Origin of the sequence: Allokutzneria sp. A3M-2-11 16, from assembly GCF_024213555.1 — a bacterium.
Lineage (GTDB): Bacteria > Actinomycetota > Actinomycetes > Mycobacteriales > Pseudonocardiaceae > Allokutzneria.
In genome coordinates, this window is the sequence record NZ_JANAVO010000002.1 from 229149 (window position 1) to 286122 (window position 56974).

Annotated in this window: 53 protein-coding genes (2 of these 53 only partly in view); 25 read left to right on the top strand and 28 right to left on the bottom strand. The window is 69.7% G+C overall.

Annotation, left to right across the window (positions count from 1 at the left end):
- Nucleotides 1-1090: the 3' portion of a cytochrome P450 gene (locus NLX83_RS19150; protein WP_254236443.1), read on the top strand. 110 nt of this gene lie to the left of the window's left edge; the window shows 1090 of its 1200 coding nt (coding positions 111-1200); its start codon lies off the left edge, out of view; it ends in the stop codon at nt 1088-1090.
- A 444-nt stretch (nt 1091-1534) separates the two neighbouring features.
- Here the strand turns inward: NLX83_RS19150 and NLX83_RS19155 are convergent, their stop codons facing one another.
- Nucleotides 1535-2077: a hypothetical protein gene (locus tag NLX83_RS19155; protein WP_254236444.1), complete on the bottom strand. Its 543-nt coding sequence runs from the start codon at nt 2075-2077 to the stop codon at nt 1535-1537.
- A 186-nt stretch (nt 2078-2263) separates the two neighbouring features.
- On the opposite strand from NLX83_RS19155, the gene NLX83_RS19160 reads away from it, so the two are divergent.
- Nucleotides 2264-2920, top strand: a complete 657-nt coding sequence (locus tag NLX83_RS19160; protein WP_254236445.1) for a class I SAM-dependent DNA methyltransferase — start codon at nt 2264-2266, stop codon at nt 2918-2920.
- Complete coding sequence (locus NLX83_RS19165; RefSeq protein WP_254236446.1) at nt 2920-3276, top strand: YciI family protein; 357 nt, start codon at nt 2920-2922, stop codon at nt 3274-3276. Before NLX83_RS19160 ends, NLX83_RS19165 begins: the two co-directional genes overlap by 1 nt.
- A 4-nt stretch (nt 3277-3280) precedes the next feature.
- Here NLX83_RS19165 and lexA read toward each other — a convergent pair whose 3' ends face one another.
- The 3 genes from lexA to NLX83_RS19180 form a co-directional block, all read right to left on the bottom strand.
- Nucleotides 3281-3934: a transcriptional repressor LexA gene (gene lexA, locus NLX83_RS19170; protein ID WP_254236447.1), complete on the bottom strand. Its 654-nt coding sequence runs from the start codon at nt 3932-3934 to the stop codon at nt 3281-3283.
- Between the two features lie 25 nt (nt 3935-3959).
- Nucleotides 3960-5561 (bottom strand): outer membrane protein assembly factor BamB family protein, encoded by a 1602-nt coding sequence (locus NLX83_RS19175; RefSeq protein ID WP_254236448.1) that lies wholly within the window; start codon nt 5559-5561, stop codon nt 3960-3962.
- A 165-nt stretch (nt 5562-5726) separates the two neighbouring features.
- Nucleotides 5727-6032: a hypothetical protein gene (locus NLX83_RS19180; protein WP_254236449.1), complete on the bottom strand. Its 306-nt coding sequence runs from the start codon at nt 6030-6032 to the stop codon at nt 5727-5729.
- 289 nt (nt 6033-6321) lie between these two features.
- On the opposite strand from NLX83_RS19180, the gene NLX83_RS19185 reads away from it, so the two are divergent.
- Nucleotides 6322-7971, top strand: a complete 1650-nt coding sequence (locus tag NLX83_RS19185) for a hypothetical protein (protein ID WP_254236450.1) — start codon at nt 6322-6324, stop codon at nt 7969-7971.
- Here NLX83_RS19185 and NLX83_RS19190 read toward each other — a convergent pair.
- From NLX83_RS19190 to NLX83_RS19205, 4 genes are all read right to left on the bottom strand, one after another.
- Nucleotides 7965-10052 (bottom strand): NB-ARC domain-containing protein, encoded by a 2088-nt coding sequence (locus tag NLX83_RS19190; protein ID WP_254236451.1) that lies wholly within the window; start codon nt 10050-10052, stop codon nt 7965-7967. The genes NLX83_RS19185 and NLX83_RS19190 overlap by 7 nt on opposite strands.
- Before the next feature lie 88 nt (nt 10053-10140).
- Entirely contained in the window at nt 10141-10341 is a 201-nt protein-coding gene (locus NLX83_RS19195; RefSeq protein ID WP_254236452.1) for a helix-turn-helix transcriptional regulator, read from the bottom strand.
- Nucleotides 10342-10402: 61 nt separating this feature from the next.
- A complete protein-coding gene (locus tag NLX83_RS19200; RefSeq protein WP_254236453.1) occupies nt 10403-10549 on the bottom strand; it encodes a hypothetical protein in 147 nt (48 codons plus the stop codon).
- Nucleotides 10550-10579: 30 nt separating this feature from the next.
- On the bottom strand, nt 10580-11320 hold the full coding sequence (locus tag NLX83_RS19205; RefSeq protein ID WP_254236454.1) for an SDR family oxidoreductase: 741 nt from the start codon (nt 11318-11320) through the stop codon (nt 10580-10582).
- Between the two features lie 72 nt (nt 11321-11392).
- On the opposite strand from NLX83_RS19205, the gene NLX83_RS19210 reads away from it, so the two are divergent.
- From NLX83_RS19210 to NLX83_RS19220, 3 genes are all read left to right on the top strand, one after another.
- Complete coding sequence (locus NLX83_RS19210; RefSeq protein ID WP_254236455.1) at nt 11393-12370, top strand: TIGR03557 family F420-dependent LLM class oxidoreductase; 978 nt, start codon at nt 11393-11395, stop codon at nt 12368-12370.
- 74 nt (nt 12371-12444) lie between these two features.
- On the top strand, nt 12445-12849 hold the full coding sequence (locus tag NLX83_RS19215) for a hypothetical protein (RefSeq protein ID WP_254236456.1): 405 nt from the start codon (nt 12445-12447) through the stop codon (nt 12847-12849).
- Nucleotides 12850-12955: 106 nt separating this feature from the next.
- Nucleotides 12956-13807: an oxidoreductase gene (locus NLX83_RS19220; RefSeq protein WP_254236457.1), complete on the top strand. Its 852-nt coding sequence runs from the start codon at nt 12956-12958 to the stop codon at nt 13805-13807.
- A 47-nt stretch (nt 13808-13854) separates the two neighbouring features.
- Here the strand turns inward: NLX83_RS19220 and NLX83_RS19225 are convergent, their stop codons facing one another.
- Nucleotides 13855-14355: a TetR/AcrR family transcriptional regulator gene (locus NLX83_RS19225; RefSeq protein WP_254236458.1), complete on the bottom strand. Its 501-nt coding sequence runs from the start codon at nt 14353-14355 to the stop codon at nt 13855-13857.
- Between the two features lie 290 nt (nt 14356-14645).
- On the opposite strand from NLX83_RS19225, the gene NLX83_RS19230 reads away from it, so the two are divergent.
- On the top strand, nt 14646-15836 hold the full coding sequence (locus NLX83_RS19230; protein WP_254236459.1) for a S1 family peptidase: 1191 nt from the start codon (nt 14646-14648) through the stop codon (nt 15834-15836).
- Between the two features lie 31 nt (nt 15837-15867).
- On the top strand, nt 15868-16845 hold the full coding sequence (locus NLX83_RS19235; RefSeq protein WP_254236460.1) for a hypothetical protein: 978 nt from the start codon (nt 15868-15870) through the stop codon (nt 16843-16845).
- Nucleotides 16846-17160: 315 nt separating this feature from the next.
- Here the strand turns inward: NLX83_RS19235 and NLX83_RS19240 are convergent, their stop codons facing one another.
- Nucleotides 17161-17793 (bottom strand): hypothetical protein, encoded by a 633-nt coding sequence (locus NLX83_RS19240; RefSeq protein ID WP_254236461.1) that lies wholly within the window; start codon nt 17791-17793, stop codon nt 17161-17163.
- 45 nt (nt 17794-17838) lie between these two features.
- On the opposite strand from NLX83_RS19240, the gene NLX83_RS19245 reads away from it, so the two are divergent.
- A complete protein-coding gene (locus tag NLX83_RS19245; RefSeq protein ID WP_254236462.1) occupies nt 17839-18525 on the top strand; it encodes a response regulator transcription factor in 687 nt (228 codons plus the stop codon).
- Nucleotides 18515-19855 (top strand): sensor histidine kinase, encoded by a 1341-nt coding sequence (locus NLX83_RS19250; RefSeq protein WP_254236463.1) that lies wholly within the window; start codon nt 18515-18517, stop codon nt 19853-19855. The genes NLX83_RS19245 and NLX83_RS19250 overlap by 11 nt, the downstream gene beginning before the upstream one ends.
- Before the next feature lie 103 nt (nt 19856-19958).
- Here the strand turns inward: NLX83_RS19250 and NLX83_RS19255 are convergent, their stop codons facing one another.
- On the bottom strand, nt 19959-20171 hold the full coding sequence (locus NLX83_RS19255; protein ID WP_254236464.1) for a hypothetical protein: 213 nt from the start codon (nt 20169-20171) through the stop codon (nt 19959-19961).
- Nucleotides 20172-20478: 307 nt separating this feature from the next.
- On the opposite strand from NLX83_RS19255, the gene NLX83_RS19260 reads away from it, so the two are divergent.
- The 3 genes from NLX83_RS19260 to NLX83_RS19270 are packed head-to-tail and all read left to right on the top strand — an operon-like array spanning nt 20479 to nt 24065.
- Nucleotides 20479-21675 (top strand): CaiB/BaiF CoA transferase family protein, encoded by a 1197-nt coding sequence (locus NLX83_RS19260; protein ID WP_254236465.1) that lies wholly within the window; start codon nt 20479-20481, stop codon nt 21673-21675.
- Nucleotides 21669-22844 (top strand): acyl-CoA dehydrogenase family protein, encoded by a 1176-nt coding sequence (locus NLX83_RS19265; protein ID WP_254236932.1) that lies wholly within the window; start codon nt 21669-21671, stop codon nt 22842-22844. Before NLX83_RS19260 ends, NLX83_RS19265 begins: the two co-directional genes overlap by 7 nt.
- Before the next feature lie 36 nt (nt 22845-22880).
- The gene (locus NLX83_RS19270) at nt 22881-24065 is read left to right on the top strand and encodes a zinc-dependent alcohol dehydrogenase (RefSeq protein ID WP_254236466.1); all 1185 of its coding nucleotides are present in this window, start codon (nt 22881-22883) and stop codon (nt 24063-24065) included.
- 176 nt (nt 24066-24241) lie between these two features.
- Here NLX83_RS19270 and pcaDC read toward each other — a convergent pair whose 3' ends face one another.
- The 5 genes from pcaDC to NLX83_RS19300 are packed head-to-tail and all read right to left on the bottom strand — an operon-like array spanning nt 24242 to nt 28973.
- Nucleotides 24242-25324: a bifunctional 3-oxoadipate enol-lactonase/4-carboxymuconolactone decarboxylase PcaDC gene (gene pcaDC / locus NLX83_RS19280; protein WP_441296811.1), complete on the bottom strand. Its 1083-nt coding sequence runs from the start codon at nt 25322-25324 to the stop codon at nt 24242-24244.
- Nucleotides 25321-26616, bottom strand: coding sequence for a 3-carboxy-cis,cis-muconate cycloisomerase (gene pcaB, locus NLX83_RS19285; RefSeq protein ID WP_254236467.1), 1296 nt, complete (start codon nt 26614-26616; stop codon nt 25321-25323). Before pcaB ends, pcaDC begins: the two co-directional genes overlap by 4 nt.
- On the bottom strand, nt 26609-27133 hold the full coding sequence (gene pcaG, locus NLX83_RS19290) for a protocatechuate 3,4-dioxygenase subunit alpha (protein ID WP_254236468.1): 525 nt from the start codon (nt 27131-27133) through the stop codon (nt 26609-26611). Before pcaG ends, pcaB begins: the two co-directional genes overlap by 8 nt.
- Nucleotides 27130-27822: a protocatechuate 3,4-dioxygenase subunit beta gene (gene pcaH / locus NLX83_RS19295; RefSeq protein ID WP_254236469.1), complete on the bottom strand. Its 693-nt coding sequence runs from the start codon at nt 27820-27822 to the stop codon at nt 27130-27132. Before pcaH ends, pcaG begins: the two co-directional genes overlap by 4 nt.
- Entirely contained in the window at nt 27819-28973 is a 1155-nt protein-coding gene (locus tag NLX83_RS19300; RefSeq protein ID WP_254236470.1) for a 4-hydroxybenzoate 3-monooxygenase, read from the bottom strand. Before NLX83_RS19300 ends, pcaH begins: the two co-directional genes overlap by 4 nt.
- 143 nt (nt 28974-29116) lie before the next feature.
- On the opposite strand from NLX83_RS19300, the gene NLX83_RS19305 reads away from it, so the two are divergent.
- Both NLX83_RS19305 and NLX83_RS19310 read left to right on the top strand, forming a co-directional pair.
- Nucleotides 29117-30304, top strand: a complete 1188-nt coding sequence (locus NLX83_RS19305) for a YncE family protein (RefSeq protein ID WP_254236471.1) — start codon at nt 29117-29119, stop codon at nt 30302-30304.
- 135 nt (nt 30305-30439) lie between these two features.
- Nucleotides 30440-31531: a J domain-containing protein gene (locus NLX83_RS19310; protein WP_254236472.1), complete on the top strand. Its 1092-nt coding sequence runs from the start codon at nt 30440-30442 to the stop codon at nt 31529-31531.
- 272 nt (nt 31532-31803) lie between these two features.
- Here NLX83_RS19310 and NLX83_RS19315 read toward each other — a convergent pair whose 3' ends face one another.
- Nucleotides 31804-33597 carry an exo-alpha-sialidase gene (locus NLX83_RS19315; RefSeq protein WP_254236473.1) on the bottom strand — a complete coding sequence of 598 codons (1794 nt, stop codon included), beginning with the start codon at nt 33595-33597 and terminating at the stop codon, nt 31804-31806.
- Between the two features lie 20 nt (nt 33598-33617).
- On the bottom strand, nt 33618-34295 hold the full coding sequence (locus NLX83_RS19320) for a FadR/GntR family transcriptional regulator (RefSeq protein WP_254236474.1): 678 nt from the start codon (nt 34293-34295) through the stop codon (nt 33618-33620).
- Between the two features lie 99 nt (nt 34296-34394).
- On the opposite strand from NLX83_RS19320, the gene NLX83_RS19325 reads away from it, so the two are divergent.
- The 8 genes from NLX83_RS19325 to NLX83_RS19360 all read left to right on the top strand — a co-directional run bounded on the left by NLX83_RS19325 (nt 34395) and on the right by NLX83_RS19360 (nt 45538).
- Nucleotides 34395-35828 carry an MFS transporter gene (locus NLX83_RS19325; RefSeq protein ID WP_254236475.1) on the top strand — a complete coding sequence of 478 codons (1434 nt, stop codon included), beginning with the start codon at nt 34395-34397 and terminating at the stop codon, nt 35826-35828.
- Nucleotides 35825-36760 carry a dihydrodipicolinate synthase family protein gene (locus NLX83_RS19330; RefSeq protein WP_254236476.1) on the top strand — a complete coding sequence of 312 codons (936 nt, stop codon included), beginning with the start codon at nt 35825-35827 and terminating at the stop codon, nt 36758-36760. The genes NLX83_RS19325 and NLX83_RS19330 overlap by 4 nt, the downstream gene beginning before the upstream one ends.
- A 1-nt stretch (nt 36761) precedes the next feature.
- A complete protein-coding gene (locus tag NLX83_RS19335) occupies nt 36762-37880 on the top strand; it encodes a sialidase family protein (RefSeq protein WP_254236477.1) in 1119 nt (372 codons plus the stop codon).
- Nucleotides 37877-39178, top strand: coding sequence for an ABC transporter substrate-binding protein (locus NLX83_RS19340; RefSeq protein ID WP_254236478.1), 1302 nt, complete (start codon nt 37877-37879; stop codon nt 39176-39178). Before NLX83_RS19335 ends, NLX83_RS19340 begins: the two co-directional genes overlap by 4 nt.
- Before the next feature lie 5 nt (nt 39179-39183).
- Nucleotides 39184-40053, top strand: a complete 870-nt coding sequence (locus NLX83_RS19345; RefSeq protein WP_254236479.1) for a carbohydrate ABC transporter permease — start codon at nt 39184-39186, stop codon at nt 40051-40053.
- Entirely contained in the window at nt 40050-40886 is an 837-nt protein-coding gene (locus NLX83_RS19350) for a carbohydrate ABC transporter permease (protein ID WP_254236480.1), read from the top strand. Before NLX83_RS19345 ends, NLX83_RS19350 begins: the two co-directional genes overlap by 4 nt.
- 83 nt (nt 40887-40969) lie before the next feature.
- A complete protein-coding gene (locus tag NLX83_RS19355) occupies nt 40970-42946 on the top strand; it encodes a beta-galactosidase (RefSeq protein WP_254236934.1) in 1977 nt (658 codons plus the stop codon).
- A 72-nt stretch (nt 42947-43018) separates the two neighbouring features.
- Nucleotides 43019-45538: a helix-turn-helix transcriptional regulator gene (locus tag NLX83_RS19360; RefSeq protein WP_254236481.1), complete on the top strand. Its 2520-nt coding sequence runs from the start codon at nt 43019-43021 to the stop codon at nt 45536-45538.
- Here NLX83_RS19360 and NLX83_RS19365 read toward each other — a convergent pair.
- On the bottom strand, nt 45525-46742 hold the full coding sequence (locus NLX83_RS19365) for an MFS transporter (RefSeq protein WP_254236482.1): 1218 nt from the start codon (nt 46740-46742) through the stop codon (nt 45525-45527). The genes NLX83_RS19360 and NLX83_RS19365 overlap by 14 nt on opposite strands.
- 82 nt (nt 46743-46824) lie before the next feature.
- Between NLX83_RS19365 and NLX83_RS19370 the strand changes: the two genes are divergently transcribed.
- A complete protein-coding gene (locus NLX83_RS19370; protein ID WP_254236483.1) occupies nt 46825-47496 on the top strand; it encodes a phytanoyl-CoA dioxygenase family protein in 672 nt (223 codons plus the stop codon).
- On the opposite strand, the gene NLX83_RS19375 is transcribed toward NLX83_RS19370, so the two are convergent.
- The 9 genes from NLX83_RS19375 to NLX83_RS19415 all read right to left on the bottom strand — a co-directional run.
- Nucleotides 47493-48875, bottom strand: coding sequence for an amidase (locus tag NLX83_RS19375; protein WP_308209337.1), 1383 nt, complete (start codon nt 48873-48875; stop codon nt 47493-47495). The genes NLX83_RS19370 and NLX83_RS19375 overlap by 4 nt on opposite strands.
- Before the next feature lie 14 nt (nt 48876-48889).
- Nucleotides 48890-49657: an SDR family NAD(P)-dependent oxidoreductase gene (locus tag NLX83_RS19380; RefSeq protein ID WP_254236484.1), complete on the bottom strand. Its 768-nt coding sequence runs from the start codon at nt 49655-49657 to the stop codon at nt 48890-48892.
- Between the two features lie 131 nt (nt 49658-49788).
- Complete coding sequence (locus NLX83_RS19385; protein ID WP_254236485.1) at nt 49789-51225, bottom strand: aldehyde dehydrogenase family protein; 1437 nt, start codon at nt 51223-51225, stop codon at nt 49789-49791.
- Nucleotides 51222-52013 carry an ATP-binding cassette domain-containing protein gene (locus NLX83_RS19390; protein ID WP_374118784.1) on the bottom strand — a complete coding sequence of 264 codons (792 nt, stop codon included), beginning with the start codon at nt 52011-52013 and terminating at the stop codon, nt 51222-51224. The genes NLX83_RS19385 and NLX83_RS19390 overlap by 4 nt, the downstream gene beginning before the upstream one ends.
- 2 nt (nt 52014-52015) lie before the next feature.
- Nucleotides 52016-52969 (bottom strand): ABC transporter ATP-binding protein, encoded by a 954-nt coding sequence (locus NLX83_RS19395; protein WP_254236937.1) that lies wholly within the window; start codon nt 52967-52969, stop codon nt 52016-52018.
- Nucleotides 52970-52974: 5 nt separating this feature from the next.
- On the bottom strand, nt 52975-53808 hold the full coding sequence (locus NLX83_RS19400; protein WP_254236486.1) for an ABC transporter permease: 834 nt from the start codon (nt 53806-53808) through the stop codon (nt 52975-52977).
- A complete protein-coding gene (locus NLX83_RS19405) occupies nt 53805-54752 on the bottom strand; it encodes an ABC transporter permease (protein WP_254236487.1) in 948 nt (315 codons plus the stop codon). The genes NLX83_RS19400 and NLX83_RS19405 overlap by 4 nt, the downstream gene beginning before the upstream one ends.
- A gap of 1 nt (nt 54753) precedes the next feature.
- Complete coding sequence (locus NLX83_RS19410; protein WP_374118776.1) at nt 54754-56241, bottom strand: ABC transporter substrate-binding protein; 1488 nt, start codon at nt 56239-56241, stop codon at nt 54754-54756.
- A protein-coding gene (locus NLX83_RS19415) for an isocitrate/isopropylmalate dehydrogenase family protein (RefSeq protein ID WP_254236488.1) crosses the window boundary here: on the bottom strand, nt 56238-56974 show its 3' portion. Its footprint extends 310 nt past the window's final position; only the last 737 of its 1047 coding nucleotides appear in the window; its start codon lies off the right edge, out of view; it ends in the stop codon at nt 56238-56240. Before NLX83_RS19415 ends, NLX83_RS19410 begins: the two co-directional genes overlap by 4 nt.

A 56974-nucleotide genomic window follows, 5' to 3' on the forward strand; every position in this document is an offset into this window, starting at 1 on the left:
CCGGATGACCTACCCGGACGGGCACGTCGGCTGGCTGGTGACCAGTCACGCCGCCGCCCGCGCCGTGCTCGCGGACGCGCGGTTCAGCGCGCGGGCCGAGTTGCAGCACACCCCGGTGCTCACCTTCGCCGGGGAGATCCCGCCCGCGCAGCCCGGGCAGCTCATCACGATGGACGCGCCCGAGCACACCCGCTACCGGCGGTTGCTCATGCGCCAGTTCACCGCGGCGCGGTTGAGCTCGCTCGAGGCGGGCATCCGGCGCATCGTCACCGAATGCCTTGACGCGCTGGAGAACGCGGGCCCGCCCGCCGATCTCGTGTCGATCTTCGCGACGCCGGTCCCGAGCCTGGTGATCGGGGAACTACTCGGCGTGCCCGAGGCCGACCGCCAGCTCTTCGCCATGCAGACCGACGAGGTCGCGGCCATGACCGACCCCGAGGCGATCATGGCGGCGTACGGCAGGACGGTCGGCTACATGTACTCGCTGGTGGCGGCCAAGCGCGCGGCGCCGACGGAGGGCGACCTGCTCGGCGCCCTCGTCGTCGACGGCGAGCTGACCGACGAGGAGCTGGTCAACATCAGCATGATGCTCTTCGTCGGCGGTACCGAGACCACCACGAACATGATCGCGCACGGCGTGTACGCGCTGCTGGAGAACCCGTTGCAGCTCAAGGCTTTCCTGGCCGACCCGAATGCGCAGGCGATCGAGGAGCTGTTCCGCTACCTGTCGATCCCGCAGTACGGCGTCCCGGTGCGCGCGGCACTGGAGGACGTGGAACTGGAGGGGCAGCTGATCGCGGCGGGTGAGACCGTGACGATCTCGGTGCCCGCGGCCAACCGCGACCCGCGCGTCTTCACCGACCCGGACAAGCTGCTGCTCGACCGCGCGAACTCCGCGAGCCACGTGGCGTTCGGGCACGGTGTGCACCGGTGCCTCGGCCAGCAGCTCGCCAGGATGGAGCTGCGCATCGCCTACACCGCCCTGTTCGAGCGCTTCCCCGCGCTGCGGCTCGCCGAGCCCGGCGTCGTCCCGCGCATGCGCGAGAGCGATGTGATCTACGGGCCGAGCAGTCTTCCGGTGGCGTGGTGAGCAGGCGGTGGGGATGAGGGGTGGTTCGTGGGCGCGGGTGGTCAGCAGGTGAAGTTGACCCGCACGGTCACCGGAACTGGTTCTGGTCGTTGAACCCCTTGACCTCCACGGCGGCCAGCCCCTGGTTGCCCTGCGGTCTCGGGTTGCAGTGCTGCCGGTAACCGGCGTGGCACCGGCGACCACGCCGACAACGTTGCGAAGCTTCGACATACCCAATCCTCTTCTCTTTCACAACCCGCACCATGACGGGCTTTTCTCGCCCTTCACTGGTTCCGGACAATCGATCGTCCGGATATGGGTTCACGTTCCGAGAAGAACTTCATGAGGTAGTCGGGCAATCTCGGTGAGCAACGCGTTGGGAGCCGACGGCGAGTCGAACTGCGCCGAACGGCTCCCAACTGTGCGGCCCGCCGGAGCAGTCACCGGCCGCGGGAACAGAATCGTTTAACTGCGACTACCCTTGATCCAGCCGAGGTAGTTGCGGAAGTAGCTCACGCTCTTCGCGTGGCCGATCCTTCCCCGCACACTGGTCGAGTAGAAGCCACCGGCGCCGTCCGCGACGCCGACGTGCCCCCACTTGCTGGTGTTCCAGAACACGAACGCGCCCCTCGGCGGCCGCCCGGTGGTGTGCCTCGGGCCCTCGGCGCGCCAGTGCGCGATCGCCGACGGGTGGACCCTGGTGCGATTCCAGGACAGTCGCGCGGCGCGCTCGCAGTACCCCTCGAACGCGGTGCTGCCCAGGCGCGCCCGGAACCAGGCGATCGCGTGGTTGGGGTTGTTGTCCACGCCCCCGTCCGCCTCGTCGGGCGGCAGCACGCCTTCCGGCGTCGCTACGCTCGGGTCGAGGATGTCGGCCTCGGTGATGGGACTGAAGAGTTCCTCGGAAGCGGTGGTCCCGTCCGCCGGCGCAGGTGCCGCTTCCGCCGCGGAGGTGCCGAGCAGGCCGAAGACAGCCAGCGCGACCGCTATTCCTCTGGCTCGATTCACTACCGTTGCCCTCATGTTACCCCTATCGCTTGTGGACATCGCAGGAAATGCCCGCAGCAAAGGGTGGAGCAGCACGCCTACATATCGCCTACAAAATGTGAGCGATGGAAAAAATGACACGGACTGTCCGACCACCGCACCACAGGCGAAAATCGACTGGGCTGTTCGTCGCTACAGTCTCCGGCCATGAGCGCTGATTGGCTGGCGGACACCCGTCGCTCCTATGACACCGTCGCCGCGAGCTACACCGACCTGCTCCGCGACAGGCTCTCCGGGCTGCCGTTCCTGCGCTCGGCGCTGGCGTTGTTCGCCGAGCTCGTCCGTGCCGACGGCGGCGGCCCGGTCGCGGACGTGGGCTGCGGGCCGGGGCACGTCACTGCCCACCTGCGCGCTCTCGGCGTTGACGCGATGGGCGTCGACCTCTCCCCCGCGATGATCCGCATCGCCCGCGCGGAGCACCCCGGCACGCGGTTCGAGGTGGGTTCCATGACCGACCTGGACCTCGCCGACACCTCGCTGGCCGGGCTGCTCGCCTGGTGGTCGTTGATCCACATCCCGGATGAGGACGTGCCGGGGGTGTTCGCGCACTTCAAGCGCGTGCTGCGGCCCGGGGGCCGCCTGCTCCTCGGGTTCCACCTCGGCGACGAGTCACGGCTCAAGACGGAGGGCTACGGCGGTCATCCGATGAACGTGCGCGTCCACCTGCGCCGACCCGCCACGGTCGCGGACTGGCTGCGGGACGCGGGGTTCACGATCGAGGCGGAAGTGCTCCTCGAGCCCGACGGGCGGCTCCCAGGGGGCATGCTCTTCGCACACCGCCGGAACGAGACCGAGGAGCAGTGATGCGTTTCCTGCTGATGCACAGGCTCGACGAGAGCGCGCCGGAGTGGAACCCCGGCCAGGAGTTCGTGGAGGAGGTCGGCGCCTTCGTCCAGGAGGCGGCCGAGCAGGGCGTGCTGCTCACCGGCGAGGGGGTCCACCCGTCCGAGAAGGGCGCACGGGTCCGCAAGACCGCCGACGCGGGCATCACCACCACCGACGGGCCGTTCAGCGAGGCCAAGGAGGTCATCGGCGGCTTCCTGGTGATCAACGCCAAGGACCGGGCCGAGGCCGTCGCCTTCGCCGAGCGCTACGCCGCGATGTTCCAGGACGTCGAGATCGAGGTGCGCCAGGTCGTCGAGGAGGAAGACCTGCCCTGACCGCTCAGACGCTGCGCAGCACCGACACGACGACGCCCAGCACCACGGCGCGGTCGCCGTCGATCACGTCGTAGGCGTCGTTCCTGGGCTCCAGGTACACGTGGCCGTCGCGGCGGCGGTACACCTTGACGGTGGCCTCCTCGTCGATCATCGCGGCGACGATCTGCCCCGAGTGGGCCTCGTTCTGCTGCCGCACCACGACGATGTCGCCGTCGCAGATCGCCGCGTCGACCATCGAGTCGCCCCGCACCCGCAGCCCGAAGACGGTGCCCCGCCCGGTCAGCTCGCGGGGCAGCGTCAGCACGTCGTCGATGTGCTCCTCGGCCGAGATCGGCGTTCCCGCGGCGATGTCGCCGACCACGGGGACGGGCACCGCGTCACCGGACTCCCGGGCCGAGGACGACTGCCGCAGGAACAACCGCACGTCCATCGGCCGGGAGACCGTGCTGCCGCGCCGCAGGAAACCCCGCTCCTCCAGGCTCGCCAGGTGCTTGGACACCGACGACGCGGAGCGCAGGCCGACCGCCTCGCCGATCTCCCGCGTGCTCGGCGCGTAGCCGTACTCCTGCACCCAGTCCCGGATCGTGGCCAGGATCTGCAACTGGCGCTGCGGCAGCGTCGAGGTGTCGAGGTGGTCGAGATCGTCGTAGGCGGTCACCCGCGGAATGGTAGATCGACCGCTCCTAGAGCCCGAAAGCGAGCAGGACGTAGCCCTTGTCGTTGTTGTAGGTCGGGTGGTAGCCGGAGTGGACGTACATCATGCCGTCGACGACCACCGCGCCACCCGCCGCGGAGATCCCGCTGCCGCGGCCGGTGATCCCGTTGACACCGTGGAAATCCCGCACTGTGTCGAACTCCCACAGCACCCGGCCGTCGCGCGCCGAGTAGGCCCGCATCTTGCCGTCCGCGCTGCCCTCGTAGACCACGCCGGGCGTCGTCGAGACCGCGGGCCGGTTGGCGAGAATGCACTCGTCCGGGTACTGGGCGGAGCCGCCCCAGCCGCACCCGTTGGCCGGGTTCGGCGTCTTCCAGAGCAGGGCGCCGGTGGCCGGGTCCAGCGCGTGCAGCGCGCCGGGCTTGGCGTCGTTGGTGGCCACGTAGAGCCGCTCGCCGTCGTAGCTGCCGCCCCAGAGGATGCCCGACTGGCCGAGGTCGTTCGGCCGCGGCTTGGACAGCTGCCGCTGCCAGACGAACTCACCGGTGCGGGCGTCGAGCACGTGGTAGATACCGCTCTTCTGGCCGATGCCGACGAGGGTGCGGCCCTTGACGGTGAAGACGTTCGGCAGCGAGCCGATGTCGAAGTCCAGCGCCGTGCCGTTCTCCATGCCGGGGCAGTGCCCGGGCGGCGCGGACGGGTCGACGCAGATCAGGCGCCAGGTGTCCGGGTGGGTCATCTGGCGCTTCCACCGCACCTTGCCGGTGAACGCGTCCAGCGCGAGCACGGTGTCGCTGTCGCCGGTGGTGCCGGTGTAGTTCTGCCCGGTGCCGATGAAGACCGTCCCGGTGACGGGGTCCACCGACGGCGAGGCCCACACCGCCGCGCCCGAGGGCTCGAAGCGGGTGGCGCCGCTCGGCCACGTGCCGACGGCCTTCGGCTCGGGCACCGTGTAGTGGCGCCAGAGCACCTTGCCCGTCACGGCGTCGATCGAGGCGAACTGACCGCGGAAGGTGCAGCACGGGTAGTCGGCGGCGGCCGAGCTCTCGTCGCTGGAGACACCGACGAAGAGCTTGCCCGCGAAGTGGATCGGCGAGCTGGTGATCAGTGCTTCCGCGTGCGTGTCGAGGCGGGTGGCCCACTCCAGCGCGCCGGTGCTCGCCTTCACCGCGTACATGTAGCCGCGCAGGTCACCGAAGTAGACCTTGCCCCCGGCCACCACCGGGCTGTTGCGCACGACGGCGCGGCGCAGCTCCGGGTCGACCGTCTTCAGCGTGAAGGTCCACTTGGTGGCGCCGGTCTTCGCGTCCAGCGCGTAGAACAGCCCGTCCGGCCCGCCGAAGTACATGATCCCGTCGACGATCGCGGGCTGGCTGTGCGCGGTGAGGAACGGGACCTTCGGGAAGGCGAAGGCCCACTTGAGCTTCAGGTCGGCGACCGTGCGCTCGGTGATCTTGCGTTCGGCGGCGTTGTGCCTGCTCCCGACGAGGTCCTTCTGCCAGCTCGTCCACTCCGCCGCGCGCCCTTGGACCTGGCCGGGCGGGGCGGCGGACACGGTCGTGCCCGCGAGGCAGAGTGCGAGGAGCGCGATCAGGACACTGCCTGATCGGAGCCTGCGTCGTCCGAGCACGCGCGGTCCCTTCGTCTGGATCTCGTCAGGGTGGAGAGCGGTCCCACCGGGGACAAGCATGGCGCGGGCGGACTACCGCGTCGTCATGCTTTCGGTTCGTTCTCCACCCCTCCCCGCGCGCAAAAACCTGGACCATCACGCCTCTGCCCGAAAGGTCGTCGCGAGTCAGTTCCGCTTCTGCACCGCGTGGTAGGTCACCCGGTCGGGACGATTGCAGTTCGCCTTGCTCTCACCCTGGCCCGGCTTCAGCCATGGGCCTTCGCGGAAGTAGACGCGACCGCTCGCCGGGGTGCAGGTGATGGTGACCCGGTAGAAGCCGGTCCGGCGCGCGCAGATCGCGGCGCCCCCGGTGCCGTAGTTGGTCACCCGGCTGCTGCAGTGGGTGGGCGATGCCTCGGCCGTCGCGACCAGGAACGTGCCCCCGCCGGCGACGGTGGCGAGTACCAGGAGTCTGGCCAGTGCTCTCCGCATGATCTGCCTCCCTGCGTCGTGTGTGCTGACGGCGCGTGACCGTAAGCGCGCCGACCGGGAGGGGTCCCGCACTGGCTAGAGTGCCTGCGGACAGCCATTTCGGAAGAGCGGACGAGACCATGCCGGGCGCACCCCACGACCACGGCCCCGCCCGGCGCCGACTAAGATCAACAATGGCCCGGAGGCCCGGAGGCCCGGAGGCCCGGAGGCCCGGAGGCCCGGAGGCCCGGAGGCCCGGAGGCCCGCTTCCCGCTGAGCGATCTCCCGTTCTTGTCGTCAGGATGGGTTCGTGCTGGCGCATCGGGCCGGGGTAGACGTGGGCGGTAATCCCCCGCGCCACGGCCCCGCTGCCCAGGACGCGCACCGCTGGTCCACTTTCGGCGACGAGCCCGTGATCCTGGCGGTCGGGCGCACCCTCACCTCCACGATCCGCCTGCTCGAAGCGCTTGAAGCGTTCCTCGGCGACACGCACGTGGAGATCGTGTTCACCGTCAACGAGACCTCGCGGTTCTCCGCCGGAGCTGTCGACCTGATCACCGCGCTCTCCGCGAAGTACATCGCGTGGGAGAACGTGCCGCGAAGCCGCTACCACCTGGTGATCACGGCGAGCGAGAACGTGGACCTGGAGTGGTTCGACGTCCGCGCGCCGATCCTCGTGCTGCCGCACGGCATCGGTTTTCACAAGCTCGTACCGGACTCGGAGAGCGCCGGGACCCGGCTCTCCGGCTTGGTGCCCGCGCACCGCTTGCCGGGCAGGCAGGTCTGGCACCTGGTGACGCAACAGGAGCAGGCAGAGCAGCTGGGCGCGGCCTGCCCGGAGACCATCGGGAAAACCGTGCTGGGCGGGGACAGCAGCTACGACGCGCTGCTCGCCGGGACGCCGTTGCGCGCGCACTACCGGAAGGCCCTGCGCGTCGCCGACGACCAGCGCCTGGTGTTGATCACGTCCACGTGGGGCGCGCAGTCGATCCTGGGGACCTGGCAAGAACTGCCGGAGCGGCTGCTCGCGGAGCTACCGGCCGACGAGTACCGGGTGGCCGCCGTCGTGCACCCGAACGTCTGGACGTGGCACTCCGACTGGGATCTGCGACGGCGCCTGCACAACGCGGTGGCAGCCGGACTGCTGCTGATCCCGCCCACTCGGGGTTGGCACGCCACGCTGATCGCCTCGGACGTGGTGATCGGCGATCACGGCTCAGTGAGCTTTTATGGTGCTGTGATGGGGAAATCGCTGCTCCTGGCGGCGTTCGGCTCGGAGATCGTCTCCGGTACCGCACTGGCGGACCTCGGCAAAGTGGCCGATCGGCTCGACGCGCGCACCGGCCTGCGCGAGCAGATCGACCTGGCGCTGGCCAAGCACGATCCACACCGTTTCGACGGGATCACCAAGCGCGCCTTCGCGATGCCCGGTGCCGCGGCGCCGTTGCTGCGGAAGATCTGCTACGACCTGCTGGGCCTGGCGGTGCCGGGGACGGACGTGCCTTTGCGCGCTGCCGCCGATCCTGCTCCCGATGACGCCGAGGTGTTCTCCCACGAGGTTCGTGGGAGCTTGGCGGATTCGACGATCACGCTGACCCGTTGCCCCGCAACGGTTCGTGGTCGTCTTCCCGAGGCCACCGCCGACGAGTTGCGGCACCTGGTCGTGCGCTGGGGTGAGCGGAACGTCCTGCTGTTCGACATCGCGTCGATCATCGTGGGACAGGATCTGTCGGAGACACTTGACAGGTATCCGGGTTGCCGCATCGCGGCAGTGTCCACTGTGGATGGATGCGAAGCACTGATTCGCGGCGGCAAAAGGGTTTCCGTTGAGGGCAAGTCCGATGTGGCGGCACTCGCGTCGGCCGTCTACGTCGCGCTGCTCGAAGGCGTTCTGCGCGAAGGGGAACTGACGCTCCAGGTCGGCACGAACCGGAGCACCGTCGTCCTGCGCCCCTACTGATCCAGTTCGGCGAGCCGCGCTTCGAGCTTGGCCGCTTCCGGGCTGCCAACGCTCTGATAGATCTCCAGCGCGCGCTCGAACTCGGCCTTCGCCGCGGCCATGTCGCCTTGCCGGACAAGGACCTCGGCGAGGCTGACACGTGCTTGTGCCTCGTAGTGGGTGACCTTGCTGTCCACCAGGGTCGCGATCGCAGCCCTCAGGTCGCTCGCCGCTCTCGTGAGATCACCGAGCGCGGCGAACGCCTCACCTCGGCTGGCCAGGACCCGCCCCGCCATCCTGCCTTCCGACCACAGTCCTTCGAGCGCGCGGTCCAGCTTCTCCAGCGCTTCGTCGACGCGACCCTGGCGCAGGAGGTTGCCTCCCAGGAAGTAGGTCGCGAGCGCGACGCCGCGCCACTCCTTCGCCTTCGCGTTGAAGTCGATCGACTTCAGGTACGCCTCTTCGCCACGCACTGGGTCCACGTTGTCCCAGTAGCGCCCGTAGAACTCCCACACCGAACCGAGCAGCACGTTGTCGCCCGAGTCCTTGAGGAGGTCGAGGGCGATCTCCAGCTCCTGGCGGGTCCGGTCCAGGTTCCCGAGATCGGTGTAGGCGCGGGAAACCGTGATGCGCAGGCGGGCTTCGGCGCGCTCGGCACCCACGGCACGAGCGGCGGCGACGCCAAGGTCCGTTGCCTCCAACCAGTCCGCGATGTAGCGCCGGTTGAAGTACAACGCGACCAGTGCTTCGGCGAGCTGCCAGGTCGGCTCGTGCCATCCGCGCTCGGCACTGGCGCGCAGCACGGCGAGGAGGTTCGCGCGTTCGCTGTCCAACCACTCCAGTGCCTCGGTCTTGTCGCTGAAGGGGTTGCGGTGTCCCGCCTTGAGCTTGTCGTGGTCGGCGATCCGGGTGCGGGTGCCCATGACCGCCTGGTCTGCGAATGCCGTGTACGCCAGGTAGTACCCGAGAACCTGGCGGAGAACGTGGTCGCGCGACTCGGGGGTTTCCTCTTCCCTCGCGCGTTCCTCGGCGTGACGGCGGATGAGGCCGTGGAAGCGGAAACGGTCGTCGCGCTCCTCGATGAGGTTGACATCGACCAACTCCCCCAGCAACGCCACGGCGTCGTCGGAGACCAACGCGGCGACGTCCGGGGTGATGTCGAGGACCGGCAGGACGCCCAGCCCGCGGTAGAAGCGCGCGAGCGGCTCCGACAGGTTCCGGTAGGCGTTGTCGAAGACCGCGGCCACGATGCGCTTCCTCCCGATCGTCAAGAAGTCCAGCCCGGTCGCCGCCTCGGCCTGCGCCACCAGGTCGGCGAGCCGCAGGTGCCGCTCGTGCTTGAGCCGCCCGGCGACGACGCGGAGCGCGATCGGCATCCCGCCGCAGAGCAGCACGATCCTCCGCGCGGCCTCCGCATCGGCGTCAATCCGCTGCGCGCCAACGGTTTTCCGCAGCAACAGCAGCGCGTCGGCCTCGGGGAGCCCGGTCAGCTCGCAGTACTCCGCGTCGTCGAGCACGAGCTCCGCCAGCCGGTGCCTGCTGGTGACCAGGACCGCGCTGCCCGCCGAGTTCGGCACGAACGGGCCGACCTGGGCGGAGTCGATGACGTCGTCGAGCACGATCAGCGCCGCCTCGGGCATCCGGGACCGGAGCATCGAACTGCGTGCGGCGAGGCCGTCCGGGATCAGCCACTGGGGCACTCCGCACGCCCGCAGGCAACTCGCCAGGGCCTCGCCGACCGCCGACTCCATCGAACCGGACTCCTGGCGGAAGGCGGCGAAGTCGACGTAGAGCTGTCCACCGGTGAACCGGGCGGCGACGCGGCCGGCCCACTTGTGCGACAAGGCGGTCTTGCCGACCCCCTCCGGCCCCTGGACGACCGCGATCCGCTTGCCTGAGCCCAATGTGTCCAATATGGACAGATGGTCCTCGCGGTCGACCCACACCTCCGGCGAGGCGGGAACCTGGCGCGGCAGCACGTCCGCGGCCGAGGGGAGGTGGATGTGGTTGTCGCCGTGGTGGGTGCCCGCCTGGACGGAGATGCCGTGGACGTCCCGGACCTCGTTGCGGACGTGCGGCCCGTCCGAGCCCGCTGTGCTCATGTCCACTCCCGGCCGCGCTCGCACTCCGTGATCGAAAACCCACGGTACGGCATCGCCGCACGCGGGGAGCGCGCTTCCGGCAGCTGCCTCAGGCGGTCTCGTCCGGCCGGAAGACGTCCTCGATGCGGCACTCGAAGAGCCGCGCGATACGGAAGGCGAGAGGCAGGCTCGGGTCGAACCTGCCCTTCTCGATCGAGATGATCGTCTGCCTGGTCACGCCCAACCGCTCGGCGAGCGCCCCCTGCGACAGGCCGTGCTCGGCGCGCAGGCGCGGGAGGTCGTTGTCCACGGCTAGATCAGCAGCGCGGTGACCGTCACCCAGAAGGCGTCCCTCGACGCGCGGAGGTCGATCATCCGCTCCACCCGTGCTCACTGGCCTCCGCGGGTGGCGGGGGCTGCCGCGAGGTGAACCGGTGAACCACGAGCGCGATGACGAGGGCCAGGACCGAGCCGCCGATCGCCGCGTAGCCCCCCGCTTCCGGCGCGAACGCGAGCATGACGAGCGGGATGGAGCAGACCGCCCGAGCTCAGGCGATGCCGCCGTTGACGCGGAGGGTCTGGCCGTTGACCCAGCGCGCCGGTCCGGCCAGGAACGCGACCGCCTCGGCGATGTCGGCGGGGTGGCCGAGGCGCTCCAGCGGGGGTTGGGCGGCCATCCTGGCGACGGTCTCCTCGCTCTTGCCGTCGAAGAACAGCTCGGTCGCGGTCGGCCCGGGGGCCACCGCGTTGACGGTGATGTCCCGCCCGCGCAGCTCACGCGCGAGGATCATGGTGATCGCCTCGACCGCGCCCTTCGTGGCCGCGTAGACGCCGTACCCCGGCAGGGAAAGACCCAGCACCGAGGTGGAGAAGGTGATGATCGCCCCGCCGTCGCGCACCCGGCGCGCGGCCTGCTGGGCCACCGCGAAGGTGCCGCGCACGTTGATCCGGTGCACCCGGTCGAACTCGTCGAAGTCGGTGTCGGCGATCGGCTTCAGCGCGTTCAGCACTCCCGCGGCGTGCACGACGACGTCCACGCCGCCGTACTCCTTCTCGGCCGCGTCGAAGAGCCCGGAGACGGCCTCCGGATCGCTCACGTCGGCCTTGTGGGCGATGGCGCGCCCGCCCGCCGAGGTGATCGCCTCGACTGCGGCGGCGGCCTCCGCGTCGTTGCCCGCGTAGTTGACGACGACCGGGAACCCTTGGGAGGCAAGGCGTTGCGCCACCTCGCGGCCGATTCCCCTCGATCCGCCGGTGACGATCACGACTCGCGTCTGCTCGGTGCTCATGTTATCGACGATAACACTATGCCGTTAGCGGTGCTATCGATTGATCTCCCGCAGAACGGGTAGCTCTGCGGGATGCGCATCGGATACACGTTGATGACCGAGCAGGCCGGACCGAAACAGCTGGTCAGCCACGCCGCCGCGGCCGAGGCCGCCGGGTTCGCGTTCGAGGTCTGCAGCGACCACTACTCGCCCTGGCTGGACGAGCAGGGCCACGCGCCGTACGCCTGGAGCGTGCTCGGCGCGGTCACCCAGGTCACCGGCCGGGTGGAGCTGATGACGTACGTGACCTGCCCGACGATGCGCTACCACCCCGCCGTCGTCGCGCAGAAGGCCGCGACGCTGCAACTGCTCTCCGGCAACCGGTTCACCCTCGGGCTCGGTTCGGGCGAGAACCTGAACGAGCACGTCATCGGCAAGGGCTGGCCGTCGCTGGACGTGCGGCACGACATGCTGGCCGAGGCCGTGCAGATCATCCACGGGCTCTTCGACGGCGGGCACTCCAGCTATGCGGGCGACCACTTCCGGGTGGACTCGGCCAAGCTCTGGGACCTGCCGGAGGCGCGCGTGCCGATCGCGGTCGCGGTCTCCGGCGCCGAGTCCATCGCGCGGTTCGCCCCGGTCGCCGACGCCATGATCGCCGTGCAGCCCGAGCAGCGGATCTGCCGCGAGTGGGACGAGCACTGGGTGGGCCGGGCCGAGGGCACCGCGCGCAAGATCGGCCAGCTGCCGGTGTGCTGGGACGCCGACCGCGACGACGCGATCGCCAGGGCGCACGAGCAGTTCCGCTGGTTCGGCGGCGGCTGGAAGGTCAACGCCGAGCTGCCGGGCACCGCGGGCTTCGCCGGGGCCACCCAGTTCGTCACGCCGGAGGACGTGGCGGCCTCGATCCCCTGCGGGCCGGACGTGGAGCCGATCCTCAAGAGCGCGCGGGAGTACGCCGACGCGGGCTTCACCGACCTGGCGCTGGTCCAGATCGGGGGCGAGCACCAGACGGACTTCTTCGCTTTCGCGGCACAGGAGCTGCTGCCCGCGCTCAGCGAAGCGATGTGAGATCCCGTGTCGCTGCCCGGTCCACATAGGACTCCGGACGACACTGGGCGGGAGGGCAGCGCAGGGAGGTAGCCGTGGACCAGGACGAGTCGGTGACACAGCTGAGCCTGTTCGAGCAGGCACCGGCCGACGCCGGGCAACGCATTCCCGAGCAGCGCGCGCCGGACGCGCTGCTCTGCCCGAGCTGCCACCGCGCCCCGGCCTCCTCCCCCGAACAGCACGCCAGGGACATCGACCAGCAGTGGCTGGAGATCACCGCGGCCGGGCAGATCGCCGTGCGCCGGTTCTGCGCCGCCTGCCAGCCGCACCACGGCCTGGAGTTCCTGGCCTGCGAGCTGTGCGGGCTGGACCTGTTCCTGATCGGGGAACTGGCCAACGAGGTCGCCGCGGACCGGCTGCCCACGGTGCTGCTCACCTGGCTCGCCGCCGAGGGCTGGAACCCGCACCCCGTGCTGACCTGTCCCTCGCACGCGCGCTGACCCCGGGTGGTCGCGCCGTTCCTGGGTCCGACGGGACCTGGTTGGGGCTGCCCGCCCGATGCAGGCTCTGCGCCGTCAAGCACGGCACACACCTGGGAGTTGGGCAATGACCACCTGGTTCATCACGGGCGCGTCCCGCGGTTTCGGCCTGGAGATCGCGCGGCAGGCGCTGGAGCGCGGGGACTCCGTCGTCGCCACCGCCCGTGACCCGCTGAAGGTCGAGAGCGCGCTCGGCGCGCACGCGGAGCTGCTCGCCGTCGAGCTGGACGTGCGGGACGCCGAGCAGGCACGCGCGGCCGTCGACGTGACCGTGCGACGGTTCGGCCGGATCGACGTGCTGGTCAACAACGCGGGCCACGGCCAGGTCGGCGCGGTCGAGGAGACCAGCGACGAGGAAGTGCGGAAGCTGTTCGACATCAACGTCTTCGGCCTGCTCACCGTGACCAGGGCGGTGCTCCCGGTCATGCGCCCGCAGCGGTCGGGGCGGATCCTCAACCTCAGCTCGATCGGCGGGTTCGTCTCGTGGCCGGGCTGGGGCGCGTACTGCGCGACGAAGCACGCCGTCGAGGGGTACTCCATGGCCATGCGCCAGGAGCTGGGCCCGCTGGGCATCCAGGTGACCTCGGTGGCACCCGGTCCGTTCCGCACCGACTTCCTCGACCTCAGCTCGTTGCAGACCGCGCAGGGGCGGATCGACGACTACGACGCCAGCGCCGGGGCGATGCGCGCGTGGGCCGCCGAGACCAACCACACCCAGGAGGGCGACCCGGTCCGCGCCGCCGCGGCGATCCTCGTGGTGGCCGACGCCGAGCGGGCCCCGCTGCACCTGCCGCTGGGGTCGTCGGCGGTGGCGGGCATCGAGGCGAAACTGACCGAGATCGCCGACGACGTGAGGCAGTGGCGCGAGATCGCCGAGTCCACCGACTTCCCGGATGCCGTCGACGGCCGACTGCCATAACACCACGCGATTGCTCGCATCATCGCGAGTTATGCCCGCCCGGGTTGTTAACGGGCGGGCTTCTCCGGTGTGGACCACAGACCGGCGAGCAACAGCCGCACCTGCTCCGGCGGCCACGCGTCGGCAATTCGAAAAACCGCCGTTGTCGCCACCAACAGCAGATCCGGATCAACATCGGAGCGCACGATTCCGAGCTGCCTGCCGTTGTCCATGACGTCGGTCAGCCAGGCCGCGAGCCCGGCCCCGTCCGTTCTCTCCAACGCCGCCGAGGCGAGTGCGAGATCATCCGGATTGGCGGCGAGGTGCTCCTTCACCCGCGCCGTGCGCTCCCCGAGCTGGGCCCAGAAGCGGGTGGCGCCCCCGGCGGGCACCCAGCGCCCCAGACTGGCGATGAGCTGGGCTTCCACATCTTCGAGCACGGTGCCGAGCAGATCGTCGCGGCCGTCGAAGTAGTGGTAGGCCGCGGTCTTGGAGATACCGGCGGAAGCGATGATCCGGTTGTAGGAGGCGTGCTGCGGGGACTCCCGCGCGAAATGCGCCCTAGCCACGCGCAGTATCTCGGCCCTACGGTCTCCCGGCAGACGGGTGAAGCGCGGCAGCGGCATGTGTACCACTGGTACACCCCACCGGTTCGCACCGCAAGTCAACACCCCACCTTAATGGCACCTTAAAATGACCGGAACAATTCCTTAGATTGACCACGAAGAGTACGTAAACAATTTCCCCGGAATTCTGTTAAAATCGATCCGAGCGCCAGGTCTTGTCGTTACGTGGGGTGCACGTCACAGTTTTGCCGTCACCCCTGCACGGTTCTTCTTCACCCTGCGAAGGAATCGTAATGACACTTTCTCGTTCCAGACTGCTCGCCGGGCTCACCGCCGCGGCCCTGCTGCCGCTCGGCGCGGGCACCGCCTCGGCCGCGCCCGCCTTCGACCCGCGGATGGTCTCCGCGCTCGCCGCCGAACTGGGCGTCAGCGCCCGGGAGGCCACCGATCGCCTCCACGCCCAGGTCGAACAGCAGGGCAAGCTCACCCAGCTCCAGGGCGCGGGGGCCGTCGACGGCGCGTTCTTCGACGCCGCGGGCCGCCTGGTGGTCAACGCGACCTCCGACGCCGGAGCCGCCAAGGCCGCCGGGCTGGGCCTGACCACCCGGCGCGCGGCCAAGGGCGAGTCCGGGCTGCTGGCGATCAAGCGCGAGCTCGACGGCGTCGCGGCGGCGGGCGTCCCGGTCGGCGTCACCTCCTGGCAGACCGACCTGGCCACCGACACCGTGACGGTGCGGGTCAGCGACGAGACGCGGCCCGAGGCGCGGGCCCTGCTCGCCGCGGCCCGGCGGCACGGCGCGGCGGTGCGCGTCGAACACGACAGCACCCCGCTCGCCGCGCACGTCTCGGTCTCCCCCGGCGCGAAGATGACCTTCTCGGCCAGCGGCGGCGGCTACTGCTCCGTCGGCTTCGGCGCGCGGGACGGCGCGGGCAACCGCTACCTGGTCAGCGCGGGCCACTGCCTGAAGGACTCGCGGCCGCTCTACAGCGGGACGACGCAGTTCGGCACCACCACCAACACCCGCTTCGCGCAGGGCCGGGCCAGTGTGGACATGGGCATCGCCAAGATCGACGGCGAGGACTCCATCGCCACCAGCGTGTACACGCACGGCTCCAGCGCGGGCAGCCCGGCGGTGCGCGGCGCCGCGCGGACCGCGGTCGGCGGGGCGATGTGCAAGTCCGGCGCCACCAGCGGCTGGACCTGCGGCACCGTGCGCTCCTACGACGTCTCGGTCACCTACACCGACCCGAACGGCGGGCCGAGCACCACGGTCACCGGCCTCGGCAGCTCCACGGTGTGCACCATGCCCGGCGACAGCGGCGGCGCCTACATCTCCGGCGACCAGGCCCAGGGCATGACCTCCGGCGGTCCCATCGGCCAGCAGTGCACCTTCAACGGCGGTGCGCAGTCCGGCAAGTCCTCGTACTTCCAGCCGTTGACCGACGCGCTGTCGCACTACCGCCTGACCCTGACCACCAGTTGACCCGGCGACACCTTCGGGGGGTGTTTCGGCAATGACCCTGGCCCACCAGATCCCAGCCCACCAGATTCCGGCCCACCAACTTCCGACCCAGCAGCGCACGATCGACCAGGAGCTCAGCGAGGTGCTGCGGACCGGCCCGTTCGACCTGGCGCTGCGCACCGCGCTGGACCGGCGCGGGCTGCCGCTGGACCGGATCCAGGACCGGCTCGCCACGCTGGGTGTCACGGTCAGCCTGTCCACGCTGAGCTACTGGCAGCGCGGGCGGCGGCGTCCGGAACGGGCCGACTCGCTGCGCGCGGTCGCGCTGCTGGAGGACATCCTCCGGCTGCCGCGCCGGTCGCTGAGCAGCCTCATCGGGCCGCCGCGGCCGCGCGGGCGCGGGGTGCGCACCCCGGAGCGGCTGAGCCTGACCGACCTCTACGGCGCCGACTCCGACGTGAGCAAGGCGCTGGGCACCTCCTACGAGCACATCAACATCAAGCTCGACGCGCTTTCCTTGCACGACAAGGTGACCGTGGGCGCGGACCGCTGCATCCGGCGCATCCGCTCCTGCCAGGTGCAGCGCGCCAACGCCGACGGCGCCGACCGGCTGGTCGTGATCTTCCGAGGGGACGCCGAGCAACCGCTGCCGACCGGGCTGCGCTCGCTGTCCGGGCAGCGCTGCGTGACGCGCTTCGACCGCGAGCGGATGGTCATGGTCAACGAGCTGTTCTTCGCGCGCAGGCTGGCGAAGGGCGAGAGCGTGCTGGTCGAGTACGAGGTGCAGTTCGACGAGGCCGGTGCCGCGGCGAGCACCTCCTACGAGCGGTGCCTGCGCACCAACGTGCCGCAGTACCTGTTGCAGGTGCGGTTCGAGGGCGAACTGCCCGCGCACTGCCACCGCTCCACCAGGCTCGGCCTCGGCGCGCGGGACGACCGGCGGGCGGTGAGCGTAGACCTCACGCGCATGGCCTACCTGCACGCCCTCGACTGCCAGAAGGGCTTCCACGGCATCACCTGGAACTGGTAACCCCAACGTTTACGTGCTGAATGAGTCATTGGGGTGGTTGAGCGCACCGAATGACTCATTCAGCACGTTCAACGGAGCGAATGAGTCATTGGGGCGGCCCACGTGGGGTGGCGAGCTAGAGTGGGTCCGGCCCATCGCGCCCCGCACTCCCCGCACCACCGCCTTCCCCTTCGCCCGTGCGTCGCATCGCTGGGCCGGGGCGGAGGAGAGACGCCCGTTTCGTACTCTTAACGGGAAATTAGAGCGCTCTAAAGCCCGATAAGAGTACGAAACGGAAAAACCGGGCTGGGTCGGGAGGGCGGGGCCAGGGTGGGGCTAGTGGTACTGGTACTCGGTGATCCGCCAGGCGGGGCCCTCGTTCCAGGCGGCCTGGATGCGGGAGAGCGACGTCGGCGAGGAGAAGGTGACGACGACGGAGGTGGCCGAGGTGCGCTCCACCTTCACCGCGTGGCCGGACACCGGGCGCGCGGTGAGCACGGAGACGTCGTTCTCGGCGAAGCGCAGCGTCGAGTCACCGCCCCTGGTGCGGACGGTCCGGGTCTGCGGCTCGGGCTGACCGAGCGGGCTGGGGTCGGTCTGCGGCCTCGTGGTGGTCGTGGTGCCGGGCCGGGACGTGGAGGGCTTGGTGCCGTTCTCGGTCGGCCGGAGGCTCGACGACGGCGGGGTGGTCGCGCTGGGGCCCCCGGGACCGGGGTGGGGGCCGGGCGGCTGGATCGGGATGCCGGAGGGGCCGCGGCTGGTCGGATCGGTGGCGCCGGGCACGGAGGTCGGCGGGCCGAGCGCCACCACGTCGGTCGCGCGGGGGCTGTCGGCGCCGAGCTGGTCGAGCAGGTCGATGCGTCCCGGAGCGGCCGCGACCAGCACGGAGCGCAGGCCCAGCCAGGCCATGCCGACCGCCAGGACCGTCGCCACCAGCCACAAGCCGAGATACCCCAGCCGCCGCTTCATCACTCTATCGTGCCATCACCTGGCAAGACCGGTTAACGTGCCGCCATGCCATCGGTGCTGCTGGTCGAGGACGACGACGCCATCCGGGGCGCCGTGGTCCGGGCGCTCAACGACTTCGGCTACGTGACCTACTCGGTCAGCACCGGGTTCGACGCGTTGCGCGAGGTCACCAGGGCGGTGCCGGACGCGGTCGTGCTGGACCTGGGCCTGCCGGACATCGACGGGGTCGAGGTGCTGCGGATGATGCGCGGCATCTGTGACGTCCCGGTGATCGCCGCGACCGCGCGGGACACCGAGGCCGACATCATCCGGTTGCTGCGCGAGGGCGCCGACGACTACCTGGTGAAACCGTTCTCCGGGGAGCACCTGGCGGCGCGGCTGGCCGCGGTGCTGCGCCGGAGCAGGCCGAAAGCGGCGGAGCGCGCGTTCTCGGCCGGGGCGATCACGGTGGACCTGGACAGCAGGCAGGCGCGGCTGGCGGGCACCGAGCTGAAGCTGACCCGGCGGGAGTTCGACCTGCTGGCCTACCTGGTCGCCCGGCCGCACAAGGTGATCAGCCGGGAGGAGCTGCTGGCCGAGGTGTGGCGGCTGCCGCCGGGCCGGGACGACCAGACGCTGGACGTGCACGTGTCCTGGCTGCGCCGCAAGCTCGGCGAGAGCGCGTCGGCGCCGGTGTACCTGCACACCGTGCGCGGGGTCGGGATCAGGCTGGAGATCCCGGGTGCGCCGTAGCCTGGCGCTGGTCTCGCTCGCGGTGACCTCGATGGTGGCGCTCGCCTTCCTCGTCCCGCTGATGCTGGTCGTCTACGACCTGGCGCGGGACCGGGCGCTGACCGAGGCCGAGCGGCAGGCCAGCGCGCTGACCCCGGTGCTGGCGATCACCGCGGACCCGCTGACCATCGCCACCGCGCTGGCCTCCACCGAGTTCGGCCTGGCGCAGCGGATCGCCGTGCACCCGGCGGAGGGCGGCCAGATCGGCACCAGCCGGGCCAGCCGCGAGCAGCTGACCGAGGCGATGCGGCGCGGTCACGCGTCCACTGTGGACGTCATGGACGGCAAGGTGGTCCTGCAACCGGTCGCGCTCGGCGAGCGCCGCACGGCGCTGGTGGAATCGTTTGTGCCGCAGGAAGAACTCGAGCGCGGGGTGACCGAGGCGTGGGTGTCGCTGACCGCCGTCGCGCTCGCGCTGGTGCTGCTGTCGGTGCTGATCGCGGACCGGCTGGGCACCAGGGTGGTGCGCTCGGCCCGCACGCTCGCCGAGGGCGCGAAGGCGATCGGCGCGGGCGATCTGGGCACGCGCGTGCAGGTGTCGTCCCCGCCGGAGCTGGAGCGGACCGCGGCGGCCTTCAACGGCATGGCGGAACGGATCGGCGGACTGGTGACCGCGGAGCGCGAGCTCGTCGCGGACCTCTCGCACCGGCTGCGCACCCCGCTGACCGCGCTCCGCCTCGACGCCGAGACGCTGGGCGAAGGTCCTGGGGCGCAACGCATCCGCAGTGCGGTGCACGCGCTGGAGCGGGAGGTGGACGAGATCATCCGACGGGCCCGCAGGGGCCTGGTGGACGGGGACGCGACGGGCTGCGACGCCGCGCTGGTGGGCCGGGAGCGGCTGGCGTTCTGGGCCGCGCTCGCCGAGGACCAGCACCGGCCGTGGCGACAGGTCGGCGCGGATCACCCCGCGCCGGTGCGGATCGCCCGCGACGAGCTGGCCGCGGTGCTGGACGCCTTGCTGGGCAACGTTTTCCGGCACACCGAGGAGGGCGTCGGATTCGCGCTCGGGGTGCGCAACCGGGCCGGGGTGGTGACGATCCTGGTCGACGACTCGGGCCCGGGGATCGCCGATCCGGAGGAGGCGCTGAGCCGGGGCACGAGCGGGGCGGGCTCCACCGGGCTCGGCCTGGACATCGCGCACCGGGTGGTGCGCGCGGCGGGCGGGTCGCTGCGGATCAGTTCCGGGCCGATGTCCGGCACCCGGATTCGCCTCGACCTACCCGCCGCGGACGCGAGCACCGGGGTGTCGCGGTCTTCACGTGCGGCAGACCCCGCCGATGATCACCGATAACCACCGCGAACCCGGGGGTTCGCCGTCATTGCCGGTTTCCGGCGCGAGGGTTCGTGGTACTTGAAGACCAGCCGACCCCTCCGGGCGGGGAGGTGCGGTGGGGTCAGGTCTGCTGCTGGAGGGCGCGCTTGCCCTCGTCGGCGGCCAGGCCGAGCATCTCGAGGAGCTCGCGGCAGTCGTCCGCGTCGGCGGCGTGCACGGCGACGGTGCGGGCCGCCCTGCCGTTCTGGATCTCGCAGTGGACCTTCTCGACTGCGCGTGCTTCGGCGATGCGGCCGTGCTCAACAACGGGGCTGGCGTGTCTTGCCCAGGTCATGCGGCACCTTCTTTCGTCCCGGTCGGGGAGGGTCCGGGACATTGCGGTCGTATCCGAGCGGCGCCGCGCGGCTGAACGCTCGCGGCGCGGCAAGCGGGGGAAGAACGTCCCGCGAAGCCCATCCATCATGGCATTCTCTGGCCGACGAATACAGACATACCGCCGTTACCTCGACATTTCCGCAGGTCAGGGCGTTCCGAAATATTCACTTGACGCTGTTGAGTAATTGCCCGGACACGCACCGTGCGGCTGATTCCGAGGCTGGGTCGGGTGCAAACCATTGCGGGCGCTGGGTGACGATGGGGGTATGCGCGCTGCTGGACCGCTCTCCGGTATCCGGGTCGCCGACCTGTCGCGGGTGCTCGCCGGGCCCTACGCGACGATGCTGCTCGCCGACATGGGCGCCGACGTCGTCAAGATCGAACAGCCTGGCAGCGGCGACGAGACGCGCGCGTGGGGACCGCCGCACGCGGGCGGCGAGGCGGCGTACTACCTCGCGTTGAACCGCAGCAAGCGCAGCCTCGCCGTGGACTTGAAGACCGCCGAAACGCAGGAGTTGGTCCGCGCGCTGTGCGTGCGGTCCGACGTGGTCGTGCAGAACTTCCGGCCGGGTGTTGCCGACCGGCTCGGCCTCGGCGCCGCGCGGCTGCGCGCGGCCAACCCAGCGCTCGTCTACTGCTCGGTGAGCGGGTTCGGCGCGCGGCGGCAGCCGGTGGACCGCCCCGGCTTCGACGCGGTGATCCAGGCGGAGAGCGGCCTGATGTCGGTCACCGGTGACGAACCCACCAAGGTCGGCGTGGCGATCACCGACGTCCTCGCGGCGCTGAACGCGGCGGTCGGCATCCTCGGCGCGCTCTACCGCAGGACGGTGACCGGTCACGGTGACCACGTCGAGGTCTCGCTGCTGGACTCGGCGTTGTCGGGCATGGTGAACCTGGCGCAGACGGCGATCGTCTCCGGTGAGGAGCCCGCGCGCCACGGCAACGCGCATCCCAGCATCGTTCCGTACCAAGCCTTCCGGACGCGCGACGGGCAGATCATGGTCGCGGCGGGCAACGACACCCTCTTCCGAGCATTGTGCGCGGCGCTGGACCTGCCCGCTCTTGCCGAAGATCCCCGCTACACCACCAATCCGTCCCGCGTCGAGCACCGCGATTCGCTGATCCCGATCATCCAAAGCAGACTGTCTACTAAGGACAGTCGCGAGTGGGTGGAAGTTCTGCTGGAGCGCGGGATTCCGGTCGGCGAGATCCGCGGTGTTCGTGATGCGCTGGCCGCAGCGGCACGAGCGGGCGATCCGGCGACGGTCACCGTGCGGCATCCGACGGCGGGGCCGCTGGACCTCGTGCGCCCGGGATTCTCGATGACGGGGCAGTCGTTCGAGTCACCGCCGCCGTTGCTCGGCGAGCACAGCACGGAGATCCTGACCGAACTCGGCGTCTCCGCTGAGCGCATCGCAGCTCTTTCCGAAGCCGGTCTCGTTGGCACACAGGAGAAATCGTGAAAACCCCTGACGCACAGGACTTCCTCGACCTCGATGGCCAGCTCGACGACGCCGAACGCGCTATCGCCGCGACCGTGCGGACGTTCGCCGCACGGCGGCTCGCCCCGAACGTCGCCGACTGGTTCGACGCGGGCACCATTCCCGATCCTCGGGAGCTGGCAAGGGAATTCGGCGAGCTGGGCGTGTTCGGGATGCACCTCTCCGGCTACGGCTGCGCTGACGCGGGCGACGTCGCGTACGGCCTCGCCTGCCGGGAGCTGGAAGCGGTCGACTCCGGCGTGCGGTCCTTCGTGTCGGTCCAGGGCTCGCTCGCGATGGGCGCGATCCACCGCTTCGGCTCAGAGGAGCAGAAGCAGGAGCTGCTGCCGAGCATGGCCGCAGGCACGCTCTTGGGCTGTTTCGGCCTCACAGAGCCGGATTCCGGCAGTGACCCGGGTTCGATGCGCACCCGCGCGCGGCGCGACGGCTCGGACTGGGTGCTCGACGGCACGAAGATGTGGATCACCAACGGTTCCGTCGCCGACATCGCGGTGATCTGGGCGCGGACCGACTCGGGTGTCCGCGGTTTCGTGGTGCCGACCTCCTCCCCCGGCTTCACCGCGCGGGAGATCCCGCGCAAGCTCTCGTTGCGCGCGTCCATCACCGCGTCGATCACCCTCGACGGTGTTCGCCTGCCCGCGACCGCGATATTGCCGGGCGCGGAAGGGCTCGGGGCTCCGCTGTCGTGCCTCAACGAAGCACGTTTCGGCATCGTGTGGGGCGTGGTCGGCGCGGCCCGGACCTGTTTCCTGGCCGCGTTGGACTACGCCAAGACCCGCGAGCAGTTCGGCCGCCCGATCGGGACTTTCCAGCTCACGCAACGCAAACTGGCCGACATGGTGCTCGACGTGAACCACGCGGGCATGACCGCGCTGCGCCTGGGCAGGCTGAAGGAGAGCGGGGCCTGCCACCACAGCCACATCAGCCTCGGCAAGCTCGGCAACGTCCGTGCCGCGCAACGCGTGGCGAGCGCGGCCAGGTCGATCCACGGCGCCAACGGGATCACGCTGGACTACCCCGTGCTGCGGCACATGCTGAACCTGGAGACCGTCGCGACCTACGAGGGGACGGAGGAGGTGCACGCCCTGAGCCTCGGCGCCACCCTCACCGGCCACTCCGCGTTCCGCTGACCGTTTGCCCCGGTCGGGCGGTGGTATCCCGCTGCCATGAAGGCAGTGACGTGGCACGGAAAACGCGATGTGCGGGTGGACACCGTCCCCGATCCGGAGATCCGTGAGCCCACGGATGTCGTCGTCGAGATCACCTCGTCCGGGATCTGCGGCTCGGACCTGCACCTGTACGAGGTGATGGGCCCGTTCATGACGCCCGGCGACATCCTCGGGCACGAGCCGATGGGGCTGGTCGCGGAGGTCGGCGGCGCGGTCACCGAGGTGAAGCCGGGCGATCGGGTCGTGGTGCCGTTCAACATCTCCTGCGGCACCTGTTACATGTGCGACCAGGGGCTCCAGTCGCAGTGCGAGACCACGCAGGTCCGCGAGCAGGGCATGGGCGCGGCGCTGTTCGGCTACACCAAGCTCTACGGCCAGGTCCCCGGCGGGCAGGCGGAGTACCTGCGGGTCCCCTTCGGCAACACGCTGCCGATCAGGGTGCCGCACGGCCCGCCGGACAGCCGGTTCGTCTACCTCTCCGACGTGCTGCCCACCGCGTGGCAGGCGGTCGAGTACGCGGCGGTGCCGGAGGGCGGTTCCGTTGCGGTGCTCGGGCTCGGGCCGATCGGGGACATGTGCACGAGGGTCGCCCTCCAGCGCGGCGCCGGGCGGGTGATCGGTGTCGACCTGGTGCCGGAGCGCCTGGAACGCGCGCGCCGCAACGGTGTGGAGGTCTACGACCTGCGCGAGCACCACAAGGACCTGGCGGAGCTGATCCGCGAGTCCACCGGTGGCCGTGGTCCCGATTCCGTGATCGACGCGGTCGGCATGGAGGCCCACGGTTCGCCGACCGCCAAGCTGGCGCAGCAGGTGACCGGTTTCCTGCCGGACGCGCTCAGCCGGACGCTGATGCAGAAGGCCGGTGTGGACCGGTTGGAGGCGCTGTACCTGGCCATCGACATCGTTCGCCGGGGCGGCACCATCTCGTTGTCCGGCGTTTATGGCGGTATGGCCGATCCGCTGCCCATGCTGACGTTGTTCGACAAGCAGATCCAGGTCCGAATGGGTCAGGCCAATGTGCGCCGTTGGGTCGACGACATCATGCCGCTGCTCACCGACAATGATCCGCTCGGCGTAGAGGGTTTCGCCACCCACGAGGTATCACTCGACCAAGCGCCGCAGGCCTACGAAGCTTTCCAGAAGAAGCAGGACAGCGCGGTCAAGATCCTGCTGAAGCCTTAGCCCGGAAAAGAGACGAGGTGACCGGACCTGCCCCCAGGCCTTGTCCGGTCACCTCGTCCACCCCAGGTCACCGACCCTAACCAAGGCCGCGCCGACAATCGTCATCCAAGCGCCGAACGGCCTGCTAACCAGGACAAGCGGTTAGCCAACAGAGTTCCGAAATAATACGTGCTCGGTCAGTTACCCGGAGCTACGCTTCGCGCCACCAGAAAGGCGGAATTGGCCGCGGGAACGCCCGCATATGCGGCCGTATGGAGTATCACCTCGTCGATCTCTTCCGCGGTCAATCCGTTTCCCGGAGCCGCGCGCACGTGCAGCGCCAGTTCGTCGTGGCACCGGAGCGCGACCAGAATCGCCAATGTGATACAGCTTCGCGTTTTGCGGTCCAGTCCGGGGCGCGTCCAGATCGACCCCCAGACGGCTTCGGTGATGTAGTCCTGGAACGGTGACGGCTCGGCCGCGTCCACGTGCGCGTCGCCGAAGACCTCGCGCCGAACGGCCTCGCCAGCGGTCCGCTTGTTCCCGCCGAGGTGGTCCAGGATCAGCTCGGTGAACTCGGTCGCGCGTTCCACCGGGCCCAGGTGGGCGGCGCCCGGGACGACCGCCAGGCGCGAGTACGGAATGCCGGTGGCGATGCGCAGGCCGTCCTCCGGAGGAGTCGCGCGGTCGTGCTCGCCGGCGATCACCAAGGTCGGCGCGGTGATCTTCGGTAGCTCGTTCGCGAGGTCCATGCCCTGGATGGCCGCGCAGCACGACGCATATCCCTCAGCCGATGTGGCCACGAACATCTCTCGCCAGAAATCGTCGGCGGAGGAGCTGAACCATCGTCCCAGGACCTCGTCCACGACGGCGGAAATCCCCTCGCGGCGCACAGTTTCCGCGCGCCGCGCCCATGCCTCTTCCGTGCCCGGGGTGATCGATGTGCAGCACAGCACGAGCTGGTCGATGCGTTGCGGAACGTTGGCCGCCAACCACATCCCCACCATTCCGCCCAGCGACAGCCCGACGAAGTGCGCCCGGCGGATCTCGTACGCGTCCAACATCTCCACCACGTCCGACGCGAGTTCCGCCAGCGTGTACGGGCCTTTCGGCGCCGGGGAGCCCCCGTGGCCCCGGTGGTCATAGCGGACGACGCGGTATCCGGCTCGCACCAATGCTTCCGCCTGGCGATCCCACACGCGCAGATCGCTGCCCAGGGAGGAACTGAGCACGACGACGGGCCCGTTCACCGGACCTTCGGACACGCTGTGCAGCTTCATCTGCCCACCCTCCGCAAAGCTCGCTCGACGAATTCCTTCGCACTTCCCAAATACTCGCCCTGCACCAGTTCGCGCAGCCGCTCTCGGCTGAGGTGTGCGCCCACCAAAAGATCTTCCGCGAGGGCTTCCACCAGCTCGCCCCCGCTCGCGCAGCACTGGGTGACGGCGTCGTGCGCGCGCTGCCTGCCGACGATCGGCGTCAGCTCGGTCGTGACGCGCTCGACGAGAACGTCCCCGGCGAGGTTCGCGCGCATCCGCGAGGGGTGCACGCGAAGGCGTTCGAGGCTCGTGCGCAACCAGTGGGCCGCAGAACCGCTGGTGCGCAACAGTTCTCGTAGAGGACGCCATTCGGCGTGCCAGGCTCCGGCCGCGCGCTGGTGTTCCTGGATTCCCGCCTGGAGCAGCGTCGCGACCAGGCCCGGCGCTGGGATCGCGCAACCGAGCGCCGCGACCGCGGCAACCGGATTGTGCTTGTGCGGCATGGTCGACGAGCTTCCCGAGCCTGGCGGTCCTTCCTCGGTGACCTCGCCGATCTCCGTCTGCGCGAGGAGGGTGATGTCGCGAGCGATGGTGCCGAGCACACCGCACAGCGCGCCGAGTGCGGCCGCGGGCTCGGCGATGCGAAGGCGCACGGTGTGCCAGGGCAACACCGGTTCGGCGAGGTCGAGGCGGCGCGCGAGGGCGGCTATGACCTCGACGCCGCCCTCCCCCAACGACGCGAGGGTCCCGCTGGCGCCGCCGAACTGGAGCGTCGGCCTGATGGCTTCGAGCCGCTCGGCCGCTTCGACGAGCCCGATGAGCCACCCGGCCGCAGTCACTCCGAAGGTCACCGGAAGTGCTTGCTGGAGAAGGGTTCTCCCGGGTTGGACGGTGTCGATGTGCTCCCTCGCCAGGTCTGCGGCGACGCGTGCGGCGGCGCGAACGTCTTCGAGCACCACGCCGACGGCGTTCCTGGTGATGATCATGGCAGCGGTGTCGATGACGTCCTGGCTGGTGGCGCCGTGGTGCACGTGCCCGTCGCCGACGCGATCGCTGAGCGCGCGGACGAGCGGCGCCGCCGGGTTGCCTGCCTGGACCGATGCCCTGGCCAGCTCGGCGGCGTCGTAGAACTCGGCGCGGCAGTGCTCCGCGATGCGGTCGGCATGAACCCGGTCGATCAGCCCGACGTCCGCGAGCGCCGCCGCCAACGCCGACTCGAAGTCGAGCATCGCCTGGATCCACGCGGTGTCCGAGACCGCCTCGCGCACTCCGCCTGCCGCGAGCACGCCGTCGAAGAGATTCGGCTCAGACATCGAAGAACACCGTCTCTTCGTCGCCCTGCAAGCGGATGTCGAAGCGATATCCGTCCTCAGTGGACTTCGCGACGAGAGTTCTCCGCCGAGCCTCCGGAACGGACTCGAAGACCGGATCGGACGCGTTGTCGAACTGCGGGAAGTAGATCCGCGTCACGACCCGGTGCAGCAACCCTCGCGCGAACACCGACACATTGATGTGCGGAGCACAACCAGGAAGCGCTCCCGGCAACAGCGTCAGTACCGCGAAGTGTCCGTCCACAGTGGTCGCACTGCGACCGAACCCGCGGAAGCCCTCGACCGCACCGCGCGGATCGTCGGGGTGGTCGAAGCGGCCGTCCGGGTCGGCCTGCCAGGTCTCGATCAGGCCGTCCCTCACGGGTTCCGCCGATCCGTCGAGCAGGACACCGTGAATCCATATCGAGCCCGGAGTGCCGTGCGGGACAACGAACTCACCGCCCAGCCAGGACAGTCCTATGTGGAGGAAGGGTCCGACCGTCTGCGCGGGCGTACTCATCGGTGCTCCGGTGTCTTGTCGCGGCCACGGAGGACGATGTCGAACTCGAAGGCCAGCGCCCAGTTCGGCTCCGTCACGGCGAGGTCGAAGCGCGCGACCATCCGCCCGCGCGCCCGCTCGTCCGGGACCGCGTTGAAGATCGGATCGTGCGGCAGGAGCGGATCGTCCGGGAAGTACATCTGCGTCACCAGCCGCTGGGTGAACGCCATGCCGAACACCGAGAAGTGGATGTGCGCGGGCCGCCAGGCGTTGTGGTGGTTGCGCCACGGGTACGCGCCGGGCTTGATCGTGAGGAAGCGGTAGCGCCCCCGCGAGTCGGTGAGGGCCCGGCCCACCCCGTCGAAACCCGGGTCGAGCGGGGCGGGCCACCGGTCGGCGTTGTGCAGGTACCGCCCGGCCGCGTTGGCCTGCCAGATCTCCACGAGCGCGTCCGGCACCGCCCGCCCGTCGCCGTCGAGCACTCGGCCGTGCAAGATGACCCGCTGCCCCAACGGTTCTCGCAGTGTCAGGTCGCTGTCGGTCTTCGTCACCCGGCCCGACCCGAGCAGCGGTCCGGTGATCTCGGTCAGCCCGTGCGGCAGCAGCACGAGCCGTTCACCGGGGTGGCGCAGGCGCGTCGAGCCGTAGCTCGGCGAGTCCAGCGGCGGATGGATGCCCTCGGGGTCCCTGCGGTAGCCGATCAGGTTCACGCGTCCTCCGAAACACCGACAGAAATCCCGACGTAGTCCTGGGCGAGCGCGGTCGCCGCCGCGGTGGACGAGGCGATCCTGCGCAGCCGGGCCAGGCTCAGCCGCCGCTCGAACGGATCGGCCGAGCGGTGCAGCATCTCGGTCATCTCCGTGGAGAACCGCTCCGCCCGCCACGTTCCCCGCACTCGTGTGTCCGAATAGGACAGTGCGTCGCCCTCGCGGCCGTGCAGCAGCAGCGCGGTGAGCGCCCTGGACAACAGCCTCACATCGGCGACGGCGAGGTTCAGCCCCTTGGCACCGGTAGGTGGCACGATGTGCGCGGCGTCCCCGGCGAGGAACAGCCTGCCGTGCCGCATCGGCTCGGCGACGAAGGCCCGCATCGCCGTGATTCCCTTCTCCACCAAGGGTCCCGGCTCGCAGGCAGTGCCCAGTCGCACGGCCAGTTCATCCCAGATCCGTTCGTCCGGCCAGTCTTCGATCCGTTCGTCCGGCTCGACCTGGAGGTACAACCGGGTCAGCTCCGGCGAGCGCATGCTGTGCAAGGCGAAGCCGCGCTCGTGGTGCGCGTATATCAACTCGTGGTGCACTGGCGCGGTCTTCGCCAGGATTCCCAGCCAGGAGTAGGGAAAAGTCCGCTCGTAACCGGTCGCGGGGACCGCGCTCCTGCTCACCCCGTGGAAACCGTCGCACCCGGCGATCACGTCGCAGTGCAAGGTTCGGCGGGTGCCACCGGCGTCGGTGAACGTGACACTGGGGCGATCGGTGGTGACGTCGCGCAGCGCGACATCGGAGACGCCGAAGCACGGCTCGGGCTCCGCCGCGTCGATCAGGTCGCGCACAACCTCCTGCTGACCGTAGACGGTGATCGACTTCCCGGTCAGCTCGGCGAGTCCGATGCGGTGCTCGGTCCCGTCGAAGCGCAGCGAAAAGCCTTGGTGCTCAAGGCCGACGCGGTCCAGCCGGGCACCGAGGCCGACCTCCCGCAACAGCTCGACGGTGCCGGGTTCGAGCACTCCGGCCCTGATCCGGCCGAGCACGTGCTCCCGCCGCCTGGTCTCCAGCACGACGGCGTCGATGCCCTCCAGTCGCAGCAGGTGCGCGAGCAGCAGTCCCGCCGGGCCCGCGCCGACGACCGCAACCTGAGTCCGCATGGCTCCCACCCTCGCGACCTCCCGGCCCCCGGACAGCCACTGTTTCCGGTGAGCGGAAGCCCACGTTCGGCCGCTTCACCGCTTACTTAACTCACCAGTAGCCTGACCTCGCCGCCGCCATCGGCAGTCGAAGAGGACCTCCTATGACGGGCACATTCCGGCTCTTCACCGCGGCCGTGGCGGTCATGTCGCTGACCACGGCCGCCCCCGCGAAGGCCGAGGCGCTGCGCGATGTCGTGATCATCGGCAACAGCGCGGGCGGCACGGCGAGCTTCCTGGACGGCAGGACCTTCACCAACCTCGGCTCGGTCAACCTCATCCCGGACCTCAAGGAACGCCTCGACGCGATGAACCCGATCGAGCGGGCGATCTACGAGATCGTCAAACAGCAGGCGGGCGGCGACAAGTTCGTCGACGACGCCCACCTCTCCCCCGACGGCCGCACCCTCTACGCGTCCAGGGGCAACCTCGGCGACGTGATCGCCTACGACCTCGCCGGGCGGCGGATCGCCTGGCGGGTCAAGCTCGACGGGCACAAGGCCGACCACGCGACGCTGTCCAGGGACGGCAGCCGGTTCGTCGTCTCGGCGATCACCGCGCAGAAGTCGCAGGTCATCGACACCGCGACCGGGACGGTGGTGAACTCCTTCCCCACCGGGACCTACCCGCACGAGAACATCTACTCGGCCAACGGCGAGCGGGTGTACAACGCCAGCATCGGCACGACGAGCTTTCCCAAGGCGCTCAACGGGTTGAAGGGGCTCAAACAGCTGACCGTGGCGGACGCGCGGACCTGGCAGGTGCTGCGGACCTACCAGTTCGAGTACGGCATCCGGCCCGCGGTGATCACCCCGGACGAGCGGACCATGTACGCGCAACTGTCCTACCTCAACGGTTTCGTCGAGTACGACCTCGTCGAGGGGCGGATCACGCGCACCGTGGAGATGCCGTTCAGCACCGGCGGACAGGCGCTGAACCCCGACCAGTACCCGCAGAACTCCGCGCACCACGGCATGGCGATGTCCGGCGACGGCAGCAAGCTGTGCATGGCGGGCACCATCGACGACTACACCGCGATCGTCTCCCGGCCCGGCCTGACCACCGACGCCTTCCAGCACTACGCCCCGAAGTCCTTGCCGTACTGGGCCACGACCAGCATCGACGGCAACCACTGCTTCGTGACCCTGAGCAACACCGACGAGGTCTCGGTGGTCGACTACCGGACCGCCCGCGAGGTGGCCAGGGTGCCGGTCGGCGACTACCCGCAGCGGGAACGGCTCGGCAGGCTCGCGGAAGGGGTGATCGGCGGGCTGTCCCGCGCCGTGGGCTGAGGTTCCCCCGCGCCGCTCGCGGACGGTAGCGGCGGCGCGGGCGGAGTCCCTGGACGGCCCAGCGCGTGGCCGGGGTGATCATCACCGAGAGCGACCACATAGGGTGTCCACGCGAGCACAGGAGGTAGGCGCAACGTGGGCGTGGTCGACTACTACGAGCTGCTGGGCGTGTCCAGGAACGCCTCAGCCTCGGAGATCAAGACCGCCTACCGTTCGCTGGCCAAGGTGATGCACCCCGACGCCGGGGGCACCGCGGGCACGTTCCGGATGCTGCGCGAGGCCTACGAGGTGCTCGGCGACCCGGCTCAGCGCGCCAGCTACGACCGGGGTGGCGTGGTTCCCTCGGGCGGGGGGACGGCCACCAGGACCCGGCCGCGGCCGACCCGCAAACGGGACTTCGGCACCGACCCCGACTTCGAGCCGCCCACCGCGATCCTCGATCCCGAGGACATCCCGTGGTGGGACGAGGTCGATCCGGCGGCTCGCGTCCGCTTCCTCCCGGTCACCAGCCCGGGGCACGCGCCCGCCGTGTCGGCGCTCAGCGGGTTCGCGCTGCTGCTGGCCCCCGCGCTCGTGCTGGACCTGTCGCCGCTGCTGTTCACGATGTGGCTGGTGACGGTGCTCGGCACGACCATGGCGATGCTGCGGCTGGCCCGCCGGTACGTCGCTTCCGGCCGGGCCGACCGCGACTTCGCCGCGCAGATCGGCGGGCACCGCGTGTTCGGCAAGCCCGGCGCCGATCGCGACCAGCTCGCCGAGCGCCTGACCGCTTCGCTGCTCACCGACTACCTGACCCGGTTGCCCGCGGCGCGGATCTTCCACGGCCTGTCGCTGCCCGGCTCGGTCTTCGCCGACGTCGACCACGCGGTGCTGTGCGGCCGCCGCCTCGTGCTGATCGAGTCGAAGCTGTGGCTGCCAGGCCACTACGAGGCCGACGACGACGGTTCCTTGTGGCGCAACGGAAACCCGTTCCGCGGCGGCGCCGTGACGCTGCCGCGCGCCGTGGCCGCGTTCCGCAGGCACATGCCCGGCGTCGAGGTGCGGGGCGCTGTGGTGATCTACCCGAGCCGGCTGGGCGAGGTGAGCACCGGCGAGCCGCCGACCATCCCCGCGCCGCCGATGACCCCCGAGGACTTCGTGTACGACGTCGGCGCATGGCTCGCCGAGGACCCCTCCGCCGTCAATCGCAAGGCCCTGCGCACCGTCCTAGACCGCGTAGTCTCCTGACCCTTCTCCCTCAGCCCCTCCCCTTGCCCCCTGCATCCCCTAGCTCCGCCCCGTCCCGACCCAGCACTGTTTCCCGTTTCGTACTCATAGCAGGATTTGGGAGCGCTCTTTTTCCTGTTATGAGTACGAAACGGGATTTTCAGCCGCTTCAGGCCACGATGGGGTGAACGTGGGGGATGCGGCGCATGCGTGGATTCTAGCGCGGCGGAGATGTACCCAATGCGGCATTGGTTACGTCTGACGTAACCAATGCCGCATTGGGTAGATCAACGTCAGGGGGTGATCTTGTCCAGGGGGAGGTGGAGGGCGGCGCCGCGAGGGAGGGATTCGTTGGACACGCGCAGGCGGTAGAGCTCGTCGATGGAGAGGGCGCGGCGGTAGATGCGGACCTCGTCCAAGGAGCCGCGGAAGCGTTGCGTGCCGTCGAGCCGCTGTCCGATGTGGACTCCGCTGACGCCGAACTCGCGGCCTGCCGTGACGGAGCCGCCGGGCGCGGGGGTCGCGGCGACCTGGTAGCCGTCGACGCGCATCACGAAGTCGCCGGAAACTCGTTGCAGCGAAACGTGATGCCACTTGTCGTCGTTGTAGGCGCTCTTCGAGTAGAGCGTGACGTAGCCCTGTTCGACGCCGAGGAAGGCGCGGAGGCGCTTCTCGTCGGGCTCGGCGCGCAGGTACAGACCGGGCGTCGGCCCCTCACCCTGACGGTAGGCCCAGAGGATCGTGCGGGGGCCCGTTCCCGCGCCGTAGCGGAACCACGCGGAGACGGTGAAGTCCGACGAGCCGAGGTCGACCGCGGCCGAGTAGGGGACCTCGACGAACTGGGAGCCGTTGAGCCCCAAGGCAGAACCGAACTGTCCGTCCACAATGGACCCAGGGCCGCGCACGTACGCCTTGTTGGTGTGCGGCGAGCGGTCGGGGGTGGTGGGTCCGGGCAGGGCCGGTCCGGGGATGCCGGGCGGCGTGCCGTTGGGCTTGGCCAGGTAGGACTCGGTGAAGCGGGCGAAGCGGATGGACTCGTAGGCGCTCGCCGTGCCGCCCTCGTAGAGCAGACCGGTGTACCCCGGGCCGAGGACCACCATGTCGGAGTAGGCGGCCGGGCCCCAGTGGATGACCTTCCCGCGCTGCCAGGTGTCCCAGGTCCTCCCGCCATCCCGGCTCGACCGCACCGCCATCACCTCGCGGGAGGCGGGGTGCGCCGGAGCGGAGAACAGGAGCCGCGAGCCGTGGCGGATCGTCGCGCCCTGGATGACGGGAGCGACCAATCGCGGGTCTGTCGAAAATGGCCGGTCGAACGTGAGCCCGCCGTCCGAGGAGGTGGCGAAGGCGCGGTGCCCCGGCTCGGAGCCGTTCTGGTCGCGCGCGGCGATCAGGATGCGGCCGTCGGGCAGCTCGACCGGGCTCATCTCCTGGGGCTTCACCGTGTTCGCGAGCCGGTCGTCCACGGCGCCAATGCGCCAGTTGAGGCCGCCGTCGTCGCTGAGCAGCAGATGTCCGCCTTGGAGCACGCTTTCACGGCCTTCGTGGTTGCCACCGACGACCATGCGACCGCTGCTCAGCTGGATGCCGTGCGAGGGACCCGTTGCGTACCAGTAGTCCCACTCGGGGCGCGTCGCCTGCGCGGCGATGTTCTTCGGCGCGGTCCAGGTGAGGCCGTTGTCGTTGCTGTACTGGACGTACGGCGTGCGCTTGTTGTCGTTGTCGCCGGGATTGTGCGTGCTGAGCAACACGATCCGGCCAGTCTGCCGATCAACGACCGGCGCCGGGTTGCCGATCGTGTCCGCACCCATGTTCGCGACGAGCGTGACGGGGCCCCACGTCTTGCCGTTGTCGGCGGACCGACGCACGACGAGATCGATGTCGCCGTCATCGCCGCAATCGCGAACGCGGCCTTCGGCGAAGGCGAGCACCCCTCCGTCGCGCGCCTTCACGATCGCCGGGATGCGGAAGCAGCTGTAGCCCCCGGTTCCCTTGGCGTACAGGGTTTGCTGATCGAACTCCGGTGCGGCCGCGGCGGGCGTGACACCTAACAAAAGACCAACTAAAACCAAGGAAACCAGCTTCTGCACTGCTCCTCCTCAGGGGCGTGCTACTCCTTTTTGGCGATCCTTCCAGTCAGGCTCGCCACTCGGTTCTCGATGTCCGCGAAGTGCTCGGTCATGGCGGCGCGGGCGGCGGCGGGGTCGCCGGTGCGCAGGGCGGCCACGATCTCGTCGTGGCCGTGGGTGATCTCGGAAGCGGCCTTGCGGGGCGGTTCCAACTCGGCTTCCAGGCGGTAGTACACGGTCCAGAACAGCGCGATCAGCTGGAGCGCGAAGTCGTTGCCCACCGGGCGGTAGAGCGCCTGGTGGAACCGTTCGTCGGCATCGCGCTCGCCGGACTCCATCGCGGCGGTCAGCCCGTCCAGCTCGGCGAGGAACGCCTCGTCGGCCACCGGGACGACCTTGCCGATGAGCTCGACCTCCAGGATCCGGCGGATCTCCACCAGGTCCGCGAGCACCGAGGCGTCCTTGCCGAGGGACTGGCGGGCCTGGAACAGCAGCCCCGGGGTGAACGCGGTCATCGGCGCGGCCCCGACGAAGGTGCCGTAGCCGTGCCGGATGTCCACGATCCCCAAGGTGTGCAAGGCGCGCAGCGCTTCGCGGACGGAGTTGCGGCTGGCGCCGAGCTCGTCCATCAGCGCCGGTTCGGTCGGCATCGACTCCCCCGGCTCCAGGCCGCGTTCCAGGATCAGATCGACGATGCGGTCCTGCAATCGTGGTCCCACTGCCGCCCCCTTGCCAGCCGCGCGGCCGCCGCGTAGCTTCCCTGGACATCCTACGTCCTACGTTGGATGTTGACCAGGCCGGAGCGAGGAGGCTCTGACATGGCCCGTTGGTACAGCCAGCTCACCCGCAAGGACTGGAAGGCGTTCGCCGCCGCGTGGCTCGGCTACGCGCTCGACGGCTTCGACTTCGTGCTCATGGGCCTCGTGCTGACCGAGGTCGCCGCGGAGTTCAACCTGGACACCGTCACCGCGACGACCCTGGTGTCGGCCGCGTTCATCTCCCGCTGGTTCGGTGGCCTGGTCCTCGGCGCGCTCGGCGACCGGCACGGCCGCAAGCACGCGATGGTGCTCAGCATCGTGCTGTACTCCGTCGGCACCTTCGCGTGCGGGCTCGCCTGGGGTTACTGGCCGTTGTTCGTGGCGCGGTTGATCGTCGGCATCGGGATGGCCGGGGAGTACAGCGCCAGCGCCACCTACGTCATCGAGAGCTGGCCGCGCGCGCTGCGCAACCGGGCCAGCGGATTCCTGATCTCCGGCTTCTCCGTCGGCGGGGTCGCCGCCGCGCAGGCGTACCGCTTCATCGTCCCGGAGTTCGGCTGGCGCGCGCTGTTCCTGGTCGGGCTGCTGCCGATCCTGCTGGCGCTGTGGCTGCGGCGGAGCCTGCCGGAGGCCGCGGACTGGGAGCACTCCACCAAGGAACGGTCCTTCGTGGAGGTTCTGTACCAGGGCAGGCGCGCCGCCGGGAACATCGCGCTGACCGTCGTCGTCGGCCTCGCTTTGTTCCTGCTCTTCACCTCCGTGCCCGCCGGGCTCTTCTGGCCGCTCGTGGCCGTCGCCGCCGCCGGGCTGATCGTCTTCGCCGCGCAGTTCGCCGGGAAGCGCACGCCCATGATGCTCACGCTGATGGTCGTGGTGTTCTGCGCGTTCCTGTACTCGTGGCCGATCCAGGCGCTGCTGCCGACCTACCTCAAGACCGAGCTGGGCTACGACCCCGCGCAGGTGGCCGACGTGTTGTTCTTCGCGGGCTTCGGCACCATGTTCGGCTGCTGGCTGGCCGGGTTCGTCGGGGACTGGCTCGGCACCCGGCGCGCCTACAGCATCACCCTGCTCGCCTCACTGCTGTTCGTGCTGCCGGTGTTCGCGCTCGGCGGGAACCAGTTGCTGCTGCTGGGAACCCTGCTGTTCTGTCAGCAGGCCCTCGCCCAGGGGATCTCCGGCATCCTGCCCAAGCTCGTCGCCGGGTACTTCGACACGCCGCAGCGCGCGGCGGGCCTCGGCTTCACCTACAACGTCGGCGCGCTCGGCGGCGCCGTCGCCCCGGTGCTCGGGGCGGCCATCGCCAAGCAGACCGGGCTCGCGACGGCACTGGGCGGGCTGACCTTCGGGCTCACGCTCGTGGTGATCCTGCTCGTCGCGATCGACGCGCCCGCCCGGGTGCAACGCCTGTTCCACAAGGACGACCTCGTGGTCGACCGCACGGTGGCCGCCGACCAGGTGGCACCGGAGCTTCGCAGCGAAACGGAGAAGCAATGACCAGCCTCCCCAAGTCCGGCGTCATCCCGCCGCTGTGCACTCCGCTGACCCCGGAGGGCGAGGTGGACAGGCCCTCGCTGGAGCGCCTCACCGGCCACCTGCTCGACGCGGGCGTGCACGGGCTGTTCGTCACCGGGTCCACCGGCGAGGTCGGCTACCTCACCGACCTGGCGCGCACCCGCACGCTGGAGATCGTGTCCGGGGTGGCGGCGGGGCAGGTCCCCGTGCTGGCGGGCGTGATCGACACCGCCACGCCGAGGGTGATCGAGCAGGCCATGGCCGCCAAGGCGCACGGGGCGGACGCGCTGGTCGCCACCGCTCCCTTCTACGTGCCAACAGATCCGACCGAGTTCCGCGGCCACTTCCGCGCGATCCGGGCGGCCGTCGACCTGCCGCTGGTCGCCTACGACATCCCCAGCTCCGTGCACAGCAAGCTGCCCGCCGAGGTGATCGCCGACCTCGCCAAGGAGGGAGTGCTGGACGGGCTCAAGGACAGCAGCGGTGACCTCAACGGCCTGCACGCCGTGCTGGACCTGGTGCGCGGCACCGGTTTCCCGGTGTTCTCCGGTTCGGAGACGCTGGCCGACGTCAGCCTGCGGTGCGGCGCGAGCGGCCTGGTACCGGGCATCGGCAACGTCGACCCGCACGGCTACGTGCGGCTGTACAACGCTGCCCGGCGCGGCGAATGGGATGTGGCGCAACGGGAACAGGACCGGCTGCGCAGGCTGTTCAAGCTCGCGGCCGTCGGCGACCGTTCGCGGATGGGCGGCTACTCGTCGGCGATCGGCGCGTTCAAGGAAGCCCTGGTCGCCCTCGGCGTGATCGCCAACGGCACCACCAACGTCCCGATGATCCAGCTCAACGCCAGCGAGCGCGCCGCGGTGCGCTCCTACCTCGTGGAAGCCGCCCTGCTCCCCAACGGAGAGGAGTGACGTGAAGCTCGCTCTGATCTCTGCCGTCCTGTTAGGACTCACACCGGCCCCTGCGGAAGGAACGGTTTTCCAGTCCGGGACCGAGGGTTACCACACGTTCCGCATCCCGGCGATCATCAAGGCGCGCGACGGTGCCCTGCTGGCGTTCGCCGAAGCGCGGAAGGCCAGCGCCAGCGACACCGGCGACATCGACCTCGTCGTCAAGCGCTCGGCCAACGGCGGCAGGACCTGGGGGAAGCTCCAGGTGGTCGGTGACAACGGCCCCAACACCTTCGGCAACCCCTCACCGGTCGTGGATCGGCGGACGGGCCGAATCGTGTTGCTGAGCACGCACAACCCGGGTCACGTGCACGAGTCGGAGATCCGCAAGGGCACGGTGAAGCCGGAGGAGAGCCGCCGCGTCTTCGTGCAGCACAGCGATGACGACGGCCGCACGTGGAGCAGGGCGCGCGATATCACTCCGCAGACCAAGCAGGCCGATTGGCGTTGGTACGCAACGGGCCCCGGGCACGCGATCAGCCTGCGCGGCGGCCGGCTCGTCGTCCCGGCGAACCACTCCTCCGCCCCGCCGAGCGGGAGCGCAGATGTGGGGACCGAGCCGAAGTACTACGACGCGCACCTGCTGTACAGCGACGACGACGGGCGGAACTGGCGCATCGGTGCGAAGGACGTCAACCACGACGGCGTGGTGAACGGCAACGAGAGCACCGCCGCGGAGCTGCCGGACGGACGCGTGTACGTCAACACCCGCGATCAGCACGGGACCTCGGACGGAGCGCGCGCGGCCACGTACAGCACTGACGGCGGCCGGAGCTTCACCGCGCCGTTCACGCCGGTTCCCGCGCTCCTCGCACCGGTCGTCCAGGGCTCGGTCCTGCAAGCGCGCAAGGGACCGTTGCTCTTCTCCGCACCCGGAAACCCCGCCGCCAGGGAGAAGATGACCGTGCGCGCGAGCACGGACGGCGGGAAGACCTGGCCGAAGTCGGTGGAGATCTCGCCGGGCAAAGCCGCCTACTCTGACCTCGTGCAGGTCGACGAGGACCGGGTCGGCCTGCTGTACGAGGCCGGACCGTACGAGCGGATCATCTTCCACACCATAGGGATGGGGAGCCTGGGATGACCGGATTCTCGCGCCGCTCAGCGTTGCGCGGCGCCCTGGCGCTCGGAGTGCTCGCGGGCTGTTCGAAGCCCGGGGGCCCGGCGCGGCGGACACCTGGGCCCGGCCCGGCCCGACTGACGTTCTGGGCGTGGGTGCCGGGGATCGAGAAGTGCGTCGCGCTGTGGAACTCCGAGAACCCCGACGTGCAGGTCACCCTCGTCCGCATCCCGGCGGCGCGCAGCGGTGGCTACTCGAAGTTCTACTCCTCGCTCGAAGCCGGGCAACAGCCCGACCTGATGCACGCGGAGTTCTCCGAGATGCCCGCGATGATGATGTACGGCGGGCTCGAGGAGCTGACGCAGCACGGCGGTGACCAGTACCGATCGCTGTTCGTGGACTGGATCTGGCAGCAGGGCGCCTACGGCGGCGGGTTGTACGCGATCCCGCAGGCATCGGGCCCGGTCGCGATGTACTACCGGCGGGACCTGTTCGACAAGTGGGGCATCGCTCCGCCTCGAACTTGGGCGGAGTACGCGAAAACGGCAGAACAAGTGCGCTCGCACGATGCTTACCTCGGCACGTTCCCGCCGAACAACGGGCAGTACCAGGCGGCGTTGTCGTGGCAGGCCGGCGCGCGGTGGTTCGGCACGAAGGACCAGCGGTGGACGGTGGACATCGACAGCGAGCCGACCCGCCGGGTGATGGACTTCTGGCAGCCGTTGGTGCGCGAGCGCCTGGTGAAGACGATCCCGGACAGCGGAACCGCTTGGTACAAGGACCTTTCCGACGGCAAGAGCGTCACCTGGATGAGCGCGCACTGGGCCGATGGCGTGCTGCGCGGCGGCGTTCCCAACGGCACCGGCAAGTGGGCCGTCGCGCCGATGCCGCAGTGGGGCGGACCCTTCGTCGCGTCGAACCTCGGCGGCTCAAGCACCTGTGTCGTTCGCGGGACGGCATATCCCAAGGAGGCCATGCGGTTCGCGGTGTGGCTCAACACGAATCCGCGCAGCATCGCGTTGCTGCTCGCGGGTGGCTACGGCTGGCCAGCGCTGCGGAGCACCGACTCCATCCCGGAGTTGCACGCGCCGAGCCCGTACTACGGCGGTCAGTCGATCGCGAAGGTCTTCGGCGAGGCGAACGCGGGCGTTGACACGGCGTGGAAGTGGGCGCCGATCACCACGCAGTCCTTACAGGTCCTCACCGATCAGCTCGGGCAGGCGGTCAACGGCGCGTTCACCTTGCGCGACGCGCTGCCGACGACACAGCGCAGAACCGTTCGCGCGATGGAGAAGAAGGGACTTCCGCTGAGCGCGGGGTGAAGATCATGAGACAGAAGCTTTCCATCGCCGGTTTCCTCGCGCCGTTCCTGGTGCTGTTCTCCGCGTTCTTCCTGCTGCCGATCGGCTACTCGATCTACCGCAGCCTGACGGTGGTCGAGCGGACCGGGCCGTTGGGGCTCGGCGGCGCGGAGCAGGTCTTCGGCGGCCTGACGAACTACCTGTGGGCCTTGCAGGAACCGGGTTTCCTCGGCGGACTGGGGCGAATCCTGCTCTTCGGCGTCGTCCAGGTGCCGGTGATGATCGCGGGCGCGACGCTGCTCGCACTGTTGCTCGACTCGGCTTCCGCGCGGTGGAAGGGTTTCTTCCGCGCCACGTACTTCCTGCCGTACGGCATCCCCGGCGTCCTCGCGTCGATCCTGTGGGGATTCCTGTACATGCCGGGGGTGAGCCCGTTCTCCGAGCTGCTCGGCGTGGAGATCGACTTCCTCGGCCAGGACAACGTGCTGTGGTCGATCGCGAACATCGTTACGTGGTCCTTCGCCGGCTACAACATGCTCGTCATCACCGCGCAGCTCAACGCGATCGACCCGAGCCTCTACGAGTCGGCGCGGATGGACGGCGCCAACGCGTGGCAGATCGCCTGGCACGTCAAGCTTCCGCTGATCCGGCCCGCGCTCGTGCTCACCACCGTGTTCAGCATCATCGGCACCCTCCAGCTGTTCGCCGAACCCATGGTGCTGAAGGAACTCTCGACCGCGATCGACGTCCGCTACACCCCGAACCTCAGCGCGTACTCCGAGGCGTTCGTCAACAACGACTACGGCCTGGCCGCCGCCCAGGCCGTGCTGCTGGCGCTGACGGCGTTCGTGCTGTCCTTCGGCTTCCTCAAGCTCGTCGGCAGGAGGGGCCCGTGAAGACGACCACGAAGATCACCGTCACGGCGCTGTTGTGCGTCGCGGCGCTGTACTTCCTGATCCCGGTGTACTGGTTGGTGATCGCGGCGACCAAATCGACCGGTGATCTCTACGGTTCCTCCGGCTGGTGGCTGTTCAACCCGCAGCTGTTCGAGAACCTGAAGCAGGTGTTCACCTACAACGACGGGATTTTCCTGCGGTGGATAGGGAACACGCTGCTCTACGCGGGAGTCGGGGCGACGCTGTCCACATGGGTCGCCGCCGCGTGCGGCTACGCGTTGGCGAAGTTCCGCTTCCGCGGCAGGGAAACCGTGTTCAACCTGGTGCTCGGCGGTGTGCTCGTGCCGTTCACCGCGCTGGCCCTGCCGCTGTACTTGTTGTTCAGCCAGCTGGGTTTGTCCAACACGGTGTTCGCGGTGTTGTTGCCGTGCTTGGTGAGCCCGTTCGGCGTGTACCTGTGCCGCATCTACGCGGACGCCGCGGTGCCCGACGAGCTGTTGGAGGCGGGGCGGCTCGACGGTGCGGGTGAGGCGCGCATCTTCCACACCGTGGTGCTTCGGATGATGGCGCCCGCGTTGGTGACCACGTTCCTGTTCGAGTTCGTCGGCATCTGGAACAACTACTTCCTGCCGTTGGTGATGCTGTCCGACACCAAGCTCTACCCGCTCACGCTCGGCCTGTCGCTCTGGCAGTCCACAGCGGACAGAGAGCCGGTGCTCACCCAGCTCACCATCGGTGGGGCGTTGGTGTCCGTGGTGCCGCTGATGATCGCAATGGTGTTCCTGCAACGGTTCTGGCGTGGTGGCCTGACCGAGGGCAGCGTCAAGGGTTAGGCGTGGTTTGAGACGGCTGGCGGTGGGGTTCGGGGTACTTGAAGACCGGTGAACCACCTCGGCTAAGGGATGAGTGAGTGGAGATGGATGTGAGGCTCCCGATGGGGCGGATCGCCTTCGGCGGCGACTACAACCCCGAGCAGTGGGCGCGCGAGGTGTGGGCCGAGGACATGCGGCTGATGCGCGGCGCCTCCGTGTCCATGGTCTCGGTCGGCATCTTCTCGTGGGCGCTGGTGGAACCGCGCGACGGCGAGTACGACTTCGGCTGGTTCGACGAGGTGATGGACAACCTGTCCCGCAACGGGATCTCGGCGTCACTCGCGACCATGACGGCCTCTCCCCCGCCGTGGCTGACCCGCAAGCACCCGGAGATCCTGCCGGTGCTGGCCGACGGGACGCGGATGTGGCCGGGCGGGCGGCAGGCGTACTGCCCGTCCAGCCCGGCCTTCCGGTCGCACGCCACGCGGCTCGTCCGGCTGATCGCGGAGCGCTACCGCGACCACCCCGCGCTTGCCTTGTGGCACATCGGGAACGAGTACGGCTGCGACACACCCGCTTGCTACTGCGACGTTTCCGCCGAGGCGTTCCGCACGTGGCTGCGCGCCCGCTACGACACGGTGGACGCGCTGAACGACGCGTGGTCGACGAAGTTCTGGTCGCAGCGCTACGACGACTTCGCCGAGGTGCTGCCACCGCGGACGGTCCCCGCCTTCAACAACCCCAGCCAGCAGCTGGACTTCGCGCGCTTCTCCTCCGACGAGATCCTGGGTTGCCTGCTCGCGGAGAAGGAGGTCATCCGCGAGCTGACCCCTGACGTCCCGGTCACCACGAACTTCGCGGGCTACTCGCACGCACTCGATCTGCGCCGGTGGGCGGAGGAGCTGGACGTCGTCAGCTTCGACTCCTACCCGGAGCCCTTCGACCGGAACGCGCACGTCGAGGCCGGGCTGACCTACGACATGTACCGCGGTGCGCGCGGCGGCCAGCCGTGGTTGCTGATGGAGCAGGCCCCGGGCGCGGTGAACTGGCGGGAGCGCAACGCCGCCAAGGAACCCGGGCAGATGCGGCTGTGGAGCTGGCAGGCCGTGGCCCAGGGCGCCGACGCGATCATGTACTTCCAGTGGCGGCAGTCCCGGGGCGGAGCCGAGAAGTTCCACTCCGCGATGGTCCCGCACGCCGGGCCGGACACCGACCAGCACCGCGACATCGTCGCGCTCGGCGCGGAACTGGCCTCGCTACCGGAGATCGTGGGATCACGACCGGACAACGACGTCGCACTGGTCCTGGACTGGGCGAGCTGGCGGGCGCTCGAACTCGACGCGCATCCATCAAGCGATGTACAGCAAGTGGATGCTTTGCTGGCGCACTACGCGCCGCTGTTCAACGCCAACATCGGGTGCGATGTGGTGAGTCCCGACGACGACCTCAGCGGCTACCGGCTCGTGGTGGTGCCGAACCTGTACCTCGTCAGCGCGGTGAACGCCGAGCGGCTCACCGAGTACGTCCGCGGGGGCGGTCACCTGCTGATGTCGTTCTTCTCCGGCATCGTCGACGAGTCCGACCGCGTGCACCTCGGCGGCTACCCCGCGCCGTTCCGGCAGCTACTGGGGCTGCGGGTGGACGAGTTCCGGCCGCTGGACTCCGGCCAGGTCCTGCCGGTGGAGCTGCTGGGCGAGACCGGCGGCGCGACGCTGTGGTCGGAGCGGATCACCGTGGAGGGCGCGCAGGTGCAGGGGCGCTTCACCGACGGGAGCCCCGCGCTGACCAGGTCGGAGTTCGGCGAGGGCGTCGCGTGGTACCTCGGCACGCGCCCCGATCCCGCGCTGCTGCAAGCGCTTTCCGAGCACGTGACCGCGCGCGCGGGCGTCGAACCGGTGCTGGCCGGGCTGCCCGGCGGCGTGCAGGCCACGCGACGTGGCGACTTCCTGTTCCTGCTCAACCACAATCCGCATTCGTCCACTGTGGACCTCGACCACCCGATGACCGACCTCCTCGCGGGTGGGAGCGCTCCAACGAAGCGTCTGGAACTCCCCCCGCGCGGTGTCGCCATCCTCCGCTGAGGCCGGTTCCCCCGTCTTCAAGACCGACGAACGTCGGTGGGCGGGGCGGAGCGCCGCATTAGTATCGCCACGATGACCGTTGGCAGCCACGCGGATTGGCCGCTCACCGGCCGCTCCGCCGAGCTGGACTCGATCACGGCGGTGCTGCGGCGGGGCGAGCGGGGCGGCGTGCTGCTCACCGGGGAGGCCGGGATCGGCAAGTCCCGGCTGGCCAGGGCGGTGTTCCAGCGGTGCCGCGCGGACGGGCTGCTCGTGGTCACCGCCACCGGGGCGGAGGCGACGCGGGAGATGCCGTTCGCCGCGGTGGCGGGCTGGCTGCCGGAGGGCACGAAACCCAGCATGCGCGCGGACTTCTTCGGCGCGGCGACGCGGCGGTTGCGCGCGCTGGCGAACGGGCGACGGATCGTGCTCGGCCTGGACGACGCGCATTTCCTCGATGACGTCTCGGCGGCGCTGGTGCAACACCTGGCGACCACGGTGGACGCGCGCCCCGTGGCCACCGCGCGAGCCGCGGCCGCCGAGCGCGATCCGGTCGCGGCGCTGCGCAGACGGGGGCTGGTCGAAGTGTTCGAGGTGCGGCCGTTGTCCGCGGTGGAGGTGACCGATCTGCTGCACGGAGTGCTCGGCGGTCCGGTCGCCGGTCTCACCGCGGAGTTGTTGTGCCACAACAGTCAGGGCAATCCGCTGTTCCTGCGGCACCTGATCGACTCCGGCCTGGAGTCGGGCGCGCTCGCGGAGCGGGACGGGGTCTGGTGCTGGAACGGGCCGCTGACCCCGCACGCGCGGCTCGGCGACGCGGTCGCGGCGGCCATCGGCACGCTCACCGAGGCGGACGCGCGGGCGATGGAGTACCTGGCGCACGCCGAGCCCGTCGAAGCGGATGTGTTGGAGCGCTTGGTTCCGGCGGCTGTGCTGGACGGTTTGGAAGCGCGGTCGCTGCTCGCCGTCGAGCCCAGTGGCAGCCATTTGCTCGTGCGCTGCGCTCATCCGCTCTACGGCGAGGTCACGCGTGCCCGCACCGGGCGCCTGCGCAGGCGGAGGGTGTTCCGGCGGTTGGCGGAGGCGGGCGCGACCGATCAGCTGCGCGCCGTGGACTGGCGACTGCGCGGAGGTCTCGCCGTCTCCGACGATCAGGTGCTCGGCGCCGCGCGAGAAGCGTTGACCCGCTGCGATCCCAGGCTCGCCGAGGAGTTGGCGCGCCGCATCCCGAGCACGGCCGCGCTGAGCGTACTGAGCCAGGCTTTGGTGGCCCAGGGCAAGGCCGAAGAGGCAGAGTCGTTGCTGTGCAAGGAAACCACGGGCGAGCTGGTGGCGATCCGGGCGATCAACCTGCTCTGGGGGCTGCGCCGCCCGGACGCCGCGGCGGAGGTCGTGCGAGCCGCATCCGAAAGATCACCGGAACTCGGCGTCGCTGAGCTGGCAATCGATTTCTTTGGCAGCGGCCGGATTCGCGCGGTGGACCGGGCCGATCTGGCGCCCACGACACCCGTGGTCGCGGGCGCGGCGGCGACGCTCAGCGTCTACCTGCGGACCTTCGCCGGGCGGCCGGAGCAGGTCGTCACGGAGTTCGGCGAACTGGGCCTGTCCCATGTGTGGGCGTCGTTGCGCGGGGCGGCGCGCGCATGTCACCTGCACGCGCTCACCCTGACCGGCCGTATCCGGGAGGCTTTACTCACCGGGGAGCGCTACTACGCGGAGGCGGTCGCGGAGGGCGATCCGGCCGAGGTCGCGTTGATCGCGCTGGAACGCGGCGTGTGCGAGTCGTGGTCGGGACGCGTTCCCCAAGCCCTGCCGTACTTCCGCGAGGCCCGCGCCCTGGTCACCGACGCGATGCCGTTCCCCATCCAGGCTTATGTGGCGAGCGAGTTCGCCGCGTGCGCCGCCGCCCTGCGCGAGCCGTCCGCCGACGTGATCGCCGAGACGCGTGCACGGATGCCTTCGGAATCCGGGCTCAGCGACCACATGGCCTTCGCCGAGATCCGGGTGCTGGCCAACTCCGGGCAGTCCACGCACGCGGCCACCCTGTTGGAAGCCTTGGTGCGCAAGCACATCGGTGCCGGAAGGCTGACGAACGCGGTGGAGTGCCAGTACTACCTGTGCCGCATGCGACCATCCATTGTGGACGCGTCGCTGCTCGCGGAGCTGGCAACGCGTTGTGACAGCCCGGCATTCCCGTTGTTCGCCGCACACGCGCACGCCCTGGCCACCCGCGATGTCGCCGCGTTGGAGGCGTCCGCCGTGCGGTTGGCGGAGCTGGGCTACGGCGGCATGGCGTTGGAGGCGGCGACGGTGGGCGCGGACGTGGCGAAGGGAAGATCGCGCACGGCGGCCCGGCTCGGCCGGATGGCGGAGCGCCTGTCGACGGAGTGCGGATTCAGCCCGGTGTGGCTGAACCCGCTGACCGGCCCGCAACCCCTGACCACGCGGGAGCGCGAGGTGTGCGAGCTCGCGGTGGCGGGCCTGGACAACGCGGGCATCGCGTCTCGGTTGGCGGTCTCGGTGCGCACGGTCGGCAACCACCTGCAACACGCCTACGCCAAGCTCGGGGTACGCCGCCGCACCGATCTCGCCGCCGCGCTCAACCTGCCCTGAGCCCGCGGACCTGCGGCGACAGCAACGCGCCCAGGCTGGACAGGAGCATCAGCACACCGCACCACACCAGCACCGCACCGTAGCCGAAACTCTGCGCGAGCGGTCCGATGAACAGCAGCGTCAAGGGCGCCAGGGTGAGCTGGCCGAACAGGTCGTAAGAGCTGACGCGGGACAGCGATTCCGCGGGCACTTCGCGCTGCACCGTGGTCATCCACAGCACGCCGAAGAAGCTCCCCGCCACACCGCACGCGAACATCGACAACGCGGTCAGCCACACCGGCGCGACAATGCCGAGCAGCACCATCGGGATCGGGAAGACGAAGCTGAGCAGCAACGCCGTCACCAGCGGCCGCCGAGGGCGAAGGCGCCGGGCGACCGTGGACCCGGCGAGCAGCCCGAGCGAGTGGCAGGCCACGATCACCGACCACGCCGGAGCTCCGCCGAGGCCGTCCTCCGCCGCCAGCGGGCCGAGCACCCCGGTCACCGCGACGATCGCCGCCACCGTGACGGTCTGCTGGAGCACCACCACCCACAACCACTGGCGGGAGGAGAACTCGCGCCAGCCGTCGCGCAGGTCCACCCACCCGCTCGTGGCCGTCACCCTGGTCTGCGGGGGCAGCCGCATCGCCCACACCAGCACCGCGCTGACCAGGAAAGACACCGCGTTCAGCGCGATCGCCCACCCCGCGCCGACCAGGCTCACCACCAGACCGGACAGCCCGAAGCCGAGCACCAGGGACAGGCCGACCGCGGTCTGCAGAAGCGCGTTGGCCTGCTGAAGGCGCTCGGTCGGCACGATCTCCGGCACCACCCCGGACAACGCGGGCAGGAACAGCGGGAGCGAGATGCCGGAGACCACGGCGAGCGCGGCCAGCACCGGGATCGTCGCCTGGCCGGTGAGCAGGACGACCGCCATCGCGCCGTAGGCGAGCAGGCCGATCACATCCGCGACGATCATCAGGCCGCTGCGCGAGGTGCGGTCCGCGATCACGCCGCCGAGCAGCACGAACAGCAGCTGCGGGAGCGCCTGGCAGGCGAGCACCACCGACAGCTCCGTCGGCGTGGCCCCGGGCAGGCCGAGCACCGCGAACGCGAGCGCCACGCGGGCGAACCCGTTGCCGAGCACCGAGATCGCACGTGCTGCGAACAGGAAGGTGAAGGGGCGGTTGCGCAGCAACAACGGCGGCGAGGTCACGGTTTCCACCCCGCTCAACGTAGTGCCCTTACCAGCCCTTACGCACGAAAACCAGTTGCCGTGAGGCTGCGCGACGGCGAAGGTACCGGGCATGCGGGAGTTCCGGGAGAACGGGTTCGTCAAGATCGAGAACGCGTTTCCGCGCGAGCTCGCCGATGCGGGCCGGGAGATCCTGTGGCGCGACACGGGATTCGATCCCGACGACCGGAGCACGTGGACCAAGCCCGTGGTGCGGCTCGGCGACTACGCCCAGGAGCCGTTCCGGCGCGCGGTGAACACGCCTGAGCTGCACCGGGCGTTCGACGAGCTGGTCGGCCCCGGCCGATGGCTACCGCGCGGCAGCCTCGGCACCTTCCCGGTCCGCTTCCCGCATCCGGACGAGCCGGGCGACGACGGCTGGCACGCGGAGGCGAGCTTCTACACCGCCACCGGCCAGATGCGGCTGAACCACCGTTCGAAGGGCCGCGCGCTGCTGATGCTGTTCCTGTTCTCCGACGTCGGCGAGGACGACGCGCCCACCCGCATCCGCGTCGGCTCGCACCTGGACGTGCCGAAAGTGCTTGAGCCGTACGGAGAAGAGGGCGCGGAGTTCTTCGAGGTGTCGCCGCACATCGACAAGGCGACCGCGCACCGGCCGGTCACCTTCGCGACCGGCCGGGCCGGTGATGTCTACCTGTGCCACCCGTTCCTCGTGCACGCCGCGCAACCGCACCGCGGCACCACGCCGAAGTTCATGGCGCAACCGCCCCTGCTACCGGCTTAGAAACTCGGCCACGACGGTTGAGCCGGGCGAATCCGCTCGTAGGTACGGACGAGCCCGAGCACTCCGACGTCGTTGAAGCGGTGCCCGGCGATCTGGAGGCCGATCGGCAACCCGTCACCGGTGAAGCCGCAGTTGACCGACGCGGCGGGCTGGCCGGACATGTTGTACGGCACGGTGAACCCGATGTGCTCGAACGGCGCCAGCGGATTGTTGTCGGGGGAAGCCGACTCCGCGTCGAAGGCGGGCACCGGCGACACCGGGGACAGCACGTAGTCGAAGGGCTTGAGCGCGCGCTCCGCGGCGACGGCCATCGCGTCCATCTGGCCGTACCCGCGATAGACCTCAAGCCCTGACAGGCCGGAACCGCTCTCCACCCATTCGCGGATGAACGGCAACACGCGCGCCCTGCGCTCCACCGGCATCCGCTCGAAGTCCGACCAGAACCGCATGCGCCAGAAATCGTTGAGGCCGCTCAGCATCTCGCTGCCGATGATCGGCCCGATCGGCTCGACCGCCGCACCCGCCGCCTCGAACGCCCTGGCCGCGGCGGTCACGGCCGCGGCGATCTCCGGGTGCACCGGGAGACCCACGCCCGCGTCGAGCTGGAGCCCGATGCGCAGCCCGCGCGGGTAGACCGGCGGGCACCGCCAGTCCAGCTCCTGCGGCGGCAGGCTGAGGTGATCGCGACTGTCCGGTTTGGACAGTACGGACATCAGCAGCGCGGCGTCCTTCGCGGTCCTGGTCATCGGGCCGACGACGCGCCCGGGATAGGGCGGGTCCACCGGTACTCGGCCGAACGTGGGCTTGAGCCCGACCAGCGCGCACCAGCCCGCGGGCAACCGGATCGAGCCGCCGATGTCCGTGCCGACGTGCAGCGGTCCGTAGCCCGCCGCGGCCGCCGCCCCGGCTCCCGCGCTCGACCCACCGGGTCCTTTGCTTGTGTCCCAAGGGTTCCTGGCCGTCGCGTGGAAGCTGGACAGGCCGGAGGAGAGCATGCCGAAATCGGGCATGGTGGTCTTGGCGAAGATCACCGCGCCCTCTTCGCGCAGCCGCGCGGCCGCGGGAGCGTCGGCCTCGGCGGGGACCAGCTCGGTCGCGGCGGTGCCGAGCGGGACCGGAGTGCCTTTGGTGGCGACGTTCTCCTTGACCGTCACCGGCACACCGTCAAGCGCTCCAACGGGTTCCTGGCGCCGCCAGCGCTGCTCCGCGGCCTTCGCGGTGGCCCGCGCCCCTTCGGCGTCGAGCGAGTAGGTGGCCCGCAGCACGGGCTCGCCCCGCTCGACCCTGGACAGCACCGCGTCCAGCATCTCCACCGGGGACACCGCCCCGGACCGGAACATCGCCACGGCGTCGACCGCGCTCAGGTCGGCCAGCTCCACCCGCGCACTCCCTTCTAGTTCGGCGGGTCGAAGCGGCCGTCGACCGCCGTCCACCCGCCGTCCACGGCAAGGACCGAACCGGTGACGAAACTGGAGGCGTCCGACGCGAGGTAGACCACCGCGCCCGCCAGCTCCTGCGGCAGCGCCCACCGGCCGAGCGCGCCCTTCGCAGCATAGGCCCGATACCACTCCGGGCTGGCCTTGATCTGCGCGGTCAGCGGCGTCTCCACCACGCCGGGGGCGATCGCGTTCACCCGCACACCGGCCGGGCCGAACTCCGCGGCCGCGGTGCGGACCAGCTGCACGAGCCCCGCCTTGGTCGCCGCGTACACGCCCTGCCCGGGTTCGACCGTGCTCGCGCGGATCGAGGAGAAGCCGATGATCGAGCCCCGGCCACGCCTGGTCATCGGCCCGCCGAAGGCCCGGAACACGTCGAAGGAGGCGCGCAGGTTCAACGACATCACCTTGTCGAAGTCCTCGCGCGTGTAGTCCAGCAGGCGCTTGCGCACGTTCGTCGCCGCGGTCAGCACCAGGCCGTCCACCTCGCCGAGGTCGTCCGCGGCGGCGTCGACCGCGTCCGCGTCGAGCACGTCGAGCCGGTACGGGCGCGCATCCCCGATCAGCTCGGCGGTCTCGGTCGCGGCGGCGAGGTCGCGGTCCCCGCAGACGACCTCGGCGCCTTGGGCGGCCAGAGCGCGCGCCGACTCCCTGCCGATGCCACTACCGGCACCGACCACGACGACCCGCTTGCCGTCCAGGCGGAACAGCCTCGAATAGTCCACGTTCGCCACCTCCATCACGACGCAGGCTTATTCCCTGAATGAGTCATTCAGGTACTTGAGGGCCCTCAATGACTCGTTCAGGGCATTCAACGCACCAATCGCGGCATTCATGTTCGGGGTCGGCTTGATCGTCATGCGGGGCGGATTACGGCCATTCTGGTCACGGTCAGTTCCTCGATCGCGAACCGCGGTCCTTCCCGTCCCGTGCCGGAGTCCTTGACCCCGCCGTAGGGCATCACGTCCGAGCGGAAGCCCGGGACCTCGTTCACCACGACCCCGCCCACCTGCAACCGCTCGACGGCGTCGAACGCGGTCTTTAGTGAACGCGTGAACACACTGGCGTGCAGTCCGTAGCGGGACGCGTTGACCACATCGAGTGCTTCGTCCACAGAAGACACGGTGCGCAGGCACACGACAGGCCCGAAGATCTCCTCGTCCCAACACGAAGCTCCGTCCGGCACATCGGCGAGCACGGTCGGTTGGATCACACCGTCCACTTCGAACCCGCCAGCCAGGACGCGCGCACCCGCCTCCTGCGCTGCCGAGATCCACTCCAGTACCCGTTGCGTGGACTTCGAGTCGATGAGCGCGGACACTCGCGTCTTCTCCTCTCGCGGATCACCGACAACGACTTCACCAAGGCGGTCGAGCACACGCGAAACCAGCTGCGGGGCAACGGATTCCACGACGATCAGTCGCTGCACGGAGATGCACGCCTGGCCCGACGCGTAGAACCCGCCGCGCAGCACGGCATCCGCCGCCGCGTCCAGATCGGCGTCTTCGGCGACCACCAAGGCCGCGTTGGAACCCAACTCCAGCAACGTTTTTCGAGGCGCTGCATCCCGTGCGATGCGATGTCCGACAGCGGCCGAGCCAGTGAACGACACCGCTCCGATGCGCGGATCGGTGACCAGAGCAGAACCAACCGAGGCGTCACCGGTGACGAGCTGCGCGATCTCGGCAGGAGCACCCTCCGCTTCAGCGGCCTCGCGAACCAGGTGCAGCAACCACAACGTGGCCAGCGGTGTCTGCGGCGCGGGCTTGCACACGATTGGACAGCCAGCGGCGATGGCGGGCGCGATCTTGTGAGTGGCAAGGAGCAGCGGGTAGTTGAACCCGGCGATCCCGACGACGACACCGATCGGCTTACGCGTCCAGAAACCGATCAGCCCATCCCCGGACGGGAGCAGGTCCAGCGGCACCGTCTCCCCGTGCAGCCGCGCGACTTCCTCGGCCGCGGCGGAAAGGGTGACCAACGTCCTGGCGACCTCGACCTTGCAGTCCACCAGCGGTTTGCCAGTCTCCAAGACCAGCAGGTTCTCGAACTCCGTCTGCCGTTCCAAGACCGCTGCGTGCACGCGCAGCAACACCGAACGGCGCACACGCGACGACAGCGCGGCGATCTTCGGCGCGACGGCGACAGCGTGGTCGATCGCGGCATGTGCCTGCGCGGGCGTGCCAACGGGGGCTTGCGCCACTTCGCTTCCGTCGTAAGGGAAGCGGATCGTCTCGGTGCGTTCGGCCGGGACCCATCCGGCTCCAATCGGTAGTCCCTCGAAGAATTTCACGCAAACCTCCGCATGGCTGTTCGCAACGTGGGCACGGCGGCGATCAGCTCTCGCGTGTACGAGTGTTGGGGCGACTCGTAAATCTCCTCAGCCGCGCCCATCTCCACGATCTCGCCGGAGCGCATCACCGCGACGGTGTCGCAGACGTGCCGAACCACCGACAAGTCGTGCGAGACGAACACGAGCGTCAACGAGAACCGCTCCACCAGGTCCGCGAGCAGGTTGAGGATCTGGGCACGCACCGAGACGTCGAGCGCGCTGACGGGCTCGTCCGCGACCAGGACGCTCGGGTTCGGCGCCAGGGCGCGGGCGATGGAGATGCGTTGGCGCTGGCCACCGGAGAACTGGTGCGGGAACCGATCCGCCGACTGCTGCGGCAGTCCGACGGCGTCTAGCAACTCCTTCAGCCGCCCAGCAGGATCGGAATGCCCTTGCGCGACAAGGGGTTCACAGATGATGTCGCGGACGCGCATGCGCGGGTCGAGCGATCCCATCGGGTCCTGGAACACGACCTGGAGCTCACGCCGGAGGAACTTGAGCCGCCGCTCCGGGAGCCCTGTGATGTCCTTGCCCTGGAAACTGATCGTTCCCGAGGTGGGCTTGTCCAGCGCGGCCAGCAGGCGGATCAGCGTGGACTTGCCCGAGCCGGACTCGCCGACCACGCCGAACCGGGCCTGGCGCGGCAGGTCGAAGGACACCCCGCGCAGCGCTTCGACCCGGGTCCCCGGCACGGTGAGCGAGGTTCGCGGGCGGCGGTAGACCCGATGCAGGTCACGCACTTCGATCACGTTCACGCGGGACCTCCGACGGGGTTCCAGCAGGCGAACCCACGATCGTCCACTTCGGACAGAACCGGGGCTTCGGCGCAGTCGCCGGTCGCGTCCGTGCAGCGATTGCGGAACACGCACCCGCCGGGGAACTCCCCCGCTCCGGGAACAGCTCCGGGAATGGTGCGCAACCGCCCGTGCTCGTCGACCGCCTCCAGGTCGGAGGCATCGAGAAGCCCTCGCGTATAAGGATGTTTCGGCGCGGTGAAAACTTCCTTGACCGAACCGGTCTCCACCAGCCGACCGCCGTACATCACCAGCACGCGTTCACAGGTCTGCGCGACCACGGCCAGGTCGTGGGTGATGAACAGCAGTGCGGTCCCGCGTTCCTCGGTCGCGGTCCGGATCAGCTCCAGCATCCGCGCCTGCACCGTCACGTCGAGCGCGGTGGTCGGCTCGTCGCAGATGAGCACGGCGGGGTCGTTGGCGAGGGCGATGGCCAGCATCACCCGCTGCCGCTGCCCGCCGGAGAGCTGGTGCGGGTAGGCACGCGCGGTCTCGGCGGGCTCGGGCAACCGCACCTGGCCGAGGAGTTCCACCGCCGCCGCACGCGCAGTCGCCTTGTCGGGCCTGGTGCCGTGGATGAGCATGATCTCGGCGACCTGATCACCCACGCGCATCGAAGGGTTCAGCGCGGACATCGGCTCCTGGAAGACCATCGCCATCCTGCGGCCGCGAACCCGTGCGAGCTGCTTCTCCGTGGCACCGACGAGATCGTGGTCCACATCGGACAGCCGGACCGATCCGGCCGCGTCGACCTCATCGGGCAGCAGGCCCATCACGGCCGTCGCGGTCAGCGACTTGCCGGAGCCGGACTCCCCGATCAGCCCGACCCGCTCCCCCGCACCCACGGTGAAGGAAACCCCTGTCACCAAAGGGATTCCCGCAACGCTGAGTTCAAGCGAGTCCACTGTCAGGGCACTCACCGGCGCACCTCCAGCCTGGGGTCGTAGCGGTCCCGGAGCCCGTCTCCGAGCAGGTTGAACCCGAGCACCGCGATCGCGATCGCGACACCGGGCACCAGCGCCAGCCGGGGTTCCACCGCGAGAAGCTCCTGCGACTCCTGCAACATCCGCCCCCACGACGGTGTCGGCGGTCTGGTGCCGAACCCGAGGAACGACAGCGCCGCCTCGGACAGCACCGCGATCGCGAACGACACCGAGGACTGGACGATCACCAGTCCGGCGATGTTCGGCAGCACGTGCCGCACCGCGATGGCCGTCCTCGACCGCCCGGCCGACCGCGCGGCGAGGACGTATTCGGTGCTCATCACGCCGAGCGCGCCGCTGCGTGCGATGCGCGCGAACGACGGGACGCTGGCGATGCCGATCGCGATCATCGCGGTCAGGGTGTCAGCGCCGAAGACCGCGCCGAACACGATCGCCAGCAGCAGAGCGGGGAACGCGAGCACGAGGTCGTTGACCCGCATCACGAACTCGCCGAGCCACTTCGGCGCCATGGCCGCGAAAACCCCGAGCGGAGTGCCGATCAGCGCGGCAACACCGACCGCGACCACGCCGACGAACAACGTGGTCCGCGCGCCGACCATGACCTGGCTGAACAGATCGCGGCCGAACTTGTCCGTGCCGAACACGTAGTCGGTGCCGGGCCCGCGCAGTCGCTGTGCGGCATCGACCAGGGTCGGATCGTGCGGCGTCCACAAGAACGACGCGAGCGCCGTGACCACGACCAAGCCGACGAGTCCCAGTCCCACCCACAGACTCGGACTGCTCGAACGCCTCACCGCAAGAGTCATGACGCCTGCCTCAAACGCGGGTTGAGCACGGTGTAGAGCACGTCCACCACGAAGTTCACCAACAGCACCGCCAGCACGAGAACGAGCACGATTCCCTGCACTGTCAACAGATCCCGGTTGCTGACCGCGTCGAGCAACATGCTGCCGAGGCCCGGGATCACGAAGACCCGCTCGATCACCACCGCGCCGATCAGCAGGGTCGCGAGCTGCAAGCCCAGAACGGTCACCACCGGCACCGACGCGTTGCGCAACCCGTGCCGCAGGAGCGCCCGGTACGGCGTCAAACCCTTGGCGCGCGCGGTTCTCAGGTAGTCCTCGCGGAGCACGTCGATCACCGAGGACCGGACGTACCGGGTGAGCACCGCGCCCTGGACCAGGCCGAGCGAGAGCGCCGGGAGCAACAGTCCACTGAGGAAGTCCAGCGGGTCGACGATCGGCGGTGTCCAGCCACCGGCGGGCAACCAGCGCAGCTGCACCGCGAAGACCTGCACCAGGATGATCGCCGCGACGAAACCCGGCACCGCGACGCCGAGCTGGCTCAACCCGGAGATCACCGAGCCGCTGGCGCGACGGTGCCGGACGGCCGCGAAGACCCCTGCGGGCAACGCGATCAGCAGTGCCACGAGCATTCCCGCGCCCACCAGCCACATCGTCACGCCGAGGCGGTCGACCAGCTGCGGCCCAATGGGTTCGCGGGTGACGTAGGAGTTGCCGAAATCGCCGGAGAACACTCCACCGATCCACTCGAAGTACTGCGTCGCGAGTGGACGGTCGATGCCGAACTCCTGCCGGGTCTTGGCCAGCAGCTCCGGGGTGGCGCTCACGCCGAGCGCGACCTGGGCCGGATCGCCCGGCAGCACGGCCAGCAGCCCGAAGACGGCGACGGAGGCGACCAGCGCGCTCACCACGAAGATCAGCGCGCGGCGCAGGATCTGCACGGTCATGTCAGCTCCCCGCTCGCCGGAGGATGGTCAGGTCGAACGCCTCGCTGATCTGGTTCAGCGGCAACCCGCCCACCTTCTTCTTCGCCGCGATCAGGTTGGGGAACAGGAACAACCAGCACGCGGCGGCGTCGTCGGCCAGGGTGGCAGCCACTTCGCGCATCGCGGTCACCTGCTGTTCCGGGCTGCCCCGGTCGCCCTCGGCGAGCAGCCGGCGCACCTTCGGGCTGTCGTAGCCCCAGTAGTACTTGGTGTTGCCGAAGGTGGTGATGTCGCGCGGCTCCACGTGCTGGATGATCGACATGTCGAAGTCGTGCTCGGTGAACACCGATTTCAGCCACACGGCGGGGAAGTCGAGCGGTTCGATGCTGACCCCGACGCCGATCTTGTTCAGCTCCGACTTGACGACCTGCGCCGAGGTGACCGCGTAGGGCAGGTTCGGGATGCGCAGCCGCAGGTTCAGGTTCTGCTGCCCCGCCTCGGCGAGCAGCTTCTTCGCGTTCTCCGGGTTGTACGCGTTGACCCCGGTGAGGTCGGTGTACCAGGGGTCGGTGCGCGGCACCATGCTGCCGATCAGCTCACCCCGGCCCGCCCACGCGGTGTCCAGCAGCACTCGTCGGTCGATCCCCTGCGTCAGCGCCCGCCGCACCCGCACGTCGTTGAGCGGTGCCTTGCGGCCGTTGAAGGACAGCACGACCTCGCCGTTGGTGATGCCCTGGGTGACGTTGAAGCGCGTGTCGTTCTCGAACTGCGGCATCGAGTCCGGTGCGGCGACCGCGCTGACCACGTCGATCCCGTTGCTCAGCAAGGCGTTGTTCAGCGCCGTGGAGTCCTTGAAGTACCGCAGGTAGACCGTCTCGTACGCGGGTTTCGGCCCCCAGTAACGAGGATTGGCCTTCAGCGTGATCGAGGAGCCCCGGTTGCGCGCCGCGACGTCGTACGGCCCCGTGCCGACCGGGTTGTTCGGCAGGTCGGCGACTCCGTCCGGGCTGAACATCGCGCCGACTCGCGTCGTCATGTCGAAGAGCCAGTTGTTGCTGGGGCGGCTGAGGGTCACGCGCACCTTGGTCGGCGCCAGCACCTCCACCCGGCTCACGACGTCCATTTTGGACTTCTGCGAGATGCCCCACGTGGTCTTGACCCGCTCGATGCTGAACTTCACGTTGTCCGCGGTGAACGGGCTGCCATTGCTGAAGGAAGCGTTGGCCCGCAAGGAGAACTCGTAGGACAGGCGATCCGGGCTGACCCTCCATGACTCGGCCAGCAGCGGTTTGACCTGGCCGTTCTCGTCGAGCTTCACCAGTCCCTCGTAGACGTTGTAGAGCAACGCCTGCGGGATCGCGGTGCCGTCGGTGCGGGTGAAGTCGAAGTTCGCGGGCTCCGCGCTGAAGCCGATGGTGATCGCGTTCGGATCGCGCGGCGCGGACGCGGTCGATCCCGCCGAGCACCCGGCGACGAGCAACGCCGCCAGGAAAAGGCTGATGCGCTTCACCCGAGACCTCCCAGCACTGCCTCGGCGAGCCGGTCTGTCGTGCCCGAACCGCCGATGTCGGGGGTGTGGTTGACGGGGTCGCGCAAGGCTTCGGCGATGGCCTCGCGCACCCTCGCGGCGGCCTTCGGCAGGCCCGAGTCCTCCAGCAGCATCGCGCCGGAAAGCATGCACGCCACCGGGTTCGCCACTCCGCGCCCCACGATGTCCGGCGCTGAACCATGAACCGGCTCGTAGATGCCGGGAGTCCGGCCGGGCGCGACGTTGGCGCTCGGCGCCATCCCCATGCCGCCCGCCAGAACCGCGGCGAGGTCGGAGAGGATGTCGCCGAAAAGGTTGCTGCACAACAGGACGTCGAGCCCGCGCGGCTTCTGGATCATGCGCGCGGCCATCGCGTCGACGAGCACGTGCTCGCACTCGACATCGGGGAACTCCGCGGCGATCTCCTCGACGACGGCGTCCCACAGCGTGTAGCCGAAGCGCATCGCGTTGGACTTGGTCACCAACGCGAGCCGCCCGGAACGTCCTTGCGCGGCTTGGAAAGCGTGCCGCGCGGCGCGCTCGATCACTGGCCGCGAGTGCACCGCGACCTCCACGCCGAGCTCGCCGGGTCTGCCCCGGTGCACGCGCCCGCCGACGCCCGCGTACTCGCCCTCGGTGTTCTCGCGGACGATCAGCAGGTCCACGTCGCGGTCGTCGCGCAGCGCGGTCGGCACGCCGTCCCAGCTGCGCACGG

Excerpts from the sequence above, each read along its gene's own strand:
- NLX83_RS19270 (WP_254236466.1), top strand. The coding sequence starts at position 22,881 with ATGAAGGCAGTGACGTGGCACGGAAAACGCGATGTGCGGGTGGACACC.
- pcaB (WP_254236467.1), bottom strand. The coding sequence starts at position 26,616 with ATGTCTGAGCCGAATCTCTTCGACGGCGTGCTCGCGGCAGGCGGAGTG.
- NLX83_RS19190 (WP_254236451.1), bottom strand. The coding sequence starts at position 10,052 with ATGAGCACAGCGGGCTCGGACGGGCCGCACGTCCGCAACGAGGTCCGG.
- NLX83_RS19370 (WP_254236483.1), top strand. The coding sequence starts at position 46,825 with ATGCGGGAGTTCCGGGAGAACGGGTTCGTCAAGATCGAGAACGCGTTT.
- NLX83_RS19355 (WP_254236934.1), top strand. The coding sequence starts at position 40,970 with ATGGATGTGAGGCTCCCGATGGGGCGGATCGCCTTCGGCGGCGACTAC.
- NLX83_RS19260 (WP_254236465.1), top strand. The coding sequence starts at position 20,479 with ATGCGCGCTGCTGGACCGCTCTCCGGTATCCGGGTCGCCGACCTGTCG.
- NLX83_RS19345 (WP_254236479.1), top strand. The coding sequence starts at position 39,184 with ATGAGACAGAAGCTTTCCATCGCCGGTTTCCTCGCGCCGTTCCTGGTG.
- NLX83_RS19400 (WP_254236486.1), bottom strand. The coding sequence starts at position 53,808 with ATGACTCTTGCGGTGAGGCGTTCGAGCAGTCCGAGTCTGTGGGTGGGA.
- NLX83_RS19200 (WP_254236453.1), bottom strand. The coding sequence starts at position 10,549 with ATGCTCGCGTTCGCGCCGGAAGCGGGGGGCTACGCGGCGATCGGCGGC.
- NLX83_RS19340 (WP_254236478.1), top strand. The coding sequence starts at position 37,877 with ATGACCGGATTCTCGCGCCGCTCAGCGTTGCGCGGCGCCCTGGCGCTC.
- NLX83_RS19305 (WP_254236471.1), top strand. The coding sequence starts at position 29,117 with ATGACGGGCACATTCCGGCTCTTCACCGCGGCCGTGGCGGTCATGTCG.
- NLX83_RS19245 (WP_254236462.1), top strand. The coding sequence starts at position 17,839 with ATGCCATCGGTGCTGCTGGTCGAGGACGACGACGCCATCCGGGGCGCC.
- NLX83_RS19325 (WP_254236475.1), top strand. The coding sequence starts at position 34,395 with ATGGCCCGTTGGTACAGCCAGCTCACCCGCAAGGACTGGAAGGCGTTC.
- NLX83_RS19165 (WP_254236446.1), top strand. The coding sequence starts at position 2,920 with ATGCGTTTCCTGCTGATGCACAGGCTCGACGAGAGCGCGCCGGAGTGG.
- NLX83_RS19205 (WP_254236454.1), bottom strand. The coding sequence starts at position 11,320 with ATGAGCACCGAGCAGACGCGAGTCGTGATCGTCACCGGCGGATCGAGG.
- NLX83_RS19360 (WP_254236481.1), top strand. The coding sequence starts at position 43,019 with ATGACCGTTGGCAGCCACGCGGATTGGCCGCTCACCGGCCGCTCCGCC.
- NLX83_RS19230 (WP_254236459.1), top strand. The coding sequence starts at position 14,646 with ATGACACTTTCTCGTTCCAGACTGCTCGCCGGGCTCACCGCCGCGGCC.
- NLX83_RS19330 (WP_254236476.1), top strand. The coding sequence starts at position 35,825 with ATGACCAGCCTCCCCAAGTCCGGCGTCATCCCGCCGCTGTGCACTCCG.
- NLX83_RS19180 (WP_254236449.1), bottom strand. The coding sequence starts at position 6,032 with ATGCGGAGAGCACTGGCCAGACTCCTGGTACTCGCCACCGTCGCCGGC.
- NLX83_RS19240 (WP_254236461.1), bottom strand. The coding sequence starts at position 17,793 with ATGAAGCGGCGGCTGGGGTATCTCGGCTTGTGGCTGGTGGCGACGGTC.
- NLX83_RS19405 (WP_254236487.1), bottom strand. The coding sequence starts at position 54,752 with ATGACCGTGCAGATCCTGCGCCGCGCGCTGATCTTCGTGGTGAGCGCG.
- pcaDC (WP_441296811.1), bottom strand. The coding sequence starts at position 25,324 with ATGAAGCTGCACAGCGTGTCCGAAGGTCCGGTGAACGGGCCCGTCGTC.
- NLX83_RS19160 (WP_254236445.1), top strand. The coding sequence starts at position 2,264 with ATGAGCGCTGATTGGCTGGCGGACACCCGTCGCTCCTATGACACCGTC.
- NLX83_RS19235 (WP_254236460.1), top strand. The coding sequence starts at position 15,868 with ATGACCCTGGCCCACCAGATCCCAGCCCACCAGATTCCGGCCCACCAA.
- NLX83_RS19210 (WP_254236455.1), top strand. The coding sequence starts at position 11,393 with ATGCGCATCGGATACACGTTGATGACCGAGCAGGCCGGACCGAAACAG.
- NLX83_RS19300 (WP_254236470.1), bottom strand. The coding sequence starts at position 28,973 with ATGCGGACTCAGGTTGCGGTCGTCGGCGCGGGCCCGGCGGGACTGCTG.
- pcaG (WP_254236468.1), bottom strand. The coding sequence starts at position 27,133 with ATGAGTACGCCCGCGCAGACGGTCGGACCCTTCCTCCACATAGGACTG.
- NLX83_RS19255 (WP_254236464.1), bottom strand. The coding sequence starts at position 20,171 with ATGACCTGGGCAAGACACGCCAGCCCCGTTGTTGAGCACGGCCGCATC.
- NLX83_RS19220 (WP_254236457.1), top strand. The coding sequence starts at position 12,956 with ATGACCACCTGGTTCATCACGGGCGCGTCCCGCGGTTTCGGCCTGGAG.